Raw genomic sequence first — 56519 nt, 5'->3', positions numbered from 1 at the left:
CCACGTGGTGTCCGCGCGGACGGGCGACGGCAAAGTAACGGTCCGTACGGCGAACTGACCGGCCCGTGTGTTCGTCCTTAACCGGTGGGAGAATGACAGCGGGCAAGGTCGAACACAGCACGGGAGAGGGATGTGACGGCGACACCTTCGCAGCCGTACTCGCCGTTGGTGCCGCACGCACACCCTCCTGTGCGTCACGCACTGCGGGACACCCTCGCCCTGCTCGGACTGCCCCTCGTGGTCGCGCTCGCGCTGCCCACCGCCTTCGCGAGCGGCGGGGGCAGCGGCACCCGGCGCTGGTTCGGCGGGCGCGCGGAGAGCCAGCGGGCCGAGGCGCAGTCCGCGAAGGACGCCGCCGCGGCCGCGTTCTACGAGCTCGACACCGCCCAGCGCGATCTGCGGATCTCGATAGAGACCATCACGGCCGTCGACGACTCGCCCGCCGCCCGGCGCGCGGTCGCCGACTTCCAGGCGATCAGCACCCGCATCGACGAGGCCAGCTTCCAGTACATCAACGCCGTCGACGCGCACGACCTGGACCGCGACGACCTGGAGGCCTCGGCCGCCGCGCAGGCCCGCACCGAACTCACCCGGGCCAAGGACGAACTGGGCCGGGTCAAGCAGGACCTCGACCGGTTCACGACCGGGCTCGGGCCGCTGCTCGGCAAGGCCGAGACCCAGCTGGCCCGTCTCGCCCCCGCCGTCGAGCGGGCCCGGCAGGGACTTCTGGCGGCGTCGAACGCGCTCGACGCGGTACGGGAATCAGGGCTGAAGGCGGACGACCTGGCCGCCCGGCTCGCCACCCTCGCTCCCGAGCTGACCAAGCTGAACCAGGGCGCCGGAGCGCATGGCGTCCCCCAGACGCTGGAGCGGGCCGAGCGCGTGGCGCGGGAGGCCGAGTCGGTCCGGGTGGAGGCCGAGCGGCTGCCGGAGCGGGCCGCCGAGATCGACCACCGGCTGGTCTCCCTGCGCACCCGCGCCCAGGCCCTCACCACCCGCGCCGAACAGGTCGACCCGGTCCTCAGCGAGCTGCGGCGCCGCTTCGTGGCCGCCTGCTGGCAGGACCTCCAGCACGTGCCCGACCAGGCCGCGGAGAACGTGGCGCAGGCCGAGCTGAAGCTGCGCGAGGCCCGCGCCGCCCGCGACGAACAGCGCTGGCCGGACGCGACCGCCCTGCTGTCCACGGTCCGGGCGCTGCTGAACACCACCGACGAGTCCGTCTCCGCCGCCGGGGACCGGCTGCGCCGGCTGAACGAGGTGCAGAAGGACCCGCGGCAGGAGATCGACCGCACCCGCTTCGCCATCCGGGACGCCCAGCGCCTCGCGATGGCCGGCCGTAACACCCCCGACCCCCGCCACGCCCGCCCCCTGGACGACGCGGTCGCCCGCCTCGACCGCGCGATCGGCACGCTGGAGGGCCGCCACCCGGACTACTGGCACTTCCTCACGGAGACCGAGGCGGTCCGGCAGTCGGTGGCGCGGGTGGTGGGCCAGATCCGGGACGAGCGCGGGTCCGGGCACTGACTCGCCCCTGCGGCATCGGGCGGACGCCGGTTAACCTGTGCCCATGCCTCGCTATGAGTACCGCTGCCGGACCTGCGGCGACACCTTCGAACTGAGCCGTCCGATGGCGGAGTCCTCCGCCCCTGCCGACTGCCCCGCGGGCCACGACGACACGGTCAAGCTCCTGTCGACGGTGGCGGTCGGCGGCTCGGCCTCCGCACCCGCCCCGGCACCCCGGTCGGGCGGCGGTGGCGGGGGCGGTTGCTGCGGCGGGGGCTGCTGCGGCTGACCGCGTTCATCGGTGTACGGCTGCCGCGGCGTACGGCTGCCGCGGCGTACGGCTGCCGCGGCGGCCGGTGTCGGGCCGCCGCAGGCGGGTGCGGGACGTGAGCGCGAACTCGTAGGCCTCAGGGCCGTACAGCCGCCCTCACGCCCACCCGCTCACGGCCCTCCAGTCGGCCGCCACCACGCGCGTCCGCTCAGGCCCTTCAGCCGTCCACGCCCACCCGCTCAGGCCCTCACACGGCCCCTTGCCGCGCTTCCCGCAGGAACTCCCGCAGGATCCGCTCCCCCGCCAGCACGCCCCGCTCCGGCAGCGCGCTGATCATCGGAGCGCTCCAGTCCGCGTCGGCCAGCTCGCCGTGGCCCGGGCGCCAGCCCCGGTCCGCCGCCAGGAGCAGGTCGGCGTCGAGGAGGGAGTCACCCGCGGCGAGGGTGAGTTCGGCGCCGGTGCGGCGGGCGACCTCGCGCATGGCCGCGCTCTTGGTGAGCGGCTTCGGGACGGCGTAGATCTTTCGGCCCTGGAGGGAGACCGTCCAGCCGCGGTTCTCCGCCCAGACGGCGAGCTCCTTCACCCACTCCTCGGGGAGCAGTTCGCGTTCGACGACCAGGTAGACGAACAGGTCCTCGGCGATCCGGTGCTTGCGCACCCAGAGCGGGTCGGCCGTCTGCATCAGGTGCTCGCGCACCTCGTCGAGCGGCGCGCACTCGTCGGCCAGCCGGGCCGTCACCCGCGCGTGCCAGTCGGGGTCGGAGACCCCGTCCACCAGGAGGTGACCTCCGTTGGCGCAGATCGCGTACGTGGGCTCGGGGCCCGGCAGGTTGATGCGCTGGTACTGCTTGCGGGTCCGGGTCGTGGTCGGCACGAAGACCGCCGCGTCGCCCAGCTCGGCGAGCAGGGCGGCCGAGGTCTCCGTCATGTAGGACAGCGGCTTGCTCTCGTGCACCTCGACGCACAGCAGCCGGGGCGCCCGCGCGTCCGGCATGGTCAGCGCGAGGGCCGCGGCGGAGTAGATGAGCGTACGGTCGAGGTCACTGGCCACCAGCACCGGCATCAGACCGTCACCGCCCTGCCGTCGGCGCCCGTCGCGCCCCGCGTGTACTTGGGGTGGATCAACCCCACGCAGGTGTACGGGAGTTCGGCGACCTCTTCCACCGGGACACCTCTCTGTTCGGCCAGCAGACGCACGTGGTCGAGGTCGGCGCCCGCCCCGGCCCGCGCCAGGATCTTCCAGGGCACCCGGCGCAGCAGCACCCGGGTGGTCTCGCCGACACCGGGCTTGACGAGGTTCACGTCGTGGATGCCGTACTCCTCGCTGATGCGCTCGACGGCCGCCCAGCCCTCCCAGGTCGGGGCGCGGTCGCCGGACAGCAGCTCCTTGGCCTGTGCGTCGACGGCATCCACCACCTCGGGGAAGCGGGCGGCGACCGCGTCCAGGAAGGCCACCGACACGTCGGCGCCCGCGAGTTCGCGGTAGAACTTCGCGCCGTGGAAGTCGTTCGGGCCGACCAGGTCCGCGCGCAGGACGGTGCGCGAGATCAGGCCGGACACCGTGGAGTTGAGGCACGCGGACGGTATGAGGAAGTCCTCGCGGGTGCCGTACGTCCGCACGCACGAGCCCGGGTCGGCGAGCACCGCGATCTCCGGGTCGAAGCCGGCCGCACCGCCTGCGGTCTCGAACTCCTTGACGGCGTCGGCGAGTTCACGGGTGATGGCGCCCTTGCCGGTCCAGCCGTCGACGAAGACGACGTCGCGCGGGTCGTGGTGGGCGGCCAGCCAGCGCAGCGCGTTGGCGTCGATGCCCCGGCCGCGCACGATGGAGACGGCGTAGTGCGGCAGGTCGAGGCCGTGCCGGAACTGGGCCCAGCGGCGCATCAGCACGCCGACGGGCGTGCCCGCGCGAGCGAGCGAGACGAGCACCGGCCGGGGCGACCGCTCGGTGAGGACGAGCTCGGTGACCGCGCCCACCGCCAGCGCCAGTCGACCCGCCGACGCGTCCAGCGCCGTGTGGAACAGCTCCTGGTACTGCTCGCTGGGCTGGTACTCCACCGGCAGCGACTCGGCGTAGTGGGCGCCGCCGCTCTGGATGGCCTCCTCGCGCTCCTCGGTCGGCGCCTCCAGCGTCACGTCCGAGAGGTCCTGGAGCAGCCAGCCGACCTCCTCGGGCGGGTACGAGGAGAAGGCGGGGCCGCGGAGGGGCTCGGGCAGCATGGCGGATCTTTCTCCAGGGGTGACGGCGGCGTACAGCGGCTCGGGCACGTACGCGGGCACGACCGCGAGGACGACGTGCGGGGTGTGGGCGGCCAGCCGGTCCAACAGGCCGCCGGGCGCGTGCAGTCCGGGCGTGTCGGCGGCCGAGTCGACGACGGCGACGACGGTGTCGAAGCCACCGCCCGCCACGTTGTAGGCGTAGCGCTCGCCGGGGCCGTCGGCCGGGTCGTCGTGGGCGGGGAAGACGAGGCGGCTGCGGATCGCGTAGCCCGGGTCGTCGACCGCGAGGACGGGCGAGCGGGTGGTGGTGGAGTAGCGCACTTCAGCGTCCGCGACCTGCTCCAGCTCGCGGGCCAGCCGCAGCGGCGCGTACATCAGCTCCTCGAAGCCGAGGACGAGCACCCGCCGGGCCTGTGCGGGCAGCGCCTCGGCGAGCCGGGCGGCCATGGCGGGCAGGGCGCCCTCCAGGCGTATTCGGTGCTGCGGCGTGAAGCCGTGCCGCCCGCCGTCGGGCAGGCCCCGGGGCCAGCGCAGGTCCACACGGGTGATCCGGCCGTACGACGCCTCCTCGGGCGCCGTCGTCCCGGGCGCCGCCGCCTCGTACCGGGCGACGAGCTCCTGCCCCTTCTCCAGCACCCCTTCCGGAAGCCGTACGGTCCCCGAGGCTGCCGTCACCAGGTCCACCCGGGCGCCGATCTCCCGGGCGAAGACGTCCAGGCGCCCGGCGTCGGCAGGCGAGCGCATGTCGACCAGGGCGACCACCACGTACCGTCCGCGCGGATAGCGTTCGTGCAGGTCACGGATGGTGTTGAGGATCGTGTTCCCGGTGGAGAACTCGTCGTCGACCAGGACCAGCGGCCCGTCCCCGGCCAGCAGCGCCGGGTCCTGGGGCAGCAGCAGGTGGGAGGTGGCGTGCGAGTGGGCCTCCTCGAAGCCGCCGGCCGTGGCGACACCCCGGACCGGGCGGCGGGTGGAGTGCAGGTAGGGGGCGAGGCCCAGGCCGTCGGCGACGGAGTGGCCGAGGCCGGTGGCGGTCTCGGCGTAGCCGAGGACGACGGCCCCGCGGGCCTCGTCGGTGCCGAGCAGCTCGCGGACCCGGCGGCCGAGGGCGAAGCCGTGGCCGTAGACGACGGACGGCGACTGCGGGACGTGCTTGCCGAGCACGTTCGACACGAGCAGGTGCGCCCGCTTGGGGTTGCGGCGCAGTGCCAGCCCCAGCAGACCGGTCAGCTCGTCGTCGCCCACCAGTTCGACACCGAGTCGCTCGGCGACCCAGCTGCCGGACCAGACGGCCTTGTTCACTGCGTGATTCATGCGTCCCTTGTTGTTCGGCGGTCTCACTCGGGGATTCCGGCCGCGAGCAGCTCCACGAAGCCGATGTCCTCGTTCGCCACACCGAACACCTCGGCGCGCAGCAGGGTCCGCTCGGCCCAGGCGCGATGCGGCTTCACTTCATTCATTTTGTTCGTGTAAGCCGACTTGAGCACACCGCCGCCGCCGCGCTCGGGCCGCAGGATGTCGTGGGCGTCACTGAACTCCTCGTGACTGACCACGGAGAGTGCGTGCACGGGGAGCACGTGGGAGGGGTGGATGCAGGTCTTTCCCTGCAGGCCGTTGGCCTGGTCGAGGGTGATCTCGCGCAGCAGGCCGTCCATGGCGTGCTCGATGAGCGCCTCGCGCAGCTCCTCGGCCTGGCCCTCCAGGAAGGGGCTGCGGCGCAGCTGCGGCTTGAACATGCGCTCCTGGACGCGGAAGTACTCCCACACCGGCCCGGTCACCGTGAACCCGGTGCCGTCGGCCCGGCCCATCATGTTCACCACGTCGGCGATCACGGAGGCGACGACCTGGACGTCGTAGGCGGTCATGTCCGGCGCCCTGCGCAGGCCGTACGAGGAGCAGAAGTCGGTCACACCGAGGCGCAGCGCCAGGACGCGCTCGCGGTACTTGTCGACCGCGCGGGAGATGCCCTCCAGGGTGTCCACCCGCGACTCCCGGTACAGCAGCTCGGGCGACTCCAGCACGGGCATCGCGAAGAGCCGCCGCCCGCTCGCCGACTCGGCGGTCCCCAGCGCCTCCAGGAAGGGGATCCCGCGCTCCTCGGTGAACTTCGGCATCACGAACCCGGACAGCAGCCGGGCGGCGGGGCCGAGACGTCGTACGAGGTCGGGGATCTGCTCGGGGGTGCGGACCCGGATGAACAGCAGCGGCGGGTCCATTCCCTCGCGCCCGGCGAGGTCAGTGAACTGCCGTACGAGGTTCTCCTCGGCGTCCACGACGTCCTCGTCGCCGATCGAGTCCTCCAGGCACAGCACCATCGAGACCACGCCGCGCCCGGTCTGCTTGACGATGTCGTCGGCGAGCCGCGGCCGGGTGGCCGGACTGTAGAGCGTGGCACCCAGGGCCACGGAGAGCAGCCGGGCCGAGGAGTCCGCGGTGAACTCGCAGGGCTCCTGGTGGAAGAGGCGCTGCCGCACCTCAGGGGCGATGTGCCCGAAATGACGCATAAAACTCCCCCGTGGATGCTGATCGACCTCCTGCGGGCTGTCCACAGGTGGCCGGTAATAGTACGTAGGGATCCATGTCACAGGTTCCCGCACGGCATGAACTTCAGGTAACGCGGACACGCACAGCCAAACACACGGATCTGCCACCCCGCGTTGTCGTGACCAGGACCGAGAAGGCAGGATGACCGCATGACGCACGCGATGCTGAAGGGGTCGAACGTCCCGCTCGAAGCCACAACGGTACGCGCTGTGCTGCGCTGGGCGCCCGGCCAGGGAGTACCGGTCGTCGACGCCTCGGCGCTGCTCCTCGGCCCCGACGGTCGTGTGCGATCCGACGAGGACTTCGTCTTCTACAACCAGCCCCGTCATCCCTCGGGAAAGGTCCGGCTGCTCGGCAAGAAACGTGTCGCCGAGGGCCCCACGGACACGATCCAGACAGATCTGGTCGGTGTCGAGTCCGATGTCAGCCGGATTCTTCTGGTCGCTTCCGCGGACGACGTCACCTTCGACCGCGTACAGGGCCTGCGCATCCTGCTGTACGACGCCGCCCGCACCGAGGGCGAGCCGCTGGCCCACTTCGACATCAAGCCGGAGACCGGCCAGGAGACCGCCCTGATCTGCGGTGAGCTGTACCGCCGCGGCGAGGGCTGGAAGTTCCGCGCCCTGGGCGAGGGCTACTCCAACGGCCTGCAGGGCCTGGCCACCGACTTCGGCATCGCGGTGGACGACTCGGAACAGCAGGAAGCCCCGGACGGGGCCGTGACGCAGGAGGCACCGGAGATCTCCCAGCCCCTGCCCCCGGAACAGCCGACGATGGTCCCGACGCAGCCGGCCTACGGCTACCCCCAGCAGCCCGTCCCCACGGTCCAGCCGTCGTACGGCTACCCGCAGCCGGTGACGGCGATACCGGCCCAGGAGTTCCGGCTGCCGCCGCAGGGGCCGCAGTTCATCGGCCGCTAGGGGAGACGCCCCACGGGGCGTCGGGAACCATACGACAGGGCACGCCCAGGACCGGGCGTCAGCGTTCCGCCTTCGCCTTGTACCCCCGGCCCCACTGCAGTCCCCACCCGTACAACCGGTCCAGCTCCGCCTGGAACCCGTAGACGAACTTCACCTCACGCCGGACGACCAGCTCGCCCTTGACGTTCTCGATCATCACCACCGCACACGACCGGGCCTGGGGATGCCGCTCGTCGAGGCCTATCTCGATCCGCGGCCCGTTGCTCGGATACAGCGTGACGATCGCGTGCGTACGGTCGAAAGCCGGCGTCTGGTCGTAGATGTACACGAACACCAGCAACCGCTTGATCGCGTCCCGGTGGTCGAGGTTGACGTACATCGTCTCCCCGGACGCCGACCCGAACCGGTCGTCCCCGCTGAGCTTCACGTACGGCGCCCCGTTGATCTCCCCGAGGAAGCCCCCGAGCGGCTGCACGACCCCCTTGGTGCCGTCCTGGAGCTCGTACAGGCATCCCAGGTCGAGGTCGACGTTGACCATGCTCTGGCTGTGCCCGAGCACCTCCGGCGGCTTGAGCGCCCTGAAGGGGTGCCGCAGCAGACTCTCCCGCTGGGAGCCGCCGAAGTCGGACGTCCGCATCCGCCAGGCCAGGTTGACGCGCAGGTGCCCGGTGGCCGCGCCCTGCTTGGTGAGGGAGACCTGGCTGTGCCGCTTGGTCAGCTCGATGGAGTTGGTCGCCGCGTTGCCCGAGTCGAAGTCGGACTCCCGCCCGCGCCGGAGCCCGTCGAAGAAACCCATTCCCGCCCCCACCTTCACGTCAAAGACCGGCGGGGCGGCGCCGAGGAGTCGCCTCGTCGCCGCCCCGCACAGAGCGTTCCTCACCCCGGGGGGTGTCACACCCCGGACGACACCTCAGTCTTGTCGTCCGTGCCCGCTTTTCCCTCGGCCGCTGCCAGTGCCTTGTTGCGGCGCACGGAGGACCAGAAGGACCAGCCGATCAGGGCCACACCGATGAGACCGGTGATGAGTTCGCTGATCTGGTACTGGATGGTGACCAGGAGGAGCACGGCGAGGGCGCCGATCGCGTAGTGCGCGCCGTGCTCCAGGTAGACGTAGTCGTCGAGGGTGCCCTGCCGGACGAGGTACACGGTCAGCGACCGGACGTACATCGCGCCGATGCCGAGGCCCAGCGCCATCAGGACGATGTCGTTGGTGATGGCGAAGGCGCCGATCACGCCGTCGAAGGAGAAGGACGCGTCCAGGACCTCGAGGTAGAGGAACATGAAGAACGCGGCCTTGCCGGCCATGACGACCGCCGAGCGGGGCTTGCCCTGGCGTTCGGCGGCTTCCTCCTCCTCGTGCTCGCGCTCCTCCTGCTCTTCGAGCCTGTCCTCGAAGAAGCCGGAGAGACCGCCGACGATCATGTAGGTGATGAGGCCGCCGACACCGGACAGGAGGACCGTCTCCGCCTTGTCGGCGTGTGTGCCGCCGTGCTGGTGGGCGTTGGCCGCGAAGGTCATCGCGGAGATCAGCAGCACGATCAGGGCGATGCAGACCGACAGCATGTCGATCTTGCCGAGCTTGGCGAGCGGCCGCTCCAGCCAGCCCAGCCACTTGATGTCCCGGTCCTCGAAGATGAAGTCGAGGAAGATCATCAGCAGGAACATGCCACCGAAGGCGGCGATCGACGGGTGAGCGTCGGTCACCAGCTGCTCGTAGCGGTCCTTGTCGGTGAGGGCGAGGTCGACGGCCTCGATCGGGCCCATCGAGGCACTGACGGCGACGATGACGACGGGGAAGACCAGTCGCATGCCGAACACGGCGATGAGCACGCCGATGGTGAGGAAGATCTTCTGCCAGAAGGCGCTCATCTTCTTCAGGATTCCGGCGTTGACCACTGCGTTGTCGAAGGACAGCGAGATCTCGAGGATGGAGAGGATCGCCACAACACCGAAAGCGGTCCACCCCCCGTAGAAGACCGCCGCGACGAGGCCGAGCGCGGTGACCGCGAACGACCAGCCGAAGGTTTTCAGAACCACTGGCTACCCAATCCTGTAAGTACGGGTCATTACCGCGCCGTACTCGGCTTTACGAAACATTGACTCCGAAGTCTAGAGCGATGCCCCGCAAGCCCGACGCGTACCCCTGCCCCACCGCCCTGAACTTCCATTCGCCCTGGTGCCGGTAGACCTCACCGAAGATCATCGCGGTCTCGGTGGAGGCGTCCTCGGAGAGGTCGTAGCGGGCGAGTTCCTGTCCGTCCGCCTGATTGACCACGCGGATGAAGGCGTTGCTGACCTGGCCGAAGGTCTGGCCGCGGTTGTCCGCGTCGTGGATCGAGACCGGGAAGACGATCTTGTCGACGTTGGCGGGCACCTTGGAGAGGTCGATCAGCAGCGACTCGTCGTCGCCCTCGCCCTCACCGGTGAGGTTGTCGCCGGTGTGCTCGACCGAGCCGTCCGGGCTCTTGAGCTGGTTGTAGAAGACGAACCACTCGTCGCCCAGCACCCGCCCGTTGTTGCACATCAGCGCGCTGGCGTCGAGGTCGAAGGGCGCGCCGGTGGTGGAGCGCGCGTCCCAGCCGAGCCCGACCATCACCTGAGTGAGGTTGGGTGCGGCCTTGGACAAGGAGACATTGCCTCCCTTGGCGAGCGTGACGCCCATGATGCTGGTCCCTCCCCGAGAGTTCTTCTCTGCTTGTCCTGCACGTTCGGCGCCGCACGCAAACGGTGCGGCGCCGGACGATGAGACCCGAGGTCCGATCAGACGTTGACGCCGAAGTCCTGTGCGATGCCGCGCAGGCCCGAGGCGTAGCCCTGGCCGATGGCGCGGAACTTCCACTCCGCGCCGTGGCGGTAGAGCTCGCCGAAGACCATGGCGGTCTCGGTGGAGGCGTCCTCGGAGAGGTCGTACCGGGCGATCTCGGCGCCGCCGGCCTGGTTCACCACGCGGATGAACGCGTTGCGCACCTGGCCGAAGGACTGCTGGCGGTTCTCGGCGTCGTAGATCGACACCGGGAAGGTGATCTTTTCGACGTCGGCCGGGACGGCGGCGAGGTTGACCTTGATCTGCTCGTCGTCACCCTCGCCCTCACCGGTGAGGTTGTCGCCGGTGTGCTCGACCGAGCCGTCCGGGCTCTTGAGGTTGTTGAAGAAGATGAAGTTCGCGTCGCTGGAGACCTTGCCGGATGCCTCCAGCAGCAGTGCGCTGGCGTCCAGGTCGAAGTCGGTGCCGGTGGTGGTGCGGATGTCCCACCCGAGACCGACGATGACCGCGGTCAGGCCAGGAGCCTCCTTGCTCAGAGATACGTTGCCGCCCTTGCTGAGGCTGACTCCCACGAGTCCTCCATTGGTGTCCAGGGGCGGGGAGCCCCGCCGTGCGTTCGATGTCGGATCAACGAGTCGATCCTAGTGACGGGTTCCCGCACCACGCATGGCTTGGAACCGAAGAATCACAGGGTGTCGAGCGCCTTGACGTACTCGTTCAGGTCACGCGCGTCCGGCAGGGCGTTGACGACGGTCCAGCGCACGACGCCCTCCTTGTCGATGACGAAGGTGCCGCGCACCGCGCAGCCCTTGTCCTCGGCGAAGACGCCGTACGCGCGGGAGACCTCGCCGTGCGGCCAGAAGTCGCTGAGCAGCGGGTAGTCCAGGCCCTCCTGCTCGGCGAAGACGCGCAGGGTGTGGATGGAGTCGTTCGAGACGGCGAGCAGCTGGGTGTCGCGGTCGGCGAACTGCGGCAGGTGGTCGCGCAGCTCGCACAGCTCGCCGGTGCACACGCCGGTGAAGGCGAAGGGATAGAAGAGCAGCACGACGTTCTTGCTGCCGCGGAAGTCGGACAGCTTCACGGTCGCGCCGTGGTTGTCCTTGAGCTCGAAGTCGGGGGCCTTGTCGCCGACCTGGATCGCCATCGCCTCGGATGTCCCTTCGTGGGCTGTTCGGGTGAGAACACCCTACGCAGCGATCACCGAGGGCCTTCGGACGGGCTGGGGGTCTCGGCCACTGCCGAGCTGAGCCCAGCCCGTCCGGCGCTGCGGGCTACTTCTTGGACTTGGCGGCCTTCGGCGTCACCAGCCGGCTGCCACTCCAGTCCTTGCCGACGCTGACGCTCTTGGACGCGGACAGCCCTGCCGTGGTCGCGGCTTCAGAGATGTCGCTCGGCTCCACGTAGCCGTCCCGGCCGGTCTTCGGGGTCAGCAGCAGGATCGAACCGCCCTCTTCGATGTACGTGATGGCATCCACCAGTACATCGGTCAGGTCGCCGTCCTCGTCGCGGAACCACAGCACAACGGCGTCGGCGACGTCGTCGTATTCCTCGTCCACGAGGTCTGTGCCGATGACTTCCTCAATGGCCTCGCGGAGTTCCTGGTCTACGTCGTCGTCGTAGCCGATCTCCTGGACCACCTGCTCGGGCTGGAACCCCAGCCTGACGGCAGGGTTCGTCCGCTCCTCCGCGTGGTCCGCGGTCGCGCTCACGGGTTGCCTCCTGATCATGTTCTTGGATGGGGGTCCCCCCGAGCCCTTCAAGGGCTTGGGGGAGTCTCAGCCACGCGCGTGCGCGAAGCATTGGCCGTAGTCCACACGGGCGGGGCGGATCGCGCAAGTACCCGGCCGTTCAGACCGCCGAAACGGTGACGATACCGGCCGTGTCGCCGCAACCCGCGGCACACCGTCCCGAGTCCGAGTGACGCAGCACACACCTTTCTGCCCTGTTTGTGCGTTTGGGAACCCCACCTGGGGGCGCCCGTGCGTCCGAAGCCTTGATTACCTCACAGTAGAGATGACGTTTGCGACGGCGAGGTACACGATGGGGATCGGTGCAGGCATACGAAAACCCCGAGGAAACCCTCGCAAAGCAGCCCTCTGACAGGTAAGGAACAGCGTGGCTTCCGGATCCGATCGCAATCCGATCATCATTGGCGGCCTTCCGAGTCAGGTTCCTGACTTCGACCCCGAGGAAACCCAGGAGTGGCTCGACTCCCTCGACGCCGCCGTGGACGAGCGCGGCCGGGAGCGGGCCCGCTACCTGATGCTCCGGCTCATCGAGCGCGCCCGCGAGAAGCGCGTGGCCGTGCCCGAGATGCGCAGCACGGACTACGTCAACACCATCCCCACCAGGGCCGAGCCGTTCTTCCCGGGCAACGAGGAGATCGAACGCCGGATCCTGAACGCGACCCGGTGGAACGCCGCGGTCATGGTCTCGCGCGCCCAGCGGCCCGGCATCGGCGTCGGCGGCCACATCGCCACCTTCGCCTCCTCGGCCTCGCTCTACGATGTCGGCTTCAACCACTTCTTCCGCGGCAAGGACGAGGGCGACGGCGGCGACCAGGTCTTCTTCCAGGGCCACGCATCGCCGGGCATCTACGCCCGCGCGTTCCTGCTGGACCGCCTCAGCGACCAGAACCTGGACGCGTTCCGCCAGGAGAAGTCGAAGGCGCCCTACGGCCTGTCCAGCTACCCGCACCCGCGGCTGATGCCGGACTTCTGGGAGTTCCCGACCGTGTCGATGGGCCTCGGCCCGATCGGCGCGATCTACCAGGCCCGGATGAACCGCTATCTGCACGCGCGCGAGATCGCGGACACCTCGAAGTCGCACGTCTGGGCGTTCCTCGGGGACGGCGAGATGGACGAGCCCGAGTCGCTCGGCCAGTTGTCCATCGCCGCCCGTGAAGGCCTGGACAACCTCACCTTCGTCGTCAACTGCAACCTCCAGCGGCTCGACGGCCCGGTGCGCGGCAACGGCAAGATCATCCAGGAGCTGGAGTCGATCTTCCGGGGCGCCGGCTGGAACGTGATCAAGCTGGTGTGGGACCGCACCTGGGACCCGCTGCTGGCGCAGGACCGCGACGGCGTGCTGGTCAACAAGATGAACACCACGCCGGACGGGCAGTTCCAGACGTACGCCACCGAGACGGGCGCGTACATCCGCGACCACTTCTTCGGGGACGACCACCGGCTGCGCGCGATGGTCGAGAACATGACCGACGACCAGATCCTGCACCTCGGGCGCGGCGGTCACGACCACCGGAAGATCTTCGCGGCGTACAAGGCGGCCGTGGAGCACAAGGGCCAGCCGACCGTGATCCTCGCCAAGACGATCAAGGGCTGGACGCTGGGCCCGAACTTCGAGGGCCGCAACGCCACGCACCAGATGAAGAAGCTGACGGTCGCCGACCTCAAGGGCTTCCGCGACCGGCTGCACCTGCCGATCTCCGACAAGGAACTGGAGTCGGGCCTGCCGCCCTACTTCCACCCGGGCCGGGACTCGGAGGAGATCCAGTACATGCACGACCGCCGCAACTCGCTCGGCGGTTACGTCCCGACGCGCGTCGTGCGCTCGCAGCCGCTCGCGCTGCCGGACGACAAGACGTACGCGACCGTGAAGAAGGGCTCGGGCCAGCAGTCCATCGCGACGACCATGGCCTTCGTCCGTCTCCTCAAGGACCTCATGCGGGACAAGGAGATCGGCAAGCGGTTCGTGCTGATCGCGCCGGACGAGTACCGCACCTTCGGCATGGACTCGTTCTTCCCGAGTGCGAAGATCTACAACCCGCTCGGCCAGCAGTACGAGGCCGTGGACCGGGACCTGCTCCTCGCGTACAAGGAGTCGCCGACCGGGCAGATGCTGCACGACGGCATCTCCGAGGCGGGCTGCACGGCCTCGCTGATCGCCGCGGGTTCGTCGTACGCCACGCACGGCGAGCCGCTCATCCCGGTGTACGTCTTCTACTCGATGTTCGGTTTCCAGCGCACCGGCGACCAGTTCTGGCAGATGTCCGACCAGCTGGCACGCGGTTTCGTCCTGGGCGCGACCGCCGGCCGTACGACCCTGACCGGTGAGGGCCTCCAGCACGCGGACGGCCACTCGCAGCTGCTCGCCTCGACCAACCCGGGCTGCGTGGCGTACGACCCGGCCTACGGCTTCGAGATCGCGCACATCGTGCAGGACGGTCTGCGCCGGATGTACGGCGAGACCGCCGACGGCAAGGTGGGTGAGGACGTCTTCTACTACCTCACCGTCTACAACGAGCCGATCCAGCACCCGGCCGAGCCCGAGAACGTGGACGTCGAGGGCATCGTCAAGGGCATCCACCGCTTCGCGGCGGGCACCGCGGGATCCATCCCGGCGCAGATCATGGCGTCCGGTGTGGCCGTGCCCTGGGCGGTCGAGGCGCAGAAGATCCTCGCCGAGGAGTGGAACGTGAAGGCCGACGTCTGGTCGGCGACCTCCTGGAACGAGCTGCGGCGCGAGGCCGTGCGGTGCGAGGAGCACAACCTGCTGCACCCCGAGGAGGAGCAGCGGGTGCCGTACGTGACGCGGAAGCTGTCCGGCGCGGAGGGGCCGTTCGTGGCCGTGTCCGACTGGATGCGGTCGGTTCCGGACCAGATCGCGCGGTGGGTGCCGGGGACGTACCAGTCGCTGGGCGCCGACGGCTTCGGCTTCGCCGACACCCGCGGGGCGGCCCGCCGGCACTTCCACATCGACGCGCAGTCGATCGTGGTGGGCGTGCTGACCGAGCTGGCCAAGGAGGGCAAGGTCGACCGGTCGGCTCTGAAGCAGGCCATCGACCGGTACCAGCTCCTCGACGTCTCGGCGGCGGACCCGGGGGCCGCGGGCGGCGACGCGTAGCACTGCGCGGCGTGCACGGCTGAAGGGCGGTGGGGCCCGTGTCCCCACCGCCCTTACCACTTCTTTACGATGCCGTCATGAAGGAACAACCGGCGCAGGTGCGTTGGGAACGGCGCACCCAGCGACCCCTGCTCGCGCTCGCGGTGGTGTTCGCCATCGCCTATGCCGTGCCCATCGTGGTCGACCCGGCGAGCCGGTCGCTGACCTTCGCGTGCACGGCGGTCGAGTGGGTGGTGTGGGGGGCGTTCGCCGTCGACTACCTCGTACGGCTGGTCCTCGCCGAGGATCGCCGGCAGTTCGTACGGAGGCACTGGCTGGACCTGTGTGCGGTGGCGCTGCCGCTGCTCCAGCCGCTGCGACTGCTGCGGCTGGTGTCGACGCTGCTGCTGGTGCAGCGGCGGGCGCGGATGGCCTCGCAGATCCGGCTGACGACGTATGTCGCCGGGGCTGTGGTCGGCCTGCTGATGTTCGGGTCGCTGGCCGTGCTGTCGGTGGAACGGGAGTCGGCGGACGGGAACATCAGGACGCTGGGTGACGCGGTGTGGTGGTCGTTCACGACGATGACGACCGTCGGGTACGGGGACCACGCGCCGACCACCGGGCTGGGCCGGATGATCGCCGTGGGACTGATGCTGTCCGGCATCGCGCTGTTGGGTGTGGTGACCGCGAACATCGCCGCGTGGTTCATCGCGCGGTTCGAGAAGGACGACGTGGAGGAGCGGCGGCAGACCGAGGCGATCCGGACGCTGACCGACGAGGTGCGGGCGTTGCGGGACGAGGTTGCGGTGTTGCGGGAGCGGTCGCTTCGGCCCTGAGCCGGTGCGCGAGCGGTCACTTCGGCCCTGCGACCGTGCGCGAGCGGTCACTTCGGCCCTGAGCCGGGCCGGACATGAAGGCGGGCCCCCGGTCGTCCCACCGGGGGCCCTTCCCTCACTCGCCCCGGGTCAGAACATCCCGCTGCCCGGGGTTGCCGCTCCCGCCAGCCAGATGACGGCCAGGAGCGTGTCGATGGCGCCCAGTACGAGGGCGACCAGGGCCGGGACGGGGCGACTGCCCGCCCAGCTGCGGCCCATGGCGAGCCAGCCGCAGACGATCGCGACGGGGCCGAGGATGATCCCCAGCACGAAGAATCCGGCGATCGCGCAGATGACTCCGATGATTCCGAGCGTCGCGCGATCCGTCCCGCTCCGTGACCACGTCCGGCTACGTGAACGGGGGTGCCTGCGCGTTCCTTGTCCGAAGCCCGCCATCATCAACTCCCAGAACCCCTCGGTGAATTCGGGTCGTTCTCGGGTTCGTTGAAGCGGGTACCCCAGGCTGGGTTCCTAATCCCCCTCGCCTGCTGCCGGTTCGACTCCGGCCTTGCGGCGCGCCGCCCCCCTCCGGCAGCGCGCCGCAGATCCGGTCGCCCTCGTTCGTCGTACGAACGTCCCGAACTTGCCTGGGGAACATGCCGTACGGAGGGCCAGACCCACTGTGGCCCGCGGCGCGTACCGGGTGCGAGGAATCTTTAGCGTTGTCACCCTGATAGGGGAACTTGCAGTATTTCTCGCGGGGTTCGTCAGATGTGTCCGACGCCCGCGCCCGCCTCCGCGTTCTGACCTCGCTTGGTGAGCAGGGCGACCAGGACGGCGACGACGGCGACTCCGGCGGCGACCAGGGACGCCAGGCTCATGCCGGAGATGAAGGTGTCGTGCGCCACGTCGGCGATCTTCGTGGCGATCGCCTCCGGCGTGCCCTTGGCGACCGGGGGGACGCCGACCTGGACCGCTTCCGCGGCCTGGTCGAGCTGGGTCGGCGTGAGCTCCGGGAGCCCCGCGTCCTTCCAGTTGCCCGCGAGGTCGCTGTCCACCTTGGAGGCCATCACGGCGCCGAGGACGGCGGTACCGAGGCTGCCGCCGATCTGCATCGCCGCCTGCTGGAGTCCGCCGGCGACACCGGAGAGCTCCATCGGGGCGTTGCCGACGATGACTTCGGTGGCGCCGACCATGACGGGCGCGAGTCCGAGGCCCAGCAGGGCGAACCAGAGGGACATGACGGCGCTGCCGGTGTCCGTCTCCAGCGTGGACATCCCGAACATGGCGATCGCCACGGCGGCCATGCCGCCGGCCAGCGGGACGCGCGGGCCCAGCTTGGTAATCATCGCGCCCGCCAGCGGGGAGCCGACGATCATCATCCCGGTGAGCGGAAGCAGGTGCAGACCCGCGTCGATCGGGCCCATACCGTGCACGTTCTGCAGATAGAAGGTGACGAAGAACAGGCCGCCCATGAAGGCTATCGCCATGAGGACCATGAGGACGACACCCGCCGACAGCGGGACCGAGCGGAACAGCGCCAGCGGGATCAGCGGCTCCTTGACCTTCGTCTCCCAGAAGGCGAAGAGCGCGAAGCCGACGACGGCGGCGAGGAGGAAGGTCCAGGTCGTGCCGGAACCCCAGCCCCATTCCGGGGCCTTGATGAGCGCCCACACCAGGCAGAACATGGCCGCCGACAGCAGGGCGATGCCCAGGATGTCGAAGGAGCGCGGGGCGTTCTCGGCACGGTGGTCGACCAGCATCACCACGCCGAGGGCGACGGCGAGGATGCCGACCGGCACGTTGATGAAGAACACCGACTGCCAGTTGACGTGCTCGACCAGGACGCCGCCGAGGATCGGGCCGCCCGCGGTGGAGGCGCCGATGACCATGCCCCAGATGCCGATGGCCATGTTGAGCTTCTCGGCCGGGAAGGTCGCGCGCAGCAGGCCGAGCGCGGCCGGCATCAGCAGGGCGCCGAACAGGCCCTGCAGGACCCGGAAGGTGATGACCAGCGCGATGCTGTCGGACATGCCGATCGCGCCCGAGGCGGCGGCGAAGCCGACCACGCCGATCAGGAAGGTCTGGCGGTGGCCGAAGCGGTCACCGAGCTTGCCCGCGGTGATGAGGCAGACCGCGAGGGCGAGGAAGTAGCCGTTGGTGATCCACTGGACGTCGGCGAAGCTCGCCTTCAGATCCGACTGGATGGCCGGGTTGGCGATGGCCACGATGGTGCCGTCCAGGGCCACCATCATGACCCCGACGGCCACGGTTATGAGGGTGAACCAGGGGTGGCCGCGCAGCCCGCTGGCAGGCGACCGGTCCGACGGGGGTGTTGGCGCCTTGTCCCCCGGCCCCGTCGCGTCGATGGTGGTCTGACTAGTCATGCGTGCGAGGCTAATGACAGCCGCTGACAATTGACAAACCAATTCACAAGTCGGTAACTGTCAGGACAGTGATTGTTATCCACGAGGAGTGGCCCATGACCACGGCGTCACGGCCGGGACTGCGCGAGCGCAAGAAGCAGCGCACCCGCGACGCGCTGATCCGGGCCGCCCACGAACTGTTCACCGGCCGCGGCTACGAGCAGACGACGGTCGACGACATCACCGAGGCGGTCGACGTCTCGCAGCGCACCTTCTTCCGCTACTTCGCGAACAAGGAGGAAGCCGCGCTCGCCGTCCAGGAGATGACGGTGGAACGCTTCGTCGAGTCGGTGCGCGAGCGTCCGGCGCACGAGGCTCCGATGGAAGCGCTGCGGCAGGCGGTCCTGGAGGGCTGGGACACGCTCAACGAGATCGTCGAGTCCGTCGTACCGGTGGAGCTGCATCTGCGCATGTACCGGGTGATCGAGTCGACGCCCGTCCTGCTCGCCGCCCATCTGCGTCGCTCCGCGGAGGCCGAGGAGACCATCGCGCGGGTGCTGGCCGAGCGCGAGGGCCTCGACGTGGACACCGACCCGCGCCCCCGGCTGACGGTGGCCGTCTTCAGCGGGGTGATCCGGGTGACGGAACGGCAGTGGAGCACCGGCGAGGACCTCAGCCTCGACGCGATGCGGTCGTTGACGGTCGCGTACCTCGAACAGGTGGGCCCCGCACTGACCGGAAACTGGCGAACGGCCTGAAGGCGCCCGCACTATGCCCCGAAGAGCCCTCTTTGTCCAAACGTGATTCACGCCACTTGGTTAACGCGAGACCCAGTCGTTCTCCTAGTGTGTCCTTTCAGTGACTTCCTTCGACACCTCGCCGCAACTGAACGTCTGGCGCGCACTGCTCGCGCTGGCCGTGGTGTTCGTGATGCTGGCCACCACCGGCTGGACCGCACTGCGCAGCCAGCGAAGCTCCACCGCGCTGCAGACCTCGCTCTCGGAGTGGGAGCACGGCCGCGTCGCCGGGCACCGGCTCCCGGACCCGCAGGAGACGTCCCCCCACCGTCTCGCCCGGTTCTTCGCCTCGCTCACCCCGCAGCAGCGCGCGAGCCTCGCCCGGCGCTATCCGCTTGCCGTCGGCAACATGAACGGCGCCCCCGTCGAGCTGCGCTACCGCGCCAACCGCATCGCCCTCGGGCAGGCCCGCAAGGTCGAGCTGAAACGCATGCACGACGTACGGCTCACCCCGGACGGGCAGCGGGAAGCCGGGCGGCGCATGCACCGCTACGTCTCGCTGATGAGCAAGGACCGCCACATCCTCGCCTTCAACCCCGACGGCTCCGGCCGGGTCGCCGAGGTCTTCGGCAACCTGAAGAAGGCGGAGCGGGTCTCGGTCGTCGTCCCCGGCGTCGACACCGACCTGCTCACCTTCCAGCGGACCTCCCGCCAGTACTCCGCGCCGGTCGGCATGGCCACCGCCCTGTACAAGGCCGAGCGCACGGCGAGCCCGTCGACACGCACGGCCGTCATCGCCTGGGCCGACTACACCGCGCCCAGCGGACTCGGCATCGACTCGGCCACCGCGATGCGCGCGGCGGACGGCGCGATCCGGCTGAACGCGCTGGTGCGCGCCCTGCCCGGGTCCACCCCCGTCTCCCTCTTCTGCCACAGCTACGGCTCCGTGGTGTGCGGCCTCGCCGCGCACACGCTGCCGGACCGGGTCGCCGACATAGCGGTGGCCGGCAGCCCCGGGATGCGGGTCGCGAAGGCGTCCCACCTGCGCACCTCCGCGCAGGTGTGGGCGATGCGGGACGCCGAGGACTGGGTGCAGGACGTGCCGTACCTGGAGGTCGGAGGGCTCGGTCACGGGGCGGACCCGATGTCCGCCGCGTTCGGCGCACGCGTGCTGTCGGCGCGGGGCGCGGACGGGCACAGCGGATATTTCGAACCGGGCACGGAGAGCCTGCTGAACTTCGCCGAGATCGGCATTGGCGCATACCGCTCGGTGCACTGCGCGGGCGATACCGAAGCCTGCCGGACGGGTTTGTCCGCGACGGCGTCGGCCGGACGCGCGTAGAGAAGAAGGAATCGCGGTTTGCGCGGGGAGGGGACGAAGGAGCTCGTGCCGCATACGATGAGCCGCATGGGTGACGTACTGGCCGGATTTCATGCCGCCTGGGAGTTCGAGTCCGACTCCATGCTCATCCGCTACGAACGGGGGATTCGAACACCCAAGCTCTTCCAGGCGCTGGGGGAACGACGTGTCCCTCTCGACGCGCTCGCCGGGGTGACGCTCACGCCCGGCAGACGCGGGACGGTGGTACTGCGCGCCGAACCGCGCCCCGGGGCCGATCCGTTGATGGAGGTGGCCGAGGGGCAGCTCAAGGAGGGGTGCGATCCGTACCGGCTGGTGCTGCCCGCCGAGAAGGAGACGCTCGCCGAGTACTACGCCGACGAGCTGCGTGCGCAGCTGAAGCAGGACGCAGGGCCGACCGACGGGTTCCTGGTGCCGGCTCCCGAAGTGCCGCTGCAGTTCAAGGCGTACGACGGGAAGGCGTCCTTCGACGGCCGGACCGTGCACTTCCGGTGGTTCTGGACCGGGGCGTCGTCGGCGAAGTGGAAGGCCGGCGACCAGAGTTTCCCGGTGTCCGAGCTGACCGGGGTTCAGTGGCGGTCACCGGAGGTGTTCGAGGGGCATCTGCGGCTGCTGCGCGGGGAGGCTCCCCCGATGCCGGCCGACCAGGATCCCGCCGCCGTGGTGTTCGGGCTCGGATACGGGCCCGTCCACGAGTCGTTGCCGTTCGCCGCGGCGGTACTGGCGGCGGTCCGGAAGCGCTCCGCGGTGCCGGCGGTCCCGACGGCGGCCATGCCGCGCCGGGACCCCGCCGACATCGCCGAGCGGATTCGGCACCTTGGGGAACTGCATCAGGCGGGGCTGGTGACGGACGAGGAGTTCTCGGTGAAGAAGGCCGAGTTGTTGGCTGAGCTTTGAGGGTTCGTTGTCGGGTGCGGGCCGGATGTGGCTGGCCGCGCAGTTCCCCGCGCCCCTTGGGGCGTTGCTCTACTCCCTGCCAGCAGAGGTGAACGTCATGTCCGCGTAGCGGTCTCCGGCCACCTTCGCCGCGATCGGCTCCAGGAGCGCCAGCTCCTCCTTCGTCAGCTCGATCCTCGTCGCCGCCGTGTTCTCCTCGATCCGGCCGGCCTTGCGGGTGCCCGGGATCGGGATCACCGGGAGGCCGTGCACCGAGGCCTGCTGCTGGACCCAGGCCAGGGCTATCTGACCCGGCGACACCCCGTGAGCCTCGGCCAGCGAGCGGACCGGCTCCAGCAGGGCCGCGTTGGCGGCGGCGTTCTCGCCGGTGAAGCGGGGCTGCTGGCGGCGGAAGTCGTCGGCGGTGAGGTCCTTGTCGGCGTCGGCGAAGGAGCCGGTGAGGAAGCCGCGACCGAGCGGGGAGTACGGCACCAGGGCCACGCCCAGCTCACGGGCCGCCGCCACCACGTTCGCCTCGATGTCCCGGCTGAACAGGGACCACTCGGACTGCACGGCGGCGATCGGGTGGACGGCCTGCGCGGCGCGCAGTTCGTCGGCCGTGACCTCGCTCAGGCCGAGGTGCTTGACCTTGCCCTCGCGCACCAGCTCGGCCATGGCGGCGACGGTGTCCTCGATCGGCACGTTCACGTCGCGCCGGTGCATGTAGTAGAGGTCGATCACGTCGACGTCGAGGCGCTCGAGGCTCGCCTCGACGGCCTGACGGATGTAGGGCCGGTCGTTGCGGATGATGCGCCGGGTCGGGTCGTCCGGGGGGATCGCCAGGGCGAACTTGGTGGCGATGACCACCTCGTCGCGGTGTGCCTTGAAGAAGGGGGAGAGGAACTTCTCGTTCTCCCCCGCGCCGTACGCGTCCGCCGTGTCGTACAGGGTGACGCCGAGCTCCAGGGCACGCTCCAGCGTGGCCCGCGACTCGCCGGCGTCCGTGGGGCCGTACGCGAAGCTCATGCCCATGCAGCCGAGGCCTTGTACACCGACCTCGGGGCCGTCGTCGCCGAGCCGTGCCGCGGGAATCTTGCCGTCCGTCATCAGGACCTCTCCGACGCCAGGGCCCGCCCGGCGTCCGCGTAGAAATTGATCTTCCGGTCGAGGACCGCGAGCGTGTCCTGGAGTTCCGCGATCCGGGCGAGGACGTCCTCGCGGGTCTCCTTCAGCAGCTCGAAGCGGTCGCCGTAGGTGTGGTCGCCCTCGCGGACCAGTTCCGCGTAGCGCACCATGTCCGCCACCGGCATACCGGTCAGCCGGAGCTTGCCGACGAGGTCGAGCCAGTCCAGGTCGCGGTTGCAGTAGCGGCGCTGGCCGGTGTGCGAGCGGTCGATGTGCGGCATCAGGCCGATGCGCTCGTACCAGCGCAGGGTGTGCGCGGTCAGGCCGGTGATCGCGACCACCTCGCTGATCGTGTAGCTGTCCTGGCCGTCCGGACGTCGACCGGGCTGGTGCTCCGGGGCGGCACAGCTGTCGGTCCTGGTACCCGTGGTCTCCATCACCGTCATGGCCTCAACGCTATGGCCTTGGAGTGCACTCGAAGCAAGCCGTACCGGTAAGAAATCGGCAGGACGCCGCACGGGACGGCTGGCTAGCGTGCGGGGCATGAGTCTTGTACGTCGTGCCACGACCGAGGACGCGGGGGAGGTTCTGCGTCTGCGCCAGGTGATGATCGACTCGCTGTCCGGGCCGGACGCCGGGGACACCCAATGGCACGCGGAGGGCCTGCCCGCGCTGCGTGCCCGGCTGGCCGAGCCCGACGGGGACTTCGCGGCCTTCGTCGTCGACCATCCCGAGCGGCCGGGCGCGCTGGCGGCGCTGGTTGCCGGGACCATCGACTACCGGATCGGCAAGGCGGGCAACCCGCGCGGGATCGGCGGGTACGTCTTCAGCGTCGCCACCGACCCGGACGCCCGCCGTCGCGGGTACGCGCGGGCGTGCATGGAGGAACTGCTCGCCTGGTTCCGTGAGCGGGGCGCCGGCCAGGTCCTGCTGACCGCGTCCGAGGAGGCCGAGCCGCTGTACGCCGCCCTCGGCTTCGTCCGCAAGCCGGACCCCGCGATGGGGCTGAGGCTCTGAGCCGCTTAGGCTCGACCGCATGTCCTTGCAGAGTCTCGCCCTGATCGAGAACTGGCCGGTTCCCACCGCCGCGGCAGCCGTCGTACGGGCGGACGGGACCCTGCTGGGTGCCCACGGCCCGGTCGAGCGGCGTTTCCCGCTGGCCTCGGTCACCAAGCCGCTCGCCGCGTACGCCGCCCTCGTCGCGTACGAGGAGGGGGCGATCGAGCTCGACGAACCGGCCGGGCCTCCCGGGGCCACGGTCCGTCATCTGCTCGCGCACACCTCGGGGCTGGCCTTCGACGAGCACCGGGTGACCGCCCCGCCCGGGGAACGGCGGCTGTACTCCAACGCCGGGTTCGAGCAGCTCGGGGACCACATCGCCAAGGCCACGGAGATCCCGTTCGCCGAGTACCTGCGCCAGGCGGTGCTGGAGCCGCTGGGGATGACCTCGACGACTCTGGACGGCTCCCCGGCCAAGGACGGCGTCTCCACCGTGGACGACCTCGTGCGGTTCGCGGCGGAGGTCCAGGCGCCGCGGCTGCTGGATCCCCGCACGGTCGCCGAGGCGATGACGGTCCAGTACCCGGGCACGAAGGGCGTGCTGCCGGGGTACGGCCACCGGAACCCGAACGACTGGGGGCTCGGCTTCGAGATTCGCGACGGCAAGTCGCCGCACTGGACGGGCGCTTCGTCCTCGCCGCGGACCTTCGGGCACTTCGGGCAGTCCGGCACGTTCCTGTGGATCGACCCGGATGCGGGGGTGGCCTGTGTGGCGCTGACGGATCGTGCGTTCGGGCCCTGGGCCGTCGAGGCGTGGCCGGTGTTCACGGACGCGGTGCTGGCGGAGTTGCGGGGCTGAGCTTCTTTCGCCCCCGCCGCCCCTTCCCGTCCCGTCCCCAGGGGGGCTCCGCCCCCTGGAACCCCCGGACCTTCGCCCACCCACCACCCGACTCGGTCGGTCGAGAACAACGGCCCGTACGCCGGTCAGAGCGTCAGCTCCCAGACCAGCAGTTCCGCCCCCGTCACCCCCACCGCCTCCAGATCCTTCGCGTCCGTGATCCGCGCCGCGTCGCCCGGACCCAACTCCTGGCCGTGCAGGGTCACTTCGCCGCGTACGACATGCACGTACGCGTACGACCCGTCCGGTACCGCCGTCCGCTCCCCCGCCCCCAGGCGCCGTACGTGGAGCATCGCGCCCGCCTCGGGGACGGCGTACGGCGTGGAGTCCGCGATGCCGTGGACGATCTCGTACGACGGGTCACCGCCCGGCTCCAGCGGGGCCAGCCACATCTGGACGAAGGTGAGGGGGCCCGGGCCGTCGTTGCGCTCCACGTGCCGGACGCCCGCCGCCGCGGTCAGGTGCTGGACGTCACCGGCGCGTACGACCGTCTCGTGGCCCGTGGAGTCGCGGTGGGTCAGTTCGCCCTCGACGACCCACGTGACGATCTCGGTGTGGCTGTGCGGGTGCTCGTCGAAACCGGCGCCGGGGGCGAGCCGCTCCTCGTTGCAGGCGATCAGCGCGCCGAGGCGGAGGTTGTCGGGGTCGTAGTGCGGGCCGAAGGAGAAGGCGTGGAGCGACTCGATTCCGGCCTCCGGGTCGCCGCCTCGGTAGCGCTCCGTGGCGCGCCGTACGTCCATCACGACACCACCGTAGTCCTCACCCGGTACCCGGGGACGCGTACTCCCGTCCGGATAAGGCAGTCTTGTCCCGTGCCCGAACCCGAAACCCACGCCGGCGATCCCGCCGCGCCCGATGCCCACCCGCACCCCGCAACCCTGAAGCGGCTGGAGAAGTGGTCCGGGCGTCTCGCCGCGCAGGCCATCCAGCGCATGGACGAGACGCTGTCGTGGTACCGGGCGATGCCGCCGGAGAACCGTTCCTGGATCGGGCTCGTCGCCCAGGCCGGTATCGCCGCCTTCACCGAGTGGTTCCGGCACCCGGACGCCCCCCAGGCCATCTCCACCGACGTCTTCGGCACCGCGCCCCGCGAGTTGACCAGGGCCATCACCCTGCGGCAGACCGTCGAGATGGTGCGCACCACGATCGAGGTCATGGAGTCGGCCATCGACGAGGTGGCGGCTCCCGGGGACGAGAACGTGCTGCGCGAGGCGCTGCTCGTGTACGCCCGCGAGATCGCCTTCGCCACCGCCCAGGTCTACGCCCAGGCCGCCGAGGCACGCGGCGCCTGGGACGCGCGCCTGGAGTCGCTCGTCGTGAACGCCGTACTCAGCGGGGAGGCCGACGAGGGTGCCGTCAGCCGGGCCGCCGCCCTCGGGTGGAACTCCCCCGAGCATGTGTGCGTGGTGCTGGGGACGGCTCCCGACGGTGACAGCGAGTTGACCGTCGAGGCCATCCGGCGGGCCGCCCGGCACGCCAAGCTCCAGGTCCTGACCGGGGTGCTCGGGGCCCGGCTCGTGGTCATCGCGGGCGGCAGCGACAATCCGCTCGCCGTCGCCAAGTCGCTGATCGGACCCTTCGCCGCCGGGCCGGTGGTGGCGGGGCCCGTCGTACCGGACCTGCTGGCCGCGACCCGGTCCGCGCAGGCCGCCGCGGCCGGCCTGAAGGCGTGTTCTGCCTGGCAGGACGCCCCGCGGCCGGTGCTGGCGGACGATCTGCTTCCGGAGCGCGCGATGGCGGGTGACCCCGCGGCGCGCGAGCAGTTGGTGGAGGAGATCTACAGACCGCTGGAGGAGGCCGGCTCGGCGCTCCTGGAGACGCTCGCGGTCTATCTCGAGCAGGCGAGCAGTCTCGAAGGGGCCGCTCGTATGCTCTTCGTCCACCCCAACACCGTGCGCTACCGGCTTCGACGTGTGACTGACGTCACCGGCTGGTCGCCTTCCGATGTACGGTCGGCGTTCACGCTGCGGATCGCGCTGATCCTGGGGCGTCTGGTCGACGGGGATCTTCAGACCTAGTCTTTTGTCGGGGGTCTACAAAACCCCCTCCTGTTCTTCGTCCTTGTCCCCACGGGCGGCCGTGGCCGTCCACAAGAGAGAGTGTGAGAGTGCTCGTACTCGTCGCTCCCGGCCAGGGCGCCCAGACGCCCGGCTTCCTGACCCCCTGGCTCGAACTCCCCGGTGCCGCGGACCGCGTCGCCGCGTGGTCCGACGTCATCGGACTGGACCTCGCCCGTTACGGCACGCAGGCCGACGCGGACGAGATCCGGGACACCGCCGTCGCCCAGCCGCTCCTTGTCGCGGCCGGAATCCTGTCGGCCGCGGCGCTCGGTGACGTGTCGCCGGGCGCCGTCGCCGGACACAGCGTCGGCGAGATCACCGCCGCCTCCTTCGCGGGTGTCCTGGACGACACCGCCGCGCTGACCCTCGTACGCAAGCGGGGCCTGGCGATGGCCGAGGCCGCCGCCGTCACCGAGACCGGGATGTCGGCGCTGCTCGGCGGCGACCCCGAGGTGAGCGTCGCGCACCTGGAGAAGCTCGGTCTGACCCCGGCGAACGTCAACGGGGCCGGCCAGATCGTGGCCGCGGGCACGCTGGAGCAGCTCGCGGTGCTGAACGAGGACAAGCCCGAGGGTGTCCGCAAGGTCGTCCCGCTCAAGGTGGCCGGCGCCTTCCACACGCACCACATGGCCCCCGCGGTCGACGCGCTGGCGAAGGCCGCCGAGGCCCTGACGCCCGCCGACCCGAAGGTCACGTACGTCTCCAACAAGGACGGCAGGGCCGTCGACACGGGCGCGGAGATCGTCGCGCGCCTCGTCGGCCAGGTCGCCAACCCGGTCCGCTGGGACCTGTGCATGGAGACCTTCAAGGCGCTCGGCGTGACCGCCCTGATCGAGGTGTGCCCCGGCGGCACGCTGACCGGGCTCGCCAAGCGTGCGCTGCCCGGTGTGAAGACGCTGGCCCTGAAGACCCCCGACGACCTCGACGCCGCTCGCGAGCTCATCGCCGAGACAGCCACACCTGCCGCTGACGCGGCGGGCGCCTGACAAGGAGCCTGGAGAGCATGTCGAAGATCAAGCCCAGCAAGGGCGCCCCGTACGCGCGGATCCTCGGTGTGGGCGGCTACCGTCCCACCCGGGTCGTGCCGAACGAGGTGATCCTCGAGACGATCGACTCCTCCGACGAGTGGATCCGCTCGCGCTCCGGCATCGAGACCCGGCACTGGGCGAACGACGAGGAGACCGTCGCCGCCATGTCGATCGAGGCGTCCGGCAAGGCGATCGCCGACGCCGGGATCTCCGCCGAGCAGATCGGCGGGGTGATCGTCTCGACCGTCTCGCACTTCAAGCAGACTCCGGCCGTCGCCACCGAGATCGCCGACAAGCTCGGCACCGACAAGGCCGCCGCCTTCGACATCTCGGCCGGCTGCGCGGGCTTCGGCTACGGCCTCACCCTCGCCAAGGGCATGATCGTCGAGGGCTCGGCGGAGTACGTCCTCGTCATCGGCGTGGAGCGGCTGTCCGACCTGACCGACCTGGAGGACCGGGCCACGGCCTTCCTGTTCGGGGACGGCGCGGGCGCGGTCGTGGTGGGTCCCTCGCAGGAGCCCGGAATGGGCCCGACCATCTGGGGCTCGGAGGGCGACAAGTCCGACACCATCAAGCAGACCGTGCCGTGGACCGACTACCGCGACGGCGAGGTCGCCAAGTTCCCGGCGATCACGCAGGAGGGCCAGGCGGTGTTCCGCTGGGCCGTGTTCGAGATGGCGAAGATCGCTCAGCAGGCGCTGGACGCGGCCGGGATCAGCTCGGACGACCTGGACGTCTTCATTCCCCACCAGGCCAACGAGCGGATCATCGACTCGATGGTGAAGACTCTCAAGCTGCCGGAGCACGTCACGGTCGCGCGTGACGTACGCACCACCGGCAACACCTCGGCCGCCTCGATTCCGCTCGCGATGGAGCGGCTTCTGGCGACCGGAGAGGCGAAGAGCGGCGACACCGCGCTCGTCATCGGTTTCGGGGCGGGTCTCGTGTACGCCGCGACGGTCGTTACCCTCCCTTAGGCACTCCGTGCCGGATCATGCGGTCCGGCACGGGAAATGCACCACCTGCCGCTCACGCGGTGGACGCCACACCCTCTGGATTACTACGAAGGAGCGCCTGACATGGCCGCCACTCAGGAAGAGATCGTCGCCGGTCTCGCCGACATCGTGAACGAGATCGCCGGCATCCCGGTTGAGGACGTCCAGCTGGACAAGTCCTTCACCGACGACCTGGACGTCGACTCGCTGTCCATGGTCGAGGTCGTCGTCGCCGCCGAGGAGCGCTTCGACGTCAAGATCCCCGACGAGGACGTCAAGAACCTCAAGACCGTCGGTGACGCGACCAACTACATCCTCAAGAACCAGGGCTGATCCTCTAGGCCCCGAGCCTGGCCCCGCCACCCGGCGGTGGCGCCGCTGAATCCTCGTATCCGTTGGAGAAAGAATTCCCGTGAGCTCGACCAATCGCACCGTGGTCGTCACCGGTATCGGCGCAACCACACCGCTGGGTGGCGACGCAGCCTCTACCTGGGAGGGCCTGGTCGCCGGCAGGTCCGGCGTCAAGCCCCTGGAGCAGGAGTGGGCCGCCGACCAGGCGGTCCGCATCGCTGCTCAGATCGCCGTGGAGCCGACCGAGGTCATCCCGCGGCCGCAGGCCCGCCGACTGGACCGATCGGCGCAGTTCGCGCTGATCGCCGCGAAGGAGGCGTGGGCCGACGCAGGTTTCACCGCGACGGCGGGCGACGACAGTGCCGTCGACCCCGACCGGCTCGGTGCGGTCATCGCCTCCGGCATCGGCGGCGTGACGACCCTGCTCGACCAGTACGACGTGCTGAAGGAGAAGGGCGTTCGCCGCGTCTCCCCGCACACCGTCCCCATGCTGATGCCGAACGGCCCCTCCGCCAACGTGGGTCTGCTCGTGGGCGCCCGGGCGGGCGTGCACACGCCGGTCTCCGCCTGCGCGTCGGGCGCCGAGGCCATCGGCTACGCCATCGAGATGATCCGCTCCGGCCGCGCCGACGTCGTCGTCGCGGGTGGCACGGAGGCGGCGATCCACCCGCTGCCCATCGCCGCGTTCGGCAACATGATGGCGATGTCCAAGAACAACGACGACCCCGAGGGCGCCTCGCGTCCCTACGACACCGCCCGCGACGGCTTCGTCCTGGGCGAGGGCGCCGGCGTGATCGTCCTGGAGTCCGCCGAGCACGCCGCCAAGCGCGGTGCGCGGGTGTACGCCGAGGCGGTCGGCCAGGGCATCTCCGCCGACGGCCACGACATCGTGCAGCCGGAGCCGGAGGGGCGTGGCATCTCGCACGCCCTGCAGAACCTGCTGGACCGCACCGACCTGGACCCGGCCGAGATCATGCACGTCAACGCGCACGCCACCTCGACGCCGGCCGGTGACGTGGCCGAGCTGAAGGCGCTGCGCAAGGTGTTCGGCGACGACGCCGACCACATGGCGGTCTCGGCGACCAAGTCGATGACCGGTCACCTGCTGGGTGGCGCGGGCGGTGTGGAGTCGGTGGCGACGGTCCTCGCCCTGTACAACCGGATCGCCCCGCCGACCATCAACATCGAGAACCTCGACCCCGAGGCCGAGGCCAACGCCGACATCGTGCGCGGCGAGGCCCGGAAGCTGCCGGTCGAGGGCCGTATCGCCGCGCTGAACGACTCGTTCGGGTTCGGCGGGCACAACGTGGTGCTGGCGTTCCGTACGGTCTGATCTCTGCCGTGAACGGCGTGTGGCCCGAACCCCGGGTGGGGGGGGCGGGCCACACGCCGTTCTGGTCTCTGTTGTCGGCCGACTACGGGCCGTCCTGGGCTGGGTCGCGCAGTTCCTCGCGCCTCTGGGGCGTCACACCACCTGGTGCAGCCAGCGGACCGGCGCGCCCTCGCCCGCGTACCGGAACGGCTCCAACTCGTCGTCCCACGGCTTGCCGAGGAGCTTGGCGAGTTCGGCCTCCAGATCGGTCTCGCCGCGTTGGGAGCGGACCAGGGCGGCGCGCAGGCGGTCCTCGGGGATGAGGATGTCGCCGTGGATGCCGGTGACGGCGTGGAAGATGCCGAGGTCGGGGGTGCAGCTGTAGCGCTCGCCCTCGGCGGTGGCGCAGGGCTCGGCGGTGACCTCGAAGCGGATGAGGTGCCAGCCTCTCAGTGCCGAGGCCAGCTTGGAGGCGGTGCCGGCCTGGCCCTGCCAGGAGAACTCGGAGCGCCAGGTGCCCGGCGCGGCGGGCTGCCGGATCCAGTCGAGGTTGACGCGTGTGCCGAGCACCCCGGCGACGGCCCACTCGACGTGCGGGCACAGCGCGCGCGGCGCGGAGTGCACGTACAGAACTCCACGTGTCGTCACCGGGACCTCCGGGCAGAGCGGACATCTTGCGAACTGGCGGACGGCAGTGGCGGGGCAGCCACGTTGATGGCGAGGCTACCGTGCGGCGGCGCAAGGAGTGTGACGTACCGTCGGTCCCAGTGCCGTGAAACCCCCGCCATTCACCCGGCAGGACGCTGGTACGGGTGCGAAGCGTTGCGTACCGGCCGCCGGGAACTCTCGCGCGTTGTTATGGACGGACGACCTTTTCCACGTTTCATACCATCACCCGACGACCGAGGGGATCACCACCGGATGCGGAAACAGGGCCAACGCTCGCGCGCCGTTCTCGCCGTCCTGGCCGCGGCCGTCCTGGGCGTCACCGGCTGTGACGCCGTCGGTGGCAACTCGCCGGGGCCGAGCGGCACCGGGGCGCAGAAGGCGAAGCCGTCCCCGAAGCCGACGCCGGCCTGGGACAGCAGCCCGGCGTCCATCGCCGCCGTCGGGGACTCCATCACCCGTGGTTTCGACGCGTGCTCGGTGCTGTCGGACTGCCCCGAGGTGTCGTGGGCGACGGGCAGCAGCGCCGAGGTCGACAGTCTCGCCGTACGGCTGCTGGGAAAGGCGAAGGCGGCCGAGCGGAGTTGGAACTACGCGGTGACCGGGGCGCGGATGGCGGACCTGCCCGGTCAGATGGCTCAGGCGGCGGCGAGGAAGCCGGGGCTGGTGGCGGTGATGGTCGGGTCGAACGACGCCTGCCGGTCCAGCACCTCGGCGATGACGTCCGTGGCCGGTTTCCGCGCCGACTTCGAGGACGCGATGAGCGCGCTGCGCAAGGGCTCCCCCAAGGCGCAGGTGTACGTGGCGAGCGTGCCGAACCTGAAGCGGCTGTGGTCCGAGGGCCGCACCAACGCGATGGGCAAGCAGGTGTGGAAGCTGGGCCTGTGCCCGTCGATGCTGGCCGACGCGGACGCCCTGGACGCGGCGGCGACCGAGCGGCGGGACACCGTGCAGCAGCGGGTGGAGGACTACAACGAGGTTCTGGAGGAGGTCTGCGCCAAGGACCGCCACTGTCGCTTCGACGGGGGCGCGGTCTACGACTTCCGCTTCGGCACCGCCCAGCTGAGCCACTGGGACTGGTTCCACCCGAGTGTGAACGGCCAGGCGCGGCTCGCGGAGATCGCCTATCGCACGGTGACGGGCAAGAAGGCCTGACGCGCGGTCCGTGACTTAAAGTTACGCACATGAACGAACTCTTCGGAACACTTTCCGACGGCACCCCTGTGCACCGCTGGACCCTGGAGCGGGCGGGAGTCCGCGTGCGGATCCTGTCGTACGGCGGGATCGTGCAGTCGGTGGAGGTCCCGGACCGGGAGGGGCGCGCCGAGAACGTGGTGCTGGGGTTCGGGGACCTCGACGGCTATGCGGCCAACCCGGAACCGTACGTGGGCGCCCTGGTCGGGCGGTACGCGAACCGGATCGCGGGCGGCCGCTTCCCGCTGGACGGCCGGACGTACGCGCTCGCGCTCAACAACGCGCCCAACTCCCTGCACGGCGGCGAACGCGGCTTCGACAAGCGGGTGTGGGACATGGCGCCGGCGGAGCACGGCGTGCGTCTGAGCCGGGTCGCCGCTCACGGCGAGGAGGGCTTCCCGGGGCGCCTGGAGGTCTCGGCGACGTACACGCTGGACAAGTCCGGTGCGCTGCAGATCGCGTACGAAGCGGTCACGGACGCGCCGACCATCGTGAACCTGACCAACCACAGCTACTTCAACCTCGGCGGGTCGGGCAACGCGGGCGGGCACGAACTGCGGATCGCCGCCTCCCGGTTCACCCCGGTCGACGCGGACCTGATCCCGACCGGCGTCCTGGAGGAGGTGGCGGACACGCGCTTCGACTTCCGGGAGGCGCGGAAGGTCAGTTCCGGCTACGACCACAACTTCGTGCTCGACAAGGGCGTGACGCGGACGCCCGTCGAGGCCGCCGAGCTGCACGAGCCCGCGTCCGGCCGGGTGCTCACCGTGGCGACCACCGAACCCGGCCTTCAGCTGTACACCGCGGACCATCTCGGCGAGCCCTTCGCTCCCGGCGACGGCATCGCGCTGGAGACCCAGCACTTCCCCGACTCCCCGAACCGCCCGGAGTTCCCGAGCACGGTGCTGCGGCCGGGCGAGGTGTACCGCTCGGAGACGGTGTACGGGTTCTCCACCCGTTAGACGTCATGAGCCCCGGCCCAGGGGTCAGGACCCGGGCCGGGGCTGGTCGTGGGGGGAACTGGTCCCGGATCAGACGTTAATCGTCGCGGTGAGCCGACGGTCCGTGATCGAGCGACTCACCTGGATCTCGTACGAACCCTTCACAAACGACCAGGATCCCTCCTCGCCGTCCCAGATCTCGAAGGCCCGGCGCGGGAGCTCCACGGTGGCCTCGGCGGTCTCGCCCGCGGCGGCGGTCACCCCGGCGAAGCCGGCCAGCCTGCGGGCCGGGCGCTCGGCGTCGGGCTCGCCGGGGGCCAGGTAGACCTGGACGACCTCGCGGCCGGGGCGCGTGCCCGAGTTGCGGAGGCGGACCCGGACGGTGGTGCCCTGCACCTCGACCGACTCGTAGGTCCAGTCGGTGTAGCCGAGGCCGTGGCCGAAGGGGTACGCGGGGGTGCGGCCGTGCTTCTCCCAGGCGCTGTAGCCGATGAAGACACCCTCGCTGTACGGCATCTCGCCGTGGTCCGGGACGACCTGGGTGACCGGGGCGTCGGCGAGGCTGCCCCAGGTGCTGGGGAGGCGGCCACCGGGTTCGTGGACGCCGGTCAGCACGTCGGCGAGGGCGTCGCCGCCCTCCTGGCCGGGGAACCAGCTGAGCAGGACGGCGGCCACCTCGTCGCGCCAGGGCAGTTCCACCGGGGAACCGGCGTTGACGATCACGACGGTGTTCGGGTTGGCGGCGGCGACGGCGCGGACCAGGTCGTCCTGGCGGCCGGGGAGGGTGAGGTCGGTGCGGTCGAAGCCCTCCGACTCGACGCGCTCGGTGGTGGCGACCACGACGACGGCCGTGTCGGCGGCGCGGGCGGTCTCGACGGCCTCGGCGATCAGCTCGTCGGGGTCGCGCTGTGGCTCCTGGTGGGCGAGGGAGAAGGAGACGGCCTTCATCGGGAGGTCGTCCGGGAACCGGACGACGTGGGTGAGGGAGACCTCGACCGGGCGGCCCACGGTGAGTTCGACCTGGGCGCGTGGTTCCGGGGCGCCGAAGAAGGTGAGGAACGGGTCGTCCTTGGTGGGGCGTTGGACGTCGTCGTAGTACGTGGTGCCGTCGACGCGCAGGGTGAAGGCGCCGAGGCCCTTGATGCCGAAGGTGTGGGTGCCGGTCTCGCGCGGGGTGAAGATGCCGGTCAACTTGACGGTGTGGAGGCGGGCGTGGGTGACGCCGTCGGGGAAGTCGTCGCCCATCCACTGGAGCTGACCGTTGGGGGCTGAGGCGGTGCCGATGACCTTGCCGTCGGCGTCACGGCAGACGGCCCGCAGCTCGAATCCCTTGTCGGCGACGGCGAGTTCGGTGTTCGGGTCGGCGCCGACGGCGTAGGTGAGGGCGCCTTCGGGGAGGGCGGCGGTGAGGCCGTCCAGCGGGGAGACGATCCGGGCCGGGAAGACGGTGGCGGAGCCGCCGCCGAGGACGCGGGCGTCTCGGGCGGCGGCGCCGATGAGGGCGACGGTCCCCGGCTTCAGCGGAAGCGCCTGGTTCTCGTTGCGCACCAGGACGAAGGAACGGCGGGCGATCTCGCGGGCCAGGGCCTCGCCGTCGACGGTGCCGGGCAGCTCGGTGACGGCCGGTTCGGCGCCCTTCAGGATGCCGACGCGGGCGGCGAGCCGCAGGACGTTGCGGACGGCGTCGTCGACCTTGGCCTCGTCGACCTCGCCGTCGCGGACGGCCTGGGCGAGCGCGTCGCCGTAGACGGTCTGCGGGCCGGGCATGGCGACGTCCAGGCCGCCGTTGAGGGCACCGGTGGTGGAGCGGGCCGCGGTCCAGTCGGAGACGTTGAAGCCGTCGAAGCCCCATTCGCCGCGCAGGATCTCGTTCACCAGGTGGTGGTGCTCGGTCATCGTCGTGCCGTTGACCGAGTTGTAGGCGGTCATGATGCCCCAGGGGTGGGCGTTCTCGACGATCGCCTCGAAGGGGGCGAGGTACAGCTCGCGCAGGGTGCGCTCGCTGAGCAGGTTGTTCACCGTGAATCGGTCGGTCTCGGCGTCGTTGGCGACGAAGTGCTTGACCGTGGTGCCGACGCCGCCGGACTGGACGCCGGCCACATAGCCGGAGCCGATGCGGCCCGTGAGGTACGGGTCCTCGCTGTACGCCTCGAAGTGGCGGCCGCCGAGCGGCGAGCGGTGCAGGTTGACCGTGGGGGCGAGCAGGACGTGGACGCCCTTGCGGCGGGCCTCCTGGGCGAGGAGGGTGCCGGCGCGGCGGGCGAGCTCCGGGTCCCAGGTGGCGGCCAGCGCGGTCGGGGAGGGCAGCGCGATGGACGGGTCGTCGGCGGTCCAGCGGACACCCCGGACTCCGATCGGGCCGTCCGACATGAGGAGGGACCCGAGGCCGATCTCCGGGAGGGCGGGCAGCGACCAGGCGTCCTGGCCGGCCAGCAACCGGGTCTTGGCGTCCAGGTCGAGCCTGCTCAGGGCCGCCTCGACGGCCACCTCGCGGGCCGCGCGGGCCTCCTGCGTCTCCGGGGGTTCCTGGGTGCCCGCCATCTGGGTGCCTCCTCGTTGAGTCGTGCGGTGCCGTCCTTCCCTCATCGTGCACCCGTTACCTGTAGACCGGTAGGTTCCGTTACCTTGTCGTCATAATCGGGTCCTACGGATGCCGTACGGTGACGCCATGAGCGCCATGAACGCCAGAACGAGGCGCACGGAGCGACGCGCCGAGATCGTCCGGGCCGCGCTGGAAGTGATCGCCGAGCGGGGCTACCGCGGGGCGAGCCTGGCCGCCGTCGCGGAACGGGTCGGACTCACCCAGCAGGGGTTGCTGCACTACTTCCCCACGAAGGACGCGCTGCTCGTGGCCGTCCTGGAGGAGCGGGACAAGTGGGACGCGGTCCCGGCCGGGCAGTGGCGGACCGACCTGCTCGCCCAACTCGTCGAGTACAACGCGATGCGGCCCGGCATCATCCAGACCTTCTCGGCCCTGCTCGGCGAGAGCGTCACGGAGGGGCATCCGGCGCGCGACTACTTCACCGAGCGGTACGCGCAGGTACGGGCGAGCATGGCGGCCGTCCTGCGCGCCGAGTACGGCGACCGCCTTCCGAACGGCCTCACCCCGGAGCGCACCGCCCCGCTGCTGGTGGCGGTGATGGACGGCCTGCAGTACCAGTGGCTGCTGGACCCCGAGTCGGTCGACATGCCGGGGGCGTTCCGCGACTTCCTCACGATGCTGGGCGAGGCCTCGTAGGTACGCGTACTCAGGCGCTCACCCGGCCTCCGGGCGAGGATGAGCCGTATGAGGGGGAGAAACATCATCGCGGTACTCGCTCTGCTGCCCGTCAACATCCTGGCCGTGGGCTACGGGTGGCTGGCGGCCGGCATGACCGGGTGGGCGGCGGGCTTCGACGACCAACCGTACGAGCCGCCGCTCGTGGAACTGGGTGCGGCCTGCGGGGTGGTGGCGGCCGCCGGTGTGGTGCTGTGGCTGGTCCGGCTGCGTGGGGCCGCGGTGTTCCAGATGGTTCCGTTGCTCGTGCTCGCCCTGCTGATGTCGCCCGCCTGAGCCACACGCCATGGCGTGGACCACTTCCGTCACGCGATACTGCGGGCGATCGCACCAACGCGCCCCACCGCGACGGAAGGACCTGAACTCCCGTGAACTCCATACGTGTTCGGATCGGCGTGCTCGGACTGGCCCTGGTGGCCGGGCTCGCGGCCCCCACGCAGGCGTCCGCCGCCGAGGCGGTCCTCTCGCCCACCGTCGAGGAGCAGCGGCTCGACCGGGCGGTGCCGCAGGAGATCCTCAGGCGGTCCGGATTCGACGCCGTGACCGGGGAGTTCGCCCGGGAGCTCGGTGCGGCTCGCTCCTACGCCGAGGCGCGGCGGATCGTCGTACGGGAGGGGTCGGCGCTGTGGCGGCGGGCCGTCGGGCGGGCGCAGGGGCGGGGGCCGGCGGGCGGGGACCTCAGTCGGGACGACGACCGGCCGTTGTACTGGGCCCGGCTGGCGATGACGCGGGAGATGCGCACCTGGGAGCCGGGGTTCGGGTTGGCGGACGACCGACGCGCGTCTCTGCTGGGTGAGTTGGAGCGAACCTCGCGCGGGCAGACCGCCGTCCGGTATCCGCGCGGCAAGGGAATCAAGCGGATCCTGGTCACCGGCTTCGATCCGTTCACGCTGGACCGGGACATCCGGATCTCCAACCCCTCGGGGGCGACCGCGCTGGCGCTCGACGGCACGGTCATCGAGACCGCGGACGGACCGGCGCGGGTCGAGACCGTCGTCTTCCCCGTGCGCTGGCAGGACTTCACGCAGGGGACGGTGGAGCGGACGCTGCGGCCGTATCTGAGGACGGTGGATCTGTTCGCCACCGTGAGCCAGGGGCGGGTGGGGCGGTTCGACGTCGAACGGACCAACGGGGCCTGGCGGGGCGGCTTCCCGGACAACGACACCGTCGGCCGGACCGAGACCGTCCCGGTCACCGACCCGGCCTCGCAGCCGCAGTGGACGACGACGACCCTGCCGTACGGGCAGATCGTGGCCGCGCAGACCGGGCGGTTCCCCGTGTACGACAACACGAGCGTGACCGAGATCCCGGCGGGCGGCACGGAGGCCGTCGTGCGGGCGGACGGGCCGACCGCGGGGTCGGCCGCGCGGGCCGGGGGCGGCGGGAACTACCTGTCGAACGAGATCGCCTACCGGGCCACGTTGTTGCGGGACCGGCTCGGGCTGCACGACGTGGTGCCGGGTGGGCATGTGCACACGCCTGTGCTGCAGTTCGGGGCGGGGAACACCGATCCGGCGAGCGGGACGGTGAGCGATGCCGAGTTCGTGCGGAACCGGGTGGACATCATCGCGCAGGTGACGCGGATCGTGCGGGTGGCAGTGGAGGGGACGTCGGTTTCGTAGGTGCGCGGGGGGGGCGCCTCAGGGCTTTTCGCCCCCTCCGCCCCTTCCCTTCCCGTCCCTGGGGGCTGCGCCCCCAGACCCCGCTAATCGGCCCGAAGGGCCTCGTCCTCAAACGCCGGACGGGCTGGGGCGTTCGTCTCCTCGCCCATTAGCTCCCGTGCCATGAGCGTCGCGCCCGCCACCGCGCCCGGCATCAGGAAGACCGCGACAAAGGGGATGAGGAAGGACACGGCCAGGGGGGTGCCGAAGCCCCAGATCAGGGTCTTTCGGGAGCGGAGGAGGGCGAGGCGGTCGCGGAGTTCGACGCGGCGGCGCTGGAGGGCGACGGAGGTGAGTTCCTGGGTGAGGAAGAAGCCGGTCACCAGGAAGCCGATCACGGGGACGGCCGTCTGGCCGACGACCGGGATGAAGCCGAGCGCGAAGAGCAGGATCCCCCAGAGCGCGGCGCGCACGAGGATACGGAGGCTGTCGCGGGCCGAGATCCACAGTTCGCGCCAGAGCGGGAGGCCGGACTCGGGGGCCGTGCCGTCGGGCGAGACGTCCCGGTCGACCTTCTCGGAGAGGTTCTCGTAGAAGGGCTGGCCGATCAGGAGGGTGACCGCGGTGAAGGTGATGACGGAGAGGAGGAGGGCGAGGGCGAAGAGCACGGCGGTGAGGAAGCCGCGGAAGAGGCCCGCCCAGGGGCTCGTCCAGTCGTCGGCGAACGGGGTCGCCCACGCGACGAAGTCCTCGCCCCACAGCGCGAGGGCGACGAGGGCCGCCGCGTAGAGGACGAGGGTGATCAGACCTGGGAGGAGGCCGAAGCCGAACTGCTTGCCGTGCCGGGCCACCCAACGTTGGCCCTCCAGCAGGTACTTGAATCCCGCCCCGAGATCGCGCATGGGGGAACTCTATCGGGCGGTCCTCGGCTCACCTGTCGGCCCACCTCACCCGCTGATGCGCCATCCGGGGCACCCGCGCCACGAACTGCCTCTTGTTGCAGTTGAGTCGAACAGGTACACCTCGCCGTACCGATCTCAGGAAGCCCCTCAGGAGGTACGCGTGCGCACCACGAGAACCGTTCCTGCGAGACCTGTTCTGATCACCGCCCTCGCCGTCACCGCGGCGGGCTCACTCCTGCTCACCCCCCACACCGCCGTCGCGGAGCCCGAGCCCCCGGTCACCCGTGAGGGCCCCGCTCTCGACGATCGCGCCGCCCGAGCCCCCGAGAGCGCCGCCGAGCGGGCCCTCAACGGTCAGGCCACCCCGACGACCGACACCGGGCGCGGCTATCCCCGCGAGCAGGTTCTGGCCCTGGACCCGGAGAACCCCGCCGACAAGTCCATCAAGCTCGGTCTCACCCCGTACCACGCGATCGCCCCGAAGCTGAACGCGATCCAGCGGCTCGGCGACCGGGTGAGTGTGGAGGTGGCGGGCCGTTCGGCGGGCGGGCACCGGCTGTTCCTGGTCACCGTCACCGCCCCGGAGAGCGCCCGCCAGGCCCGGGCCCAGGAGCGGATGCGGGAGCTGATCGAGAGCGCGCCGGGCAAAGCCGCCAAGGATCCGGCGGTCAGGGCGGGTTACAAGGCCCCCGTCTTCTTCAACAGCAACATCCACGGCAACGAGTGGGAGGGCACCGACGCCTCCCTGCGGATCGTCGAGCAGCTCGCGACCGCGAACGACGCGCGGACGAGGGACCTTCTCGCGCACAGCCGCCTCTACTTCAACATCACGGCCAATCCGGACGGCCGTATCGCCGGGACCCGCGCGAACGCCAACGGCTTCGACATGAACCGGGACTTCGTCACCGCCTCGCAGCCCGAGGTGCGGGCGATGCGGCAGATCGAGATCGACAAGCAGCCGGCGGTCATGCTCGACCTGCACGGATACGTCAACGGCACGCTCATCGAGCCCACCACTCCCCCGCACGGCGAGAACTACGAGTACGACCTCTTCCTGAAGAACACCTACGCCAACGCGCTCGGCATGGAGACCGCCGTCAACGGCCTCGGCCACACGCCCGCGAAGGACGGCGTGCGGCCCGCGCAGATCCCCTTCCGGGACCAGGAGGAGGGCTGGGACGACTGGCCGCCGATCTTCACCCCGCAGTACGCGGCCTTCCACGGCACGGTCGCCGCGCACACCGTGGAGATCCCGCTGGCGGTGAACAACGCCGCCTACACCAGCCTGCCGGAGAGCGAACTGCGCCGCCGGTCCGCGATCAACGTGGACGTGGCCGGCGCGGCCATCCGGGCCACCCTGAACTTCGTGCGGACGAACCGCACCTCGCTGGTCGCCGACCAGATCGAGGTCTTCCGGCGCGGGGCGGCGGGCGCTGCGCAGGTGCCGGTCTCGGAGGAGACCGTGCCGGGCGTTCCGGGTATCGGCCCGGAGGACGTGTACACCACGAGGTTCCCGCGCGCCTACGTCATCGCCGGAGGTTCCACCGCCGCCGCCCGTCTCGTCGACCACCTGCTCGCCAACGACGTCCGGGTCACCCGCGCCGCCCACGCCTTCCGGCTCGGCGGACGGTCGTACGGGAAGGGCTCGTACGTCGTCGACATGCACCAGCCCAAGCGGGGGCTCGCCAATGTGCTGCTCGCCGACGGGACGGACATCAGCGACAAGGTCTCGGTGATGTACGACATCTCGGGCTGGAGCCTGGGCCGTCTGTGGGGCGCCACCGTCGAACCGGTGGCGTCCGGCGGCCTGAGGGGGCTGCCGCTGCGGACCGTCGACGAGGCCGCGCCGGTCGGTCGCGTCGCCCCGCGCGGCGACCTGCGGCTGCGGCTCGACGACCCGCAGGAGATCGCGGCGCTCAACTCCCTGCTCCGGCAGGGCGTTCCGGTACGGCGGTCCGCGGACGGCAGTGCCATCGTGCCGGCGTCGGCGCGTGCGAAGGCAGCGGCGGCGGCACGGACGTACGACGTCGCCTTCGACGCGACCAAGGTGACCGGCACGACCGAAATGCGTCGGCTGCGGGTGGCCGCCGCGGTCACGCCGGGGGAGCTGTTCGCGCTGCGGGAGATGGACTTCGAGGTCACGCCGGTCTCCACGGCCGTGCTGAACGCGGGCTTCGACTGGTCGGCGACGGACGTGCTGTTCGTGTCGGCGGGGCTGGACCGCAGCGCTCTGAACGCGGCTGCCCGCACGGCGCTCGACGCCTTCCTCGCCTCCGGTCACGGTCTCGTCGGGCGCGGTGTGACGGGGGCCGACCTCGGCACCGCCGCAGGGTTGCTGGCGGCGAAGCCGGTCGAGGGCAACGGGGACGCCAACGGCGTGGTTCGGGTGGTGAATTCGGGGCAGGTGACCGCCGGTGCGCCGGACCACGGGTTCGTGTACGCGCCCGTCTGGTTCACCGACCTCGGGCCCGAGGTCCGGGTGGAGCAGGCGTACGGGACCGGGAACCCGCTCGTCTCCGGACACTGGCGGGCGCTGGAGGACGGCTCCGGCGGTCCCGCCCAGGCGGCCGGGCAGGCCTCGGTCGTCAGCAGCTCGGGGGCCGTTCTGTTCGGCACCGAACCCCTCTTCCGGGACCATCCGAAGGGGGAATTCGCGCAGGTCGCACGCGCGCTGTTCACAGTGGCGCAGGCGCGTGGCGGTACAGGTGAGGAGAGCGGATGACACAGGAGATACACGGCACCGTCGCGGACGGATTCGAGGCCGTACGTGAGGAGTTCGCCGCGTTCGTGGCGGGCGAACTGCCGGACTACGAAGGCCAGTTGTGCGCGTACGTGCACGGGCGTGAAGTCGTCGACCTGTGGACGGGGGACGGCGCCGACGCCGGATCCCTCTACGGCGTGTACTCGTCGACCAAGGGCGCCGCACACCTCGTGGTCGCGCTCCTCGTGCAGGACGGCACGCTCGAACTCGACCGCAAGGTGACGTACTACTGGCCGGAGTTCAGCGCCGAGGGCAAGGGCGTGCTCACCCTGCGCGATCTGATCGCACACCGGGCGGGCCTGGTCGGCCTCGACGCCGGGTTCAGCCCGCAGGAGCTGGCCGACGACCGGGCGCTCGCCGAACGGCTCGCGGACCAGCGGCCGTTCTGGCGGCCGGGCACCGCCTTCGGCTACCACGCCCTGGTCATCGGCGCGCTCACCGGCGAGGTCGTCCGCCGCGCCACCGGCCGTACCCTCCAGGAGGTCTACGAGGAGCGGATCCGCGCCCCGTACGTCCTCGACTTCTTCCTGGGGCTGCCCGAGGCACTGGAGCCCCGCTACCGCTCCGTGCAGCCGATGGCCCCGACGGCGACGCAACAGGCGCTGCTGGACTCGGTGGCGACCGGCCCCCACACGCTCTCCTCGATCGCGTTCAACCAGCACGTCCCGGACTCGGGTGACCTGGTGGACTACGCCAACTCGCGTGCCGTACGCGCCAAGGGACCGGCGTCGGCGGGCGGGGTGGCCGCCGCGCGCGGGCTCGCCGGGATGTACGCGGCGGCGATCAGCGAGGTGGACGGACGGCCGCCGCTGCTGAAGCCGGACACCGTCGCCGAGGTGGGCCAGATCCACTCGACCGGGTACGACCTGGTGGCCCGGGCGCACCGGTCGTACGGGCTCGGCTTCCAGGCGACGGCGGACATCTGGCACCCGTTCCTGGGCGCCGGGACGTTCGGGCACAGCGGCGCGGGCGGTTCGCAGGCCTTCGCGGATCCGCGCAGCGGGCTCGCCTACGGCTACACCCGCCGCCGGATGGCGTTCCCGGGCGGGGCGGCACCGGAGAACGAGCGGCTGGTGCGGGCGGTGCACAACGCGGCCCTCGCCTCGGGCGGCAGGTGAGGGCGGAGGCTGCACCCCGCGTCCAGGGGTGCGGCCTCCGTCGTACGCGAGGAGCGGGTCAGGCGAGTGTCACCGAGGTGTTCCCGCGGGTCGCCTTCGCGTAGGGGCGGGCCTGCCGTCGGTGGCGACCCGGCCGTCGCGGCCGTTCTAGGCGACGGCGGTGTGCAGGACGTCCGAGCCTCGGAATGGCGTGCTGTGCCGAAACCCGCGGGGAAGGTGCGGGAGCACCTACAGCTTGACGATCATCTTCCCGGTGTTGTCGCCGCGCAGGACGCCGAGGAAGGCCTCCAGGTTGTTCTCGATGCCCTCGACGACCGTCTCGCGGTACTTGAGCTCACCCGAGGCGACCCAGGGGCCGACCTCCTGGACGAACTGCGACTGCAGGTCGTAGTGGTCGCCGACCAGGAAGCCCTCGATGCGGCCGCGGGTCTGGATGAGGCGGGCGAGGTTCTTCGGGCCGGGGACGGGCTCGGTGCTGTTGTAGACCGAGATCATTCCGCAGACCGCGATCCGGCCGTCGCGGTTGAGCCGCCCGATGGCCGCCTCCAGGTGGTCACCGCCGACGTTGTCGAAGTAGACGTCGACACCGTCCGGGGCGGCCTCGCGGAGCTGCTCACTGACCGAGCCGTTCTTGTAGTTGAACGCCGCGTCGAAGCCGTACTCCTCGACGAGGAGCTTGACCTTCTCGTCGGAACCGGCCGAGCCGATGACCCGGGAGGCGCCCTTGAGCTTGGCGATCTGGCCGACCTGGCTGCCGACCGCGCCGGCCGCGCCGGACACGAAGACCGCGTCGCCCTCCTTGAAGGCGGCGGTGCGCAGCAGGCCGGCGTAGGCGGTGAGGCCGGTCATGCCGAGGACACCGAGGTAGGTGGAGAGCGGGGCGGCCTCGGGGTCGACCTTGACCGCCTGCTGGGCGTCGAAGGTGGCGTACTCGCGCCAGCCGCCGAAGTGCAGCACGTGGTCGCCGACGGCGATGCCCTCGGCACCCGAGGCGACGACCTCGCCGACCGCGCCGCCCTGCATGGCCTTGCCCAGCTCGAAGGGGGCGACGTAGGACTTGGCGGCGCTCATCCGGCCGCGCATGTACGGGTCGACGGAGAGGTACGCGTTGCGCACGAGTACCTGGCCGGGGCCGGGCTGCCGGATCTCCGCCTCGGCCAGCTCGAAGTCCTCGGGCTCGGGCCAGCCGACGGGACGGCTGAGCAGACGCCATTCGCGGCTGGTGGCGGGGTAAGTGCGGGTGTCGGACATGGAAACCGGGCCTTCCTCAAAATACTTCACTGCCTGAAACAACCATGCTCCTGAATATTTCAGGATGTCAAGTAACGGGGTACCCTGCATCCCATGGCCACACCCGAGAAGACCCGCCGACCCGACGCCCTCACCCTGGAAGTCGTCGAACTCATCGGTGACGTCGTGGCGCGTTTCTACGAGGACTTCGAGGACGCGGCCGCTGGACACGCACTGACCGGCGCGCAGGCCCGGCTGCTGAGTCTGCTGTCCCTGGAGCCGCTGCCCATGCGGAAGCTGGCCCAGAAACTGAAATGCGAGCCGTCGAACGTGACGGGGATAGTCGACCGGCTGGAGTCACGGGGCCTGGTGGAGCGCCGGCCGGATCCCGCGGACCGGCGGGTGAAGGTGGCCGCCGCGACGGAGGAGGGGCGACGGGTGGGCCGGGAGCTGCGGGAGGGGCTGCGCTTCGCGCGGGAGCCGCTGGCCGGCCTGTCGGAGGAGCAGCGGCTGGCTTTGCGGGATTTGCTGCAGCAGATGCTGGAACGGGACTCTTAGAGGAGATCCGAGAGCTCCTGGCGGAGTTCTCGCCGGTCCCTCAGCTGCACCACCACAGGAACCGGTCGCACGTCTCCGACGGCGACGGTTCCGCGGTCGGGTCCGCCGTAGTCGGGTCGGCCGTCGGGGTCGGGGACTGTGCCGGGGACGTCGGGTCCGCGGTGGTGGGGGACGTGTCCGGGGCCGAGCCCGTCGCCGCGGACTGGGCCTCCTTGTCGTCCTCGTCCTGCTTCGACTTGTCGTCCTTCGCGGACTCCGAGGCCGAGGGTGAGGCCGACGCGTCCGGCGAGGCCGATCTCGACGCGTCCGCTCCCGCGCTCGCCGCGCCGGCCGACGGCCGGCCCGTCTCGTCGGCCTCCGGCGACGCCCCGCCCTCCGCGGACTCGCCGCCGGCCGTCGCGGGCTTGGGGCCGGAGCCCGGCGCGTCCATGCCGAGTTCCGCGAGGCTGAGTCCGCCGGCCGCCAGCACGAAGCCCGCGGCGATCAGCAGGGTCCGGCGCCGGCGACGTCGGTGCGCGGCGGCTTTGCGGTCGCGGCGACTCGCGCCACCCGCGGGACCGTCGTCCGCCTCGTCGTCATCGTCCCCGAGGCCCTCGGGGTCTTCGTGGTCGCCGTGGCCGTCGGCGTCGTCGGGAGCCTCGCCACCCCGGCCACGACCACGCCCCTGCGCGCGCCGACGCGCCGCCCGGCCCCCGGACGGCTCCGGCGCGGCCTCGGAGCGGCTCGCGACCGCCCCGGCCGCCATCGCGCCGGTGTCACCGTCGCCGCCCTCGCCACTCTCACGCTCGTCGCCGTAGGAGGCGCTTCCGTGGGCGCCTCTGTGCGGGTCACCCGTATGACCGCCTCCGTGCGACGGTCCGACCTCACGGCCGTCCTCGTAGGGCGCGGCGGCGTGGCTACCCCCGTGGGCCGCGGCTTCGTGGCCGTCGCCGTGGGCCGTGGCCTCCTGGCCGCCTCTGTGGGTCTTGCCCGCGTGGTCGAGCCCGTACGACCCGGCCTCGGGACTGCCCCCTTGCGAGGGGACCCTGACGCCGGTCCCGTACGAGGCGCCCCCGCGGCCGTCCCCGTAGGCCGTTCCGGCGTGGTCACCTCCGTACGACGCGGCCCCATGACCGTCCCCGTACGACGCGCCCGCGTGGCCGCCCCCGTGCGAGGGGGCCTCATGGCCGCCCCCGTGCGACGCAGCCCCACCACTGTCCCCGTACGCCGAAGAGGCCTGTCCACCTCCGTACGCGGCGGAAGCCTGTCCGCCCTCGTACGCCGCGGCGGACGCCCCTGCGCCTCCGTACGCCGCCACAGGGGCTTGTCCCTGTCCGGCCCCGTACGCCGCGGTCCCGTCCGTGTAGCCTCCGCCGTACGTCCCGCCCGCCTCGTAGCCCTGGTACGACCCGCCCGGCGCCAGACCGGCCTGGGCCGGCGCGGGTGGCTGGGGCGCGTGCGTGGGGTGGGGCTCGGCCGGAGTGCCGCATCCGGGGCAGGCGAGGGCGCCGTTGAGGTGCCGTCGGCACGGGAGGCAGTAGTCCATGACGCGGGAAGGTTAAGTTCCTCTCAGGCGACGTTCATAGTCACAGCTGTGAAAGTTGTGTGGGGAACCAAGCGTTCCGGCCCTAAAATTCGCGCCAGGACCCACTTTTTCCAGCCAACCTGCGGCTTCCGGGCAACACGGCGCCTTCCGTCTCCATCGCGCCGAAACCGCCGTCGAAAGGCCTGTCGAAAGCAGTGTCGAAACCGTTACCCGCTCGACCCATTGACACTGCCCTCGCACCATCCTTACTGTCACGCCAGCATTTCGAACGTGTGACGAAATTTCGAACACACGCCAAGTGAGTCGACGAAGCAGACAGACACAAAACGCAGCAAGGGGCTACTGCCGTGCGCATCACCGGAATCAGCACACACGTCGTCGGGACGCCCTGGCGCAACCTGACCTACGTCCTGGTGCACACCGACGAAGGCATCACGGGTGTCGGAGAGACCCGCATGCTGGGCCACACCGACGCGCTGATCGGCTATCTGCGGGAGGCCCAGACCAATCACATTCTGGGCTCCGACCCGTTCGCCACGGAAGACCTCGTCAAGCGGATGAAGTACGGCGACTACGGGCGGGCCGGCGAGATCGTGATGTCCGGCATCGCCGTCATCGAGATGGCCTGCTGGGACATCAAGGGCAAGGCCCTCGGCGTGCCGGTGTGGCAGCTGCTGGGCGGCAAGGTGACCGACAAGGTCAAGGCGTACGCCAACGGCTGGTACACCACCGAGCGGACCCCGGAGGCCTACCACAAGGCCGCCAAGGGAGTCATGGAGCGCGGCTACAAGGCGCTCAAGATCGACCCCTTCGGCACCGGGCACTTCGAGCTCGACCACCAGCAGAGCCTGTACGCCGTCTCCCTCATCGAGGCCGTGCGCGACGCCATCGGGCCGGACGCCGAGCTGATGCTGGAGATGCACGGGCGCTTCTCCCCCGCCACCGCCATCCGGCTGGCGAAGGACCTCGCGCCCTTCAAGCCCGCGTGGCTGGAAGAGCCCGTACCGCCGGAGAACCTCAAGGCGCTGGAGAAGGTCGCCGCCAAGGTGGACATCCCGGTCGCCACGGGTGAGCGGATTCACGATCGCATCGAGTTCCGGGAGCTCTTCGAGAGCCAGGCCGTCGACATCATCCAGCCGGACGTCGGTCACATGGGCGGTATCTGGGAGACCCGGAAGCTGGCCGCGACCGCCGAGACCCACTACGTGCTGGTCGCCCCGCACAACGTGGGCGGCCCGGTTCTCACCGCCGCCTCCCTCCAGGTCGGCTTCACCTCCCCGAACTTCAAGATCCTCGAGCACTTCAACGACTTCGCCGACGCGGAGATCAAGAAGGTCGTCAAGGGCGCGCCCGAGGTGATCGACGGGTACTTCCACCTCTCCGACGCTCCCGGTCTGGGTGTCGAGCTGGACGTCGACGCCGCCGCCGAGTTCCCGCAGCAGCAGGCTCGGTTCGACCTGTGGGCCGAGGGCTGGGAGCAGCGCAAGCCCAAGGGCGCCAAGTGAGCACGGCGGTCGTCGTCGAGGCGCCCGGCGAACACCGCCTCGCCGGGCACACGCCCCGCGAGCCCGGCGCCGGCGAGGCGCTGGTGCGTGTCCACGCCGTCGGCATCTGCGGCAGCGACCGCGAGGTGTACCAGGGCAACCGGCCCGAGGGGTACGTCCGCTACCCGCTGACCCCCGGCCACGAGTGGTCCGGGACGGTCGAGACGGTGGGCGCGGGCGTGCCCGAGTCCCTCGTCGGCCGGAAGGTCGTGGGAGAGGGCTTCCGCAACTGCCAGGTCTGCGACCGCTGCCACGCGGGCGAGACCACGCTGTGCACGGCGGGGTACGAGGAGACCGGGTTCACGCAGCCCGGGGCGATGGCCAACACCCTCACCCTGCCCGCCCGGCTGCTGCACGTCCTGGCGGACGACGCCGACCTGACGGCGGCGGCCCTGCTGGAGCCGGCCGCGTGCATCGCGGCCGCCGCGATCAAGGCGAACGCGCTGCCCGGTGAGCGGGTGGCCGTCGTCGGCACCGGCACCCTCGGCATGTTCGCCGTCCAGTTCCTGAAGGCGGGTTCCCCGGCGGAGCTGCTGGTCGTCGGCACGCGGAACGACCGCGAGGCGCTGTCCCGGCAGTTCGGGGCCACCGACTTCCGGACGAAGGATCAGGAGCTCCCCGACGACTTCGACGTCGTCATCGAGACGGCCGGGTCCGCGTCCGCCGCGCGCACCGCCGCCTCCCTGCTCCGACGCGGCGGGCGTCTGGTCCTGACGGGCATCCCGGCACCGGGCGCCGAAGGGCTGGACCCGACCGACCTGGTCGTCCGGCAGCTGGAGGTGCACACCGTCTTCGGGGCACCGCCGGACGCCTGGGCGCACACCGTGCGGGTCTTCGGGGCCGGACTGCTCGATCCGCTGCCGCTGGTCACGCACGAGCTGCCGCTCGACGGGTTCCCCGAGGCCATCGAGCTGGTGGGGTCCGGCGACCCGAAGGTGGGCAAGGTGCTGCTCCGCCCCTGAGACGTACGCCGGTACGGAGGCGACCTGACGGCCCTCGTACCGGCGTACACCAATTGCCCCCCACGACTTGAGCCGCGAACCTCGTCCGACATATCGAACACAAAGGACAGCTTGTGACGACCGACGCTTCCGCCACGGCAGCCCGCAGGCCCGGTGAGCAGGCGCTCACCGCTCTCGGCCTGGGCGCGCCCGCCCTCGACCCCGCCGACGCATCGCCGCACACCTTCCCCGGTGGCGGCCGCTGGCGCACCGAGATCCCCTCGTGCGAGGGTCCCGAAGCGCTGGCCGTCGTCCTGAAGGAAGCCTCGCGCCTCGACGTGCCGATCCACCGGATCAGCCAGGGCAGTGGCGTGTGGATGCTGACCGACGACGAGATCACCGAGATGGTCGACGCGACGGGCGAGAACGACATCGAGCTCTGCCTGTTCACGGGCCCCCGCGGCACCTGGGACATCGGCGGCTCGACCCGTACCGACTCGCGCGGCGGCGGCCTGCGGGCCCGCGGCCACGACGCCGTCGCCGGCTGCGTCGAAGACGCCGTCCGGGCGACGGAACTGGGCGTCAAGTGCCTCCTCGTGGCCGACGAGGGTGTGCTGTGGACGCTGCACCGGGCGCGCCGCGCCGGGATCATCCCGGCCGACACCACGCTCAAGGTGTCCGCGCTGATCGGGCCCGTCAACCCGGCCGCGTACGCCGTGTACGAGAACCTGGGCGGCGACTCGATCAACGTGCCCAGCGATCTGACGCTGGACCACCTCACCGAGATCCGGCGGATCTCCGCCGCCCCCATGGACATGTACATCGAGGCCCCCGACGACCTCGGCGGCTATGTGCGGATGTACGAGGTCGCCGAGTTGATCCGGCGCGGCGCGCCGCTCTACCTGAAGTTCGGTCTGTCCAAGGCCCCGGGGCTCTACCCGTACGGGCACCACATGCGCGACCTGACCCTGAACACCGCGCGGGAGAGAGTGCGCCGCGGCCGGCTCGCCCTGGACCTTCTGGCGCGGCACGGAGCGGGTGACGACATGGCTCCGCTCGGTTCGCGTCTGCCGGGCGATCTGCGTCGGTTCGAAACTCCCTCATAACGTTCCGGACAACGCCCCTTCACAAAACACGACGCAGCCGCACACAATCCCACACACCCTCTTCTCGGTCTCACCTCGCACTCGTGCCACGCAGCGGCCCCGCAACGCCAGACCGAGCCCGCCCCACACATCAAGGATGATGATCATGCGTACTCGTCGAGCCGCACTCGCCGCCGTAGCCGGAGCCGCCTCCCTCGCCCTGACCCTGTCCGCCTGCGGCCAGAGCAGCGAGGGCGGCAGCGAGGAGAGCTCGGACAGCTCCAAGGGCGCCACCATCGGTATCGCCATGCCCACCAAGTCCTCCGAGCGCTGGATCGCCGACGGCAAGAACGTCGTCGCCGACCTGGAGTCCAAGGGCTACAAGACCAAGCTGGTCTACGGCGAGGACGACCCGGACCAGCAGGTTTCCCAGGTCGAGAACCTGATCACGCAGGGCGTCAAGGCCCTGATCATCGCGGCCATCGACAACAAGTCGATGAACAACGTCCTCCAGCAGGCCAAGGACGCCGACATCCCGGTGATCTCCTACGACCGCCTGATCCTCGGCACGGAGAACGTCGACTACTACGCCTCCTTCGACAACGAGAAGGTCGGCGAGCTCCAGGGCAACTACATCGTCGAGAAGCTCGGCCTGAAGGACGGCAGCAAGAAGGGCCCGTTCAACATCGAGCTCTTCGCCGGCTCGAACGACGACAACAACACCCGCTACTTCTTCCAGGGCGCGATGAACGTCCTGCAGCCCTACATCGACAAGAAGCAGCTCGTCGTCCGGTCCGGCCAGACCAAGCTGACCCAGGTCAGCACCCTGCGCTGGGACGGCGGCGTCGCCCAGAAGCGCATGGACGACATCCTGACCTCGGCCTACAAGAGCGAGCGGGTCGACGCGGTCCTCTCGCCCTACGACGGCATCTCCATCGGCATCCTCTCCGCGCTGAAGTCGGACGACTACGGCTCCAAGAGCAAGCCGCTGCCGGTCGTAACCGGCCAGGACGCCGAGGTCGCCTCGGTGAAGTCGATCATCGCCGACCAGCAGTCGATGACCGTCTACAAGGACACCCGCGAGCTCGCCAAGGTGTCCTCGAACATGGTCGACGCGCTGCTGAACGACAAGAAGCCCGAGACGAACGACACCAAGACGTACGACAACGGCTCGAAGGTCGTCCCCTCCTACCTGCTGGAGCCGGTCGCCGTCGACAAGGCCAACTACCAGACGGTCGTCGTCGACTCCGGCTACATCAAGGAAAGCGACCTGAAGTAACCGCCACCCCCCTAGTGATTGGAAGGCACGACCATGGCGGGACCCGTCCTGGAAATGCGCTCGATCGTCAAGACCTTTCCCGGCGTCAAAGCGCTGTCGGACGTCACACTGACCGTCCATCAGGGCGAGGTCCACGCCATCTGCGGGGAGAACGGCGCCGGCAAGTCGACCTTGATGAAGGTCCTCTCCGGCGTCCACCCGCACGGCACGTACGAGGGCGAGATCCTCTTCGAGGGTGACGTCTGCGAGTTCAAGGACATCCGGGCCAGTGAGCATCACGGCATCGTGATCATTCACCAGGAGCTGGCCCTGGTGCCCTACCTCTCCCTCGCGGAGAACATCTTCCTCGGCAACGAACACGCCTCGCGCGGGTTCATCAACTGGAACGACACCCTCAAGCACGCCAGCGAACTGCTGCGCCGGGTCGGTCTCTCCGACCACCCGGAGACCCGCGTCGCCGACATCGGCGTGGGCAAGCAGCAGCTCGTGGAGATCGCCAAGGCGCTGTCCAAGAAGGTGAAGCTGCTCATCCTGGACGAGCCGACCGCCGCCCTGAACGACGAGGACAGCGGCAAACTCCTGGATCTCATCCTGGAGTTGAAGAAGCAGGGCATCACCTCGATCATCATCTCCCACAAGCTGAACGAGATCCGCAAGGTCGCCGACTCGGTGACCATCCTGCGGGACGGGCGCACCATCGAGACGCTCGACGTGAAGGCGGCGGAGACGACCGAGGACCGGATCATCAGCGGGATGGTCGGCCGCGACCTGGAGAACCGCTTCCCGGAGCGCTCCCCGCACGAGCCGGAGGAGGGCCAGGCGCCCGCCCTGGAGGTCCGCAACTGGACCGTGCACCACCCGATCGACCAGCAGCGCAAGGTCGTAGACGACGTCTCCCTGGCCGTACGGCGGGGCGAGATCGTCGGTATCGCGGGCCTGATGGGCGCCGGCCGCACCGAACTCGCGATGAGCGTCTTCGGGCGGACGTACGGCCGGTACGCGGGCGGCCAGGTCTTCAAGGACGGCACGGAGATCCGTACGAAGTCCGTCCCCGAGGCGGTCAAGCACGGCATCGCGTACGTCACCGAGGACCGCAAGCACTACGGCCTCAACCTCATCGACACCATCGGGCGGAACATCTCGCTCAGCGCGCTGAGCAAGGTCTCCAAGCGCGGAGTGGTCGACGAGCACGAGGAGCGGCAGGTCGCCGAGGGCTTCCGCAAGTCCATGAACATCAAGGCGCCGACCGTCTTCGAGCCGGTGGGCAAGCTGTCCGGCGGCAACCAGCAGAAGGTCGTCCTCAGCAAGTGGATCTTCGCGGGTCCCGACGTGCTGATCCTGGACGAGCCGACGCGCGGTATCGACGTCGGTGCCAAGTACGAGATCTACACGGTCATCGACCAGCTGGCCGCCCAGGGCAAGGCGGTCGTCTTCATCTCCTCGGAGCTGCCGGAGCTGCTGGGAATGTGTGACCGCATCTACACGATGGCCGCGGGGCGGCTGACCGGTGAGTTCTCGCGGGCGGAGGCCTCGCAGGAATCGCTGATGCGCCAGATGACAAAGGACAAAGAGGTAACCCGATGAGCACGGACGTGACCGCCAAGACGCCGGCCCCGTCGCCGCCCGGCAAGGGCGGTTCGGCAACCGGTGACAGCCTGCTCCAGCTGATGCTGGACGGCATGCGCCGCAACATGCGGCAGTACGGCATGCTGTTCGCCCTCGGTCTGATCGTGGTGCTGTTCGCCGTGTGGACCAACGGTGACCTGCTGCTGCCGCGCAACGTCTCCAACCTGGTGCTGCAGAACAGCTACATCCTGATCCTCGCGATCGGCATGATGCTCGTCATCATCGCGGGCCACATCGACCTGTCGGTCGGCTCGCTGACGGCGTTCGTGGGCGCGGTGGGAGCCGTGCTGATGGTCAACCACGACATCGCCTGGCCCATCGCCCTGGTGATGTGTCTGGCCATCGGAGCGGCGGCCGGTGCCGCGCAAGGGTTCCTCATCGCGTATCTCGGCATCCCGTCGTTCATCGTGACGCTGGCGGGCATGCTGACCTTCCGCGGTCTGACGGAGATCTTCCTGGAGGGCCAGACGATCGGCCCGTTCCCGGAGGGCCTGCAGAAGGTCGCCAACAGCTTCCTGCCCGAGGTCGGCCCGGACACCAACTACCACAACCTCACCCTGCTGCTCGGTCTCGCCGTGATCGTGTTCGTGGTGCTCCAGGAGCTCCGCGACCGCAAGCGGCAGCAGGAGTTCGCCCTCGAGGTGCCGCCCGCCAAGCTCTTCGCGCTCAAGCTCGTCGCGCTGGTGGCCGCCGTGCTCACCGTCACGATGCTGCTCGCCAGCTACAAGGGCGCCCCGATCGTGCTGCTGATCCTCGGCATCCTGGTCGTCGGTTTCGGCTACATCATGCGCAACGCGATCATCGGCCGGCACATCTACGCGATCGGCGGCAACCTGCCCGCCGCCAAGCTGTCGGGCGTCAAGGACAAGAAGGTCACCTTCCTCGTCTTCCTCAACATGGGCATGCTCGCGGCCCTGGCGGGCCTGGTCTTCGCGGCCCGCTTCAACGCGGCCTCGCCCAAGGCCGGCCTCAACTTCGAGCTGGAGGCCATCGCGGCCTCCTTCATCGGCGGCGCGTCGATGAGCGGCGGTGTCGGTACCGTCCTCGGCGCGATCATCGGTGGTGTGGTCCTGGGCGTGCTGAACAACGGCATGAACCTGGTCGGCATCGGCACCGACTGGCAGCAGGTCATCAAGGGCCTGGTGCTTCTGGCGGCCGTCGGCTTCGACGTGTGGAACAAGCGCAAGGTCGGTTCGTAGACGACCGGGCCACGGCCCAGGGGCCCCGCCGGCAGGCGGGGCCCTTTCCACTTCCACGGGAGGCAGGAGGAAGCCTGTGAAGTCGCTCTTCGGCAAGCTCGCCGACGGCACGAAGGTCCACAGCTGGGCGCTGGAGAACGGCGGCACCCGCCTGAAGGTCCTGTCCTGGGGTGGCGTCGTCCAGTCCCTGGAGATCCCGGACCGTGAGGGCCGGTACGCCAACGTCTCCCTGGGCTTCGACACCATCGAGGACTACGTCGCCGGGAGCCCGTACTTCGGTGCCCTGATCGGCCGTTACGGCAACCGCATCGCCGAGGGCCGGTTCACCCTGGACGGCGAGAGCCACCGGGTGGACGTCAACGACGGCGCCAACAGCCTGCACGGCGGCGCCCAGGGCTTCGACAAGCGCGTCTGGGACGTCGAGCCGTTCGCCGAGGGCTCCGACGTCGGTCTGTACCTGTACCGCACGAGCGTCGACGGCGAGATGGGCTACCCCGGCACGCTCGAGACGAAGGTGACGTACACCCTCACCGGGCAGGGCGACTGGCGCATCGACTACGAGGCCACCACCGACAAGGCCACCGTCGTCAACCTCACCAGCCACGTCTACTGGAACCTGGCCGGCGAGAACAGCGGCACCATCCACGACCACGAGCTGCAGATCGCGGCCTCCCGCTACACCCCGGTCGACTCGGGGCTGATCCCCACCGGTGAGCCGGCGGAGGTCGCGGGCACCCCCTTCGACTTCCGCCGCGCCAAGACGGTCGGCGAGGGCCTCCGGGTCGCCCACCAACAGCTGCTGTACAGCAAGGGCATCGACCACAACTACGTCCTCGACAAGGGGATCACGGGCGAGCCGGAGCACATCGCGACGCTGAAGGACCCGTCCTCCGGGCGGACCATGAAGATCGCGACGACCGAGCCGGGGCTGCAGTTCTACTCGGGCAACTTCCTCGACGGCACCCTCGTCGGCACGGGCGGCAGCATCTACCGCCAGGGGGACGCCCTCTGCCTGGAGACGCAGCACTTCCCGGACTCGCCGAACCAGCCGTCGTTCCCCTCGACAGTGCTGCGACCTGGGCAGACGTACCGGACGACGACGGTGCACTCGTTCCACGCGTAACCCTCTTCACAGGTGGCGCACAAGTTCCTACCCGTTTCTCAGCGGTTGAACAGCGCCACCCCAGCCTCCGTATGTAAGGGCGGCCCGTGCTCCCCCGCGCGGGCCACCCAAGACGACGGGCCCGGGTCGTCCCCACCGGTGCCCGCCCCCTACGGAGGCTCCCTTGGCTGACAACGTCACCTCGCTGTTCCGCAGCACCGCGGCGCACAGCCCGTCGATGGCGGCGCTGACCCGTGAGGGCGGCGAAGGGGCCGGTCCGGTCGACTTCTGTATCCCCTGCAACCCGTACTTCCCCACGCCGGCCATGTTCGAGGAGATGGCGGCCCGGTTGCGGGACATCATCACGTACTACCCGAGCAGCGCCGACACCATCACGGCCGAGCTGTGCAGCCTGCTCCAACTTCCCCCGCAGTGCGTGGCGATGGGCAACGGCTCGACCGAGCTCATCACCTGGATCGACCACCTGCTGGTGCGGGAGTCCCTCGCCATCCCCGTCCCCACCTTCGGCCGCTGGACCGACCAGCCGATGGAGACCGGCAAGCGGGTCGACATGTTCCCGCTCCAGGAGTCCAGCGGCTTCGCCCTGGACCTCGCGCAGTACGCCGAGTTCATCCGGGCGCGCGGCACCCGGGTGGCCGTGATCTGCAACCCGAACAACCCCGACGGCGGCTTCCTGCACAAGCACGCCATCGTGCAGTTCATGGACGCGATGGCGGACCTGGACCTGGTCGTCATCGACGAGTCGTTCCTGGAGTTCGCGGACGCGGAGGTCGAGCCGAGCGTCGTCCAGGAGGCGATGCTGCGGCCGAACGTGATCGTGCTGCGCAGCCTCGGCAAGAACTTCGGACTGCACGGCATACGGTTCGGCTACCTGGTCGCCAACCCGTCCCTGGCCGGCCGCATCCGGTCGATGCTGCCCAAGTGGAACCTCAACTCCTTCGCCGAGCACGTGGTGTTCATCCTCAAGCAGCACGGCGCCGAGTACGCCCAGAGCCTCCAGCAGGTCCGCCGCGACCGGCTGGACATGGCCGGCCAGCTCGCGTCCCTGCCCGGGCTGACGGTCTACCCGTCACAGGGCAACTTCCTCTTCGTACGCCTGCCCGTGGGCGCCGAAGGCACCGTGGTCAGGGACCGGATGCTCACCGAGCACCGGATCCTCGTCCGCGAGTGCGGCAACAAGATCGGCTCCTCAAGCCGCTTCCTGCGACTCGTGGTGCGCCCCCAGGTGGACGTGCGTCGCCTGGTGTCCGGCCTGGAACAGGTGCTCTACGGGACCAGGAGGGGAGCCGCCGTGCCCGAGCTGGCTACAGGGACCAGCTACAGCTCGGGTACGGCGGCAGTTGACCGGTTGGTCGGCGCCACCAACGGCTCCGGCATGCAGGGCCTTGCCGCTCAGGCCATGGCCGCCGCGCCGGGGCTCTCGTCCGCCCCGTCCGTCGGCGCCGGCATGCCGATGCCCGCCGCGGCGCAGACCGCACAGCCCGGTCAGCCGTTCGGGGCCGGGATGCCGATGCCGGCGGTGGCCCAGGCAGCCCCACAGCCGGTCGGCTACCCGGCCCCGACTCCGGTGCCGTCGCAGGCCCCGAACCCGATGCAGGCGCCCGCCCCGGCCCCGGCCCCGGCTCCCATGGCCGCTCCGATGCCCGCCGCCGCCGCGATGACCGGCCAGACCCCGCCGGGCGTCCCCGCCCGCGGCGGCCTCACCGCCGCCCAGGTCCGCGGCATGACCGCCCCGGCCGGCGTACAGGACCTGTCGACGGCTCCGGCGACCGGCTGGCCGGGCGCCCAGAGCTGGCCGAACGCGGCGGGCATGGGCCAGGCCGGCTGAGACGCCTGGACGCCGCAGGTTTGTGACTGGTCGCGCCCCCGCCGCCCCTTCCCGTTCCCGTCCCTGGGGGCTGCGCCCCCAGACCCCCGCTTCGGCCCGAAGGGCCTCGTCCTCAAACGCCGGACGGGCTGATTT

51 protein-coding genes (1 of these 51 running past the window's edge) are annotated in these 56519 nt (G+C 70.4%); 32 read left to right on the top strand and 19 right to left on the bottom strand.

From position 1 onward, the window contains the following. The 3 genes from ACFWWR_RS33440 to ACFWWR_RS33430 all read left to right on the top strand — a co-directional run. Positions 1-58, top strand: the final stretch of a protein-coding gene (locus tag ACFWWR_RS33440; RefSeq protein ID WP_384307225.1) for a DUF4097 family beta strand repeat-containing protein. It extends 713 nt beyond the left edge of the window; 58 of the gene's 771 nt are visible here — the last part of the coding sequence; its start codon lies off the left edge, out of view; its stop codon occupies positions 56-58. A gap of 74 nt (positions 59-132) precedes the next feature. Further along, entirely contained in the window at positions 133-1524 is a 1392-nt protein-coding gene (locus ACFWWR_RS33435) for a hypothetical protein (RefSeq protein ID WP_384307222.1), read from the top strand. Between the two features lie 43 nt (positions 1525-1567). Continuing rightward, positions 1568-1792, top strand: coding sequence for a zinc ribbon domain-containing protein (locus ACFWWR_RS33430; RefSeq protein ID WP_383871282.1), 225 nt, complete (start codon positions 1568-1570; stop codon positions 1790-1792). Positions 1793-2021: 229 nt separating this feature from the next. Here ACFWWR_RS33430 and ACFWWR_RS33425 read toward each other — a convergent pair whose 3' ends face one another. Genes ACFWWR_RS33425 through ACFWWR_RS33415 form a run of 3 tightly spaced genes read right to left on the bottom strand, consistent with a single transcriptional unit; the run spans position 2022 to position 6498 of the window. After that, positions 2022-2837 (bottom strand): HAD family hydrolase, encoded by an 816-nt coding sequence (locus ACFWWR_RS33425; protein ID WP_384307220.1) that lies wholly within the window; start codon positions 2835-2837, stop codon positions 2022-2024. Further along, positions 2837-5308: a phosphoribosyltransferase gene (locus ACFWWR_RS33420; RefSeq protein ID WP_384307217.1), complete on the bottom strand. Its 2472-nt coding sequence runs from the start codon at positions 5306-5308 to the stop codon at positions 2837-2839. The genes ACFWWR_RS33425 and ACFWWR_RS33420 overlap by 1 nt, the downstream gene beginning before the upstream one ends. Positions 5309-5331: 23 nt before the next feature. Next, positions 5332-6498 carry an HpcH/HpaI aldolase/citrate lyase family protein gene (locus ACFWWR_RS33415; RefSeq protein WP_384307214.1) on the bottom strand — a complete coding sequence of 389 codons (1167 nt, stop codon included), beginning with the start codon at positions 6496-6498 and terminating at the stop codon, positions 5332-5334. A 189-nt stretch (positions 6499-6687) separates the two neighbouring features. Here ACFWWR_RS33415 and ACFWWR_RS33410 point away from each other — a divergent pair, with 189 nt between their 5' ends. Beyond that, the gene (locus tag ACFWWR_RS33410) at positions 6688-7458 is read left to right on the top strand and encodes a TerD family protein (protein WP_383871271.1); all 771 of its coding nucleotides are present in this window, start codon (positions 6688-6690) and stop codon (positions 7456-7458) included. 58 nt (positions 7459-7516) lie between these two features. Here ACFWWR_RS33410 and ACFWWR_RS33405 read toward each other — a convergent pair whose 3' ends face one another. The 6 genes from ACFWWR_RS33405 to ACFWWR_RS33380 form a co-directional block, all read right to left on the bottom strand. Then, positions 7517-8254: a Tellurium resistance gene (locus tag ACFWWR_RS33405; RefSeq protein WP_383871268.1), complete on the bottom strand. Its 738-nt coding sequence runs from the start codon at positions 8252-8254 to the stop codon at positions 7517-7519. A 95-nt stretch (positions 8255-8349) separates the two neighbouring features. Then, entirely contained in the window at positions 8350-9495 is a 1146-nt protein-coding gene (locus tag ACFWWR_RS33400; RefSeq protein ID WP_383871266.1) for a DUF475 domain-containing protein, read from the bottom strand. A 49-nt stretch (positions 9496-9544) separates the two neighbouring features. Next, on the bottom strand, positions 9545-10120 hold the full coding sequence (locus ACFWWR_RS33395; protein WP_383871263.1) for a TerD family protein: 576 nt from the start codon (positions 10118-10120) through the stop codon (positions 9545-9547). Positions 10121-10218: 98 nt separating this feature from the next. Continuing rightward, positions 10219-10794 (bottom strand): TerD family protein, encoded by a 576-nt coding sequence (locus tag ACFWWR_RS33390; RefSeq protein ID WP_383871260.1) that lies wholly within the window; start codon positions 10792-10794, stop codon positions 10219-10221. A 113-nt stretch (positions 10795-10907) separates the two neighbouring features. Then, positions 10908-11366: a peroxiredoxin gene (locus tag ACFWWR_RS33385; protein ID WP_383871258.1), complete on the bottom strand. Its 459-nt coding sequence runs from the start codon at positions 11364-11366 to the stop codon at positions 10908-10910. A 127-nt stretch (positions 11367-11493) separates the two neighbouring features. Beyond that, positions 11494-11931, bottom strand: a complete 438-nt coding sequence (locus tag ACFWWR_RS33380) for a DUF3052 domain-containing protein (RefSeq protein ID WP_217240558.1) — start codon at positions 11929-11931, stop codon at positions 11494-11496. Positions 11932-12337: 406 nt separating this feature from the next. On the opposite strand from ACFWWR_RS33380, the gene aceE reads away from it, so the two are divergent. Both aceE and ACFWWR_RS33370 read left to right on the top strand, forming a co-directional pair. Beyond that, positions 12338-15085: a pyruvate dehydrogenase (acetyl-transferring), homodimeric type gene (aceE, locus tag ACFWWR_RS33375; protein WP_384307211.1), complete on the top strand. Its 2748-nt coding sequence runs from the start codon at positions 12338-12340 to the stop codon at positions 15083-15085. Between the two features lie 77 nt (positions 15086-15162). Further along, on the top strand, positions 15163-15900 hold the full coding sequence (locus ACFWWR_RS33370; protein ID WP_384307208.1) for an ion channel: 738 nt from the start codon (positions 15163-15165) through the stop codon (positions 15898-15900). A gap of 129 nt (positions 15901-16029) precedes the next feature. Here ACFWWR_RS33370 and ACFWWR_RS33365 read toward each other — a convergent pair whose 3' ends face one another. Then, the gene (locus ACFWWR_RS33365; protein ID WP_383871249.1) at positions 16030-16338 is read right to left on the bottom strand and encodes a small hydrophobic protein; all 309 of its coding nucleotides are present in this window, start codon (positions 16336-16338) and stop codon (positions 16030-16032) included. A 308-nt stretch (positions 16339-16646) separates the two neighbouring features. After that, complete coding sequence (locus ACFWWR_RS33360) at positions 16647-18266, bottom strand: MFS transporter (protein ID WP_383871246.1); 1620 nt, start codon at positions 18264-18266, stop codon at positions 16647-16649. 95 nt (positions 18267-18361) lie between these two features. On the opposite strand from ACFWWR_RS33360, the gene ACFWWR_RS33355 reads away from it, so the two are divergent. From ACFWWR_RS33355 to ACFWWR_RS33345, 3 genes are all read left to right on the top strand, one after another. Next, positions 18362-19003: a TetR family transcriptional regulator gene (locus ACFWWR_RS33355; protein WP_383871243.1), complete on the top strand. Its 642-nt coding sequence runs from the start codon at positions 18362-18364 to the stop codon at positions 19001-19003. 100 nt (positions 19004-19103) lie between these two features. Next, positions 19104-20324: an alpha/beta hydrolase gene (locus tag ACFWWR_RS33350; RefSeq protein ID WP_383871240.1), complete on the top strand. Its 1221-nt coding sequence runs from the start codon at positions 19104-19106 to the stop codon at positions 20322-20324. 57 nt (positions 20325-20381) lie between these two features. Then, positions 20382-21239 (top strand): DUF4429 domain-containing protein, encoded by an 858-nt coding sequence (locus ACFWWR_RS33345; RefSeq protein ID WP_383871361.1) that lies wholly within the window; start codon positions 20382-20384, stop codon positions 21237-21239. A gap of 69 nt (positions 21240-21308) precedes the next feature. Here the strand turns inward: ACFWWR_RS33345 and ACFWWR_RS33340 are convergent, their stop codons facing one another. Together ACFWWR_RS33340 and ACFWWR_RS33335 are read right to left on the bottom strand one after the other, a co-directional pair. Then, positions 21309-22325 carry an aldo/keto reductase gene (locus tag ACFWWR_RS33340; protein WP_383871237.1) on the bottom strand — a complete coding sequence of 339 codons (1017 nt, stop codon included), beginning with the start codon at positions 22323-22325 and terminating at the stop codon, positions 21309-21311. Continuing rightward, positions 22325-22789: a MerR family transcriptional regulator gene (locus ACFWWR_RS33335; RefSeq protein WP_383871235.1), complete on the bottom strand. Its 465-nt coding sequence runs from the start codon at positions 22787-22789 to the stop codon at positions 22325-22327. Before ACFWWR_RS33335 ends, ACFWWR_RS33340 begins: the two co-directional genes overlap by 1 nt. A gap of 97 nt (positions 22790-22886) precedes the next feature. Between ACFWWR_RS33335 and ACFWWR_RS33330 the strand changes: the two genes are divergently transcribed. Together ACFWWR_RS33330 and ACFWWR_RS33325 are read left to right on the top strand one after the other, a co-directional pair. After that, positions 22887-23360, top strand: coding sequence for a GNAT family N-acetyltransferase (locus tag ACFWWR_RS33330; protein ID WP_383871232.1), 474 nt, complete (start codon positions 22887-22889; stop codon positions 23358-23360). 19 nt (positions 23361-23379) lie between these two features. Further along, positions 23380-24201: a serine hydrolase domain-containing protein gene (locus ACFWWR_RS33325; RefSeq protein ID WP_383871229.1), complete on the top strand. Its 822-nt coding sequence runs from the start codon at positions 23380-23382 to the stop codon at positions 24199-24201. A 125-nt stretch (positions 24202-24326) separates the two neighbouring features. On the opposite strand, the gene ACFWWR_RS33320 is transcribed toward ACFWWR_RS33325, so the two are convergent. Next, positions 24327-24980, bottom strand: coding sequence for a pirin family protein (locus ACFWWR_RS33320; protein ID WP_384307256.1), 654 nt, complete (start codon positions 24978-24980; stop codon positions 24327-24329). 72 nt (positions 24981-25052) lie between these two features. Between ACFWWR_RS33320 and ACFWWR_RS33315 the strand changes: the two genes are divergently transcribed. The 5 genes from ACFWWR_RS33315 to fabF all read left to right on the top strand — a co-directional run bounded on the left by ACFWWR_RS33315 (position 25053) and on the right by fabF (position 30007). After that, positions 25053-26258: a PucR family transcriptional regulator gene (locus tag ACFWWR_RS33315; protein WP_383871226.1), complete on the top strand. Its 1206-nt coding sequence runs from the start codon at positions 25053-25055 to the stop codon at positions 26256-26258. A gap of 89 nt (positions 26259-26347) precedes the next feature. Beyond that, positions 26348-27286 carry an ACP S-malonyltransferase gene (locus ACFWWR_RS33310; protein WP_383871223.1) on the top strand — a complete coding sequence of 313 codons (939 nt, stop codon included), beginning with the start codon at positions 26348-26350 and terminating at the stop codon, positions 27284-27286. A gap of 17 nt (positions 27287-27303) precedes the next feature. Beyond that, positions 27304-28305, top strand: a complete 1002-nt coding sequence (locus ACFWWR_RS33305) for a ketoacyl-ACP synthase III (RefSeq protein WP_384307206.1) — start codon at positions 27304-27306, stop codon at positions 28303-28305. Positions 28306-28407: 102 nt separating this feature from the next. Further along, a complete protein-coding gene (locus tag ACFWWR_RS33300; RefSeq protein ID WP_361477659.1) occupies positions 28408-28656 on the top strand; it encodes an acyl carrier protein in 249 nt (82 codons plus the stop codon). A 79-nt stretch (positions 28657-28735) separates the two neighbouring features. Then, positions 28736-30007, top strand: a complete 1272-nt coding sequence (gene fabF, locus ACFWWR_RS33295; RefSeq protein WP_383871215.1) for a beta-ketoacyl-ACP synthase II — start codon at positions 28736-28738, stop codon at positions 30005-30007. Between the two features lie 132 nt (positions 30008-30139). Here the strand turns inward: fabF and ACFWWR_RS33290 are convergent, their stop codons facing one another. Then, on the bottom strand, positions 30140-30634 hold the full coding sequence (locus ACFWWR_RS33290) for a DUF3145 domain-containing protein (RefSeq protein WP_383871213.1): 495 nt from the start codon (positions 30632-30634) through the stop codon (positions 30140-30142). 273 nt (positions 30635-30907) lie between these two features. Between ACFWWR_RS33290 and ACFWWR_RS33285 the strand changes: the two genes are divergently transcribed. After that, complete coding sequence (locus ACFWWR_RS33285) at positions 30908-31807, top strand: SGNH/GDSL hydrolase family protein (protein ID WP_384307203.1); 900 nt, start codon at positions 30908-30910, stop codon at positions 31805-31807. A gap of 29 nt (positions 31808-31836) precedes the next feature. Further along, positions 31837-32808 (top strand): aldose epimerase family protein, encoded by a 972-nt coding sequence (locus ACFWWR_RS33280; RefSeq protein WP_384307200.1) that lies wholly within the window; start codon positions 31837-31839, stop codon positions 32806-32808. Between the two features lie 69 nt (positions 32809-32877). Here the strand turns inward: ACFWWR_RS33280 and ACFWWR_RS33275 are convergent, their stop codons facing one another. Beyond that, positions 32878-35328 carry a glycoside hydrolase family 3 C-terminal domain-containing protein gene (locus ACFWWR_RS33275; protein WP_384307198.1) on the bottom strand — a complete coding sequence of 817 codons (2451 nt, stop codon included), beginning with the start codon at positions 35326-35328 and terminating at the stop codon, positions 32878-32880. Positions 35329-35437: 109 nt separating this feature from the next. Here ACFWWR_RS33275 and ACFWWR_RS33270 point away from each other — a divergent pair, with 109 nt between their 5' ends. The 3 genes from ACFWWR_RS33270 (at position 35438) to ACFWWR_RS33260 (ending at position 37686) form a co-directional block, all read left to right on the top strand. Continuing rightward, positions 35438-36025 (top strand): TetR/AcrR family transcriptional regulator, encoded by a 588-nt coding sequence (locus ACFWWR_RS33270; RefSeq protein ID WP_383871202.1) that lies wholly within the window; start codon positions 35438-35440, stop codon positions 36023-36025. A 48-nt stretch (positions 36026-36073) separates the two neighbouring features. Then, on the top strand, positions 36074-36340 hold the full coding sequence (locus ACFWWR_RS33265; protein WP_383871199.1) for a hypothetical protein: 267 nt from the start codon (positions 36074-36076) through the stop codon (positions 36338-36340). A 92-nt stretch (positions 36341-36432) separates the two neighbouring features. After that, on the top strand, positions 36433-37686 hold the full coding sequence (locus tag ACFWWR_RS33260; protein WP_384307195.1) for a pyroglutamyl peptidase: 1254 nt from the start codon (positions 36433-36435) through the stop codon (positions 37684-37686). 83 nt (positions 37687-37769) lie between these two features. Here the strand turns inward: ACFWWR_RS33260 and ACFWWR_RS33255 are convergent, their stop codons facing one another. Next, positions 37770-38567 (bottom strand): EI24 domain-containing protein, encoded by a 798-nt coding sequence (locus ACFWWR_RS33255; RefSeq protein WP_383871193.1) that lies wholly within the window; start codon positions 38565-38567, stop codon positions 37770-37772. Positions 38568-38727: 160 nt separating this feature from the next. Between ACFWWR_RS33255 and ACFWWR_RS33250 the strand changes: the two genes are divergently transcribed. Next, positions 38728-41289, top strand: coding sequence for a M14 family zinc carboxypeptidase (locus ACFWWR_RS33250; RefSeq protein ID WP_384307192.1), 2562 nt, complete (start codon positions 38728-38730; stop codon positions 41287-41289). Then, entirely contained in the window at positions 41286-42446 is a 1161-nt protein-coding gene (locus ACFWWR_RS33245) for a serine hydrolase domain-containing protein (protein WP_384307189.1), read from the top strand. Before ACFWWR_RS33250 ends, ACFWWR_RS33245 begins: the two co-directional genes overlap by 4 nt. A 228-nt stretch (positions 42447-42674) precedes the next feature. Here ACFWWR_RS33245 and ACFWWR_RS33240 read toward each other — a convergent pair whose 3' ends face one another. Beyond that, positions 42675-43697, bottom strand: a complete 1023-nt coding sequence (locus ACFWWR_RS33240) for an NADP-dependent oxidoreductase (protein ID WP_383871185.1) — start codon at positions 43695-43697, stop codon at positions 42675-42677. A gap of 93 nt (positions 43698-43790) precedes the next feature. Between ACFWWR_RS33240 and ACFWWR_RS33235 the strand changes: the two genes are divergently transcribed. Continuing rightward, the gene (locus ACFWWR_RS33235; RefSeq protein WP_383871182.1) at positions 43791-44234 is read left to right on the top strand and encodes a MarR family winged helix-turn-helix transcriptional regulator; all 444 of its coding nucleotides are present in this window, start codon (positions 43791-43793) and stop codon (positions 44232-44234) included. A 40-nt stretch (positions 44235-44274) separates the two neighbouring features. On the opposite strand, the gene ACFWWR_RS33230 is transcribed toward ACFWWR_RS33235, so the two are convergent. Continuing rightward, positions 44275-45759 carry a hypothetical protein gene (locus ACFWWR_RS33230; RefSeq protein ID WP_383871179.1) on the bottom strand — a complete coding sequence of 495 codons (1485 nt, stop codon included), beginning with the start codon at positions 45757-45759 and terminating at the stop codon, positions 44275-44277. Positions 45760-46106: 347 nt separating this feature from the next. Here ACFWWR_RS33230 and ACFWWR_RS33225 point away from each other — a divergent pair, with 347 nt between their 5' ends. From ACFWWR_RS33225 to ACFWWR_RS33190, 8 genes are all read left to right on the top strand, one after another. Continuing rightward, positions 46107-47264, top strand: coding sequence for a mandelate racemase/muconate lactonizing enzyme family protein (locus ACFWWR_RS33225; protein WP_383871176.1), 1158 nt, complete (start codon positions 46107-46109; stop codon positions 47262-47264). Next, positions 47261-48265: a zinc-binding dehydrogenase gene (locus ACFWWR_RS33220; protein WP_383871173.1), complete on the top strand. Its 1005-nt coding sequence runs from the start codon at positions 47261-47263 to the stop codon at positions 48263-48265. The genes ACFWWR_RS33225 and ACFWWR_RS33220 overlap by 4 nt, the downstream gene beginning before the upstream one ends. A gap of 113 nt (positions 48266-48378) precedes the next feature. Next, positions 48379-49350, top strand: a complete 972-nt coding sequence (locus tag ACFWWR_RS33215; protein ID WP_383871170.1) for a hypothetical protein — start codon at positions 48379-48381, stop codon at positions 49348-49350. Positions 49351-49495: 145 nt separating this feature from the next. After that, entirely contained in the window at positions 49496-50608 is a 1113-nt protein-coding gene (gene chvE / locus ACFWWR_RS33210; RefSeq protein ID WP_383871167.1) for a multiple monosaccharide ABC transporter substrate-binding protein, read from the top strand. A 33-nt stretch (positions 50609-50641) separates the two neighbouring features. Then, entirely contained in the window at positions 50642-52192 is a 1551-nt protein-coding gene (gene mmsA / locus ACFWWR_RS33205) for a multiple monosaccharide ABC transporter ATP-binding protein (RefSeq protein ID WP_384307187.1), read from the top strand. Then, complete coding sequence (mmsB, locus tag ACFWWR_RS33200) at positions 52189-53433, top strand: multiple monosaccharide ABC transporter permease (RefSeq protein ID WP_383871161.1); 1245 nt, start codon at positions 52189-52191, stop codon at positions 53431-53433. The genes mmsA and mmsB overlap by 4 nt, the downstream gene beginning before the upstream one ends. Before the next feature lie 76 nt (positions 53434-53509). Next, positions 53510-54556: an aldose epimerase family protein gene (locus ACFWWR_RS33195; RefSeq protein ID WP_384307184.1), complete on the top strand. Its 1047-nt coding sequence runs from the start codon at positions 53510-53512 to the stop codon at positions 54554-54556. Between the two features lie 163 nt (positions 54557-54719). Then, the gene (locus ACFWWR_RS33190) at positions 54720-56384 is read left to right on the top strand and encodes an aminotransferase class I/II-fold pyridoxal phosphate-dependent enzyme (RefSeq protein WP_383871155.1); all 1665 of its coding nucleotides are present in this window, start codon (positions 54720-54722) and stop codon (positions 56382-56384) included. The last annotated feature ends 135 nt before the right edge of the window (positions 56385-56519 follow it).

Origin of the sequence: Streptomyces sp. NPDC058678, assembly GCF_042714835.1 — a bacterium.
Classification (GTDB): Bacteria; Actinomycetota; Actinomycetes; order Streptomycetales; family Streptomycetaceae; genus Streptomyces.
This window is presented reverse-complemented; position numbering and strand designations above follow the sequence as displayed.

What these genes read in the sequence shown, in the direction of transcription:
- ACFWWR_RS33430 (WP_383871282.1), top strand. Translation starts at nt 1,568, where the DNA reads ATGCCTCGCTATGAGTACCGCTGCCGGACCTGCGGCGACACCTTCGAA.
- ACFWWR_RS33425 (WP_384307220.1), bottom strand. Translation starts at nt 2,837, where the DNA reads ATGCCGGTGCTGGTGGCCAGTGACCTCGACCGTACGCTCATCTACTCC.
- ACFWWR_RS33420 (WP_384307217.1), bottom strand. Translation starts at nt 5,308, where the DNA reads ATGAATCACGCAGTGAACAAGGCCGTCTGGTCCGGCAGCTGGGTCGCC.
- ACFWWR_RS33415 (WP_384307214.1), bottom strand. Translation starts at nt 6,498, where the DNA reads ATGCGTCATTTCGGGCACATCGCCCCTGAGGTGCGGCAGCGCCTCTTC.
- ACFWWR_RS33410 (WP_383871271.1), top strand. Translation starts at nt 6,688, where the DNA reads ATGACGCACGCGATGCTGAAGGGGTCGAACGTCCCGCTCGAAGCCACA.
- ACFWWR_RS33405 (WP_383871268.1), bottom strand. Translation starts at nt 8,254, where the DNA reads ATGGGTTTCTTCGACGGGCTCCGGCGCGGGCGGGAGTCCGACTTCGAC.
- ACFWWR_RS33395 (WP_383871263.1), bottom strand. Translation starts at nt 10,120, where the DNA reads ATGGGCGTCACGCTCGCCAAGGGAGGCAATGTCTCCTTGTCCAAGGCC.
- ACFWWR_RS33385 (WP_383871258.1), bottom strand. Translation starts at nt 11,366, where the DNA reads ATGGCGATCCAGGTCGGCGACAAGGCCCCCGACTTCGAGCTCAAGGAC.
- ACFWWR_RS33370 (WP_384307208.1), top strand. Translation starts at nt 15,163, where the DNA reads ATGAAGGAACAACCGGCGCAGGTGCGTTGGGAACGGCGCACCCAGCGA.
- ACFWWR_RS33365 (WP_383871249.1), bottom strand. Translation starts at nt 16,338, where the DNA reads ATGATGGCGGGCTTCGGACAAGGAACGCGCAGGCACCCCCGTTCACGT.
- ACFWWR_RS33360 (WP_383871246.1), bottom strand. Translation starts at nt 18,266, where the DNA reads ATGACTAGTCAGACCACCATCGACGCGACGGGGCCGGGGGACAAGGCG.
- ACFWWR_RS33355 (WP_383871243.1), top strand. Translation starts at nt 18,362, where the DNA reads ATGACCACGGCGTCACGGCCGGGACTGCGCGAGCGCAAGAAGCAGCGC.
- ACFWWR_RS33345 (WP_383871361.1), top strand. Translation starts at nt 20,382, where the DNA reads ATGAGCCGCATGGGTGACGTACTGGCCGGATTTCATGCCGCCTGGGAG.
- ACFWWR_RS33340 (WP_383871237.1), bottom strand. Translation starts at nt 22,325, where the DNA reads ATGACGGACGGCAAGATTCCCGCGGCACGGCTCGGCGACGACGGCCCC.
- ACFWWR_RS33335 (WP_383871235.1), bottom strand. Translation starts at nt 22,789, where the DNA reads ATGACGGTGATGGAGACCACGGGTACCAGGACCGACAGCTGTGCCGCC.
- ACFWWR_RS33330 (WP_383871232.1), top strand. Translation starts at nt 22,887, where the DNA reads ATGAGTCTTGTACGTCGTGCCACGACCGAGGACGCGGGGGAGGTTCTG.
- ACFWWR_RS33325 (WP_383871229.1), top strand. Translation starts at nt 23,380, where the DNA reads ATGTCCTTGCAGAGTCTCGCCCTGATCGAGAACTGGCCGGTTCCCACC.
- ACFWWR_RS33320 (WP_384307256.1), bottom strand. Translation starts at nt 24,980, where the DNA reads ATGGACGTACGGCGCGCCACGGAGCGCTACCGAGGCGGCGACCCGGAG.
- ACFWWR_RS33305 (WP_384307206.1), top strand. Translation starts at nt 27,304, where the DNA reads ATGTCGAAGATCAAGCCCAGCAAGGGCGCCCCGTACGCGCGGATCCTC.
- ACFWWR_RS33300 (WP_361477659.1), top strand. Translation starts at nt 28,408, where the DNA reads ATGGCCGCCACTCAGGAAGAGATCGTCGCCGGTCTCGCCGACATCGTG.
- ACFWWR_RS33285 (WP_384307203.1), top strand. Translation starts at nt 30,908, where the DNA reads ATGCGGAAACAGGGCCAACGCTCGCGCGCCGTTCTCGCCGTCCTGGCC.
- ACFWWR_RS33280 (WP_384307200.1), top strand. Translation starts at nt 31,837, where the DNA reads ATGAACGAACTCTTCGGAACACTTTCCGACGGCACCCCTGTGCACCGC.
- ACFWWR_RS33275 (WP_384307198.1), bottom strand. Translation starts at nt 35,328, where the DNA reads ATGGCGGGCACCCAGGAACCCCCGGAGACGCAGGAGGCCCGCGCGGCC.
- ACFWWR_RS33270 (WP_383871202.1), top strand. Translation starts at nt 35,438, where the DNA reads ATGCCGTACGGTGACGCCATGAGCGCCATGAACGCCAGAACGAGGCGC.
- ACFWWR_RS33265 (WP_383871199.1), top strand. Translation starts at nt 36,074, where the DNA reads ATGAGGGGGAGAAACATCATCGCGGTACTCGCTCTGCTGCCCGTCAAC.
- ACFWWR_RS33255 (WP_383871193.1), bottom strand. Translation starts at nt 38,567, where the DNA reads ATGCGCGATCTCGGGGCGGGATTCAAGTACCTGCTGGAGGGCCAACGT.
- ACFWWR_RS33245 (WP_384307189.1), top strand. Translation starts at nt 41,286, where the DNA reads ATGACACAGGAGATACACGGCACCGTCGCGGACGGATTCGAGGCCGTA.
- ACFWWR_RS33240 (WP_383871185.1), bottom strand. Translation starts at nt 43,697, where the DNA reads ATGTCCGACACCCGCACTTACCCCGCCACCAGCCGCGAATGGCGTCTG.
- ACFWWR_RS33235 (WP_383871182.1), top strand. Translation starts at nt 43,791, where the DNA reads ATGGCCACACCCGAGAAGACCCGCCGACCCGACGCCCTCACCCTGGAA.
- ACFWWR_RS33230 (WP_383871179.1), bottom strand. Translation starts at nt 45,759, where the DNA reads ATGGACTACTGCCTCCCGTGCCGACGGCACCTCAACGGCGCCCTCGCC.
- chvE (WP_383871167.1), top strand. Translation starts at nt 49,496, where the DNA reads ATGCGTACTCGTCGAGCCGCACTCGCCGCCGTAGCCGGAGCCGCCTCC.
- mmsA (WP_384307187.1), top strand. Translation starts at nt 50,642, where the DNA reads ATGGCGGGACCCGTCCTGGAAATGCGCTCGATCGTCAAGACCTTTCCC.
- mmsB (WP_383871161.1), top strand. Translation starts at nt 52,189, where the DNA reads ATGAGCACGGACGTGACCGCCAAGACGCCGGCCCCGTCGCCGCCCGGC.